This is a genomic window from Pseudomonas sp. GW821-FHT10B02 (assembly GCF_059415665.1).
In genome coordinates, this window is the sequence record NZ_JBWKNR010000002.1 from 1 (window position 1) to 53,905 (window position 53,905).

The window sequence follows — 53,905 nt, forward strand, 5'->3', positions numbered from 1 at the left end:
AGCCCGCTCCCACAGGCGCTATGTACCCTGTGGGAGCGGGCTTGCCCCGCGATGCTTTTAAAGAGAAACCGGCCTGATGGCCGGTTTTTTTGTGCCTCAGAGGCTCAGCCGCATGGACAGATCCACCGCTTTCACATCCTTGGTCATGGCACCAATCGAGATGTAGTCCACACCGGTCTCGGCAATCACCCGAAGGGTGCTTTCGTTGACCCCGCCACTGGCTTCGAGCTTGGCCTTGCCGGCGTTCAGGCGCACGGCTTCGCGCATGTCGTCCAGGCTCAGTTCGTCGAGCATGACGATGTCGGCGCCGGCATCCAGCGCTTGCTTGAGCTCGTCGAGGCTTTCCACTTCAACTTCCACCGGCTTGCCGGGGGCGATCTTGTGCGCGGCGCTGATGGCCTGGGCTATGCCACCGCTGGCGGCGATGTGGTTTTCCTTGATCAGGAAGGCATCGAACAAGCCGATGCGATGGTTGTGGCAACCACCGCAGGTTACCGCGTACTTCTGCGCCAGGCGCAGACCCGGCAGGGTCTTGCGGGTGTCGAGCAGTTTGACCTGGGTGTCGGCGACCATGTCGGCAAGGAACTGTGCGCGAGTCGCCACGCCCGAAAGCATCTGCAGGAAGTTCAACGCACTGCGCTCGCCGGTCAGCAGCGAGCGGGCCGGACCTTCAAGGTGAAACAACACCTGGTTGGCCTGCGCGCGCTCGCCATCCTTGACCTGCCAGTGCACCGCTACCCGTGGATCGAGCTGGCGAAACACAGCGTCGACCCAGGCGGTCCCGGCGATCACGCAATCATCGCGGGTAATGATGGTGGCCTGGGCCAGGCGCTCGGCCGGGATCAGTTGAGCGGTGATGTCGCCGCTGCCGATGTCTTCAAGCAGCGCACGGCGCACGTTGGCTTCGATTTCGGCGGTCAGGTCGGCGAGGCGTAAATTCGGCATGGCAGGCTCCACAAGCTAAGTGCCCGCGATTATAGGGCAGCCGGTGTTGGCGAGTGTCTTGAATTTGGCAAATAATACGTTATGTAATTTTTCTGCGGTCGGGCCCGGCCCGCTGGATTACCACACGTTTTAACGATGCATCCCGTCACGCCTCGGGGCATACTGGGGCCGTGCTCTTGTGCCTCAGGATCTTCTATGCAACTGGACCGCGCTACAGGCTGGTTCGCCGGTATCACCCATTGCCCTTCGCCGAATTTCAATGCCCGCGCCGAAGGTGAGGTTATCTCCCTGCTGGTGATTCACAACATCAGCCTGCCACCGGCGCAGTTCGCCACCGGCAAGGTCCAGGCGTTCTTCCAGAACCGCCTGGACCCCAGCGAACACCCCTACTTCGAAGGGATCAAGCATCTGCGCGTCTCCGCGCACTTTCTGATCGAGCGTGACGGCAAGGTCACCCAGTTTGTCTCCTGTCTGGACCGTGCCTGGCATGCCGGAGTGTCCTGCTTTGCCGGGCGCGAGGCGTGCAACGACTTCTCTATCGGTATCGAGCTGGAAGGCACCGACGAGCTGCCTTTCACCGATGCTCAGTATCAGGCGCTGGAAGGCCTGACCCGGCAGATCCAGGCGGCCTGGCCGGCTATCGATGCGCAGCGGATTCAAGGCCACAGCGATATCGCCCCGGGGCGCAAAACCGACCCGGGCCCGGCATTCGACTGGCCGCGCTACCGTGCGGCCCTCAAGGACAACGAGGACAGATCATGAGTTTTCTGGTGTTGTTACTGGTGCTGTGGGTCGAGAAATTCTCGGCACTGCGCCAGCGACTGCAACGCGATGGTTTCTTTCGCACCGAACTGGCGCGCCTGGAGCGCAACGGCAAGGGCCACCCGTGGTGGGTGTTGTCGATCCTGGTGTTGTTGCCGGTGATCGTGCTGGCCTTGCTGCTTCAGGTGCTCGAACCGGTTGCCTATGGCCTGTTGGCACTGCCGCTGCACCTGTTGGTGCTGATCTACAGCCTGGGGCGAGGCGATGTAAAAGCCTCCCTCGGACCGTTTCGCGATGCCTGGCGACGGGGTGACGAGCAGGCCGCAGTGCATGTCGCCGAGCGCGACCTGGGCGTTAGCGGAGACGATGCCTCATCGCTGCTCGAACGGGTTCAGGGCCACTTGCTGTGGCAAGCCTACCAAAGCTTTTTTGCGGTGATTTTCTGGTATGTCCTGCTGGGACCGGCCGCGGCGCTGGCCTACCGCTTGCTCGCCCTGACTGCCGAGCATGCCCATGCTCCAGCGCTGCGCGAGCGTGCCGGGCAATTGCGCCATGCTTTTGACTGGGCACCGGTGCGGATGCTGGGGGTGAGCTTTGCGCTGGTCGGCAATTTTGTCGCGGTCAGCCGGGTGATGCTGCATGAGCTGCTGCACTGGAACATCAGTGCGCCGAGGCTGATCGCCGCCGTCGGCCATGTTGCCGGAGAGATGCCCAAGGGGGCGCCAGCGGGCCCGGAGGGGCTGGTCGGGCTGGACTCGCTGTGGGAGCTGCTACTGCGCTCCGCAGTGCTCTGGTATGCCTGTTTTGCCTTGTGGACCGTACTGGGCTGACGGTGATGGCAGGACAGCCGTTGGTCTGTCCTGCCATCGATTAACCTTAAGTTACAAAACCCCTTTCCGATATGCGTTATACAGGTACTGGTGATAATCATCAGTGGCCTAGTGCCATTGTGCGCGCAGAACAATAAGAATCGGAGGGGACTACCCGTGAAGAGCCTGTTGTATCCGGCCATCGCGCTGATGAATCGGTTGAGCTTCGGCATGAAATTCAGCCTGATAAGTATCCTGTTTTTCCTGCCCATGCTGGTGACCAACTTTTATCTGGTCCGCGATTCCTATGCACAGTTCCATGCTACCCGGGTCGAGCTGCAGAGCCTTGAGCTGCTGGCCGACAGCCTGGCCTTGCGTGGCGACCTGGAAACCCTGGGCAACCTGGTGCAGATCAACGCCGTGCTTGGCCAGTCGGGTAAAGCGCAGGATGTCGAGACGCAGATCGCCAACCTTGAGCAGCAAGTGTTCAAGCGATTGGCGGGGCTGACTGCAGTCATTGCCGATGAAGAGCAGGCCAGGGATTTTCATGCCAAGCGCGACGAGATGCTCAGCCAGCTCAAGGCGGCCCAGGCAGAGTCGTCGCTGCTGAGCAAGGTGGCTTACCTGGACAAGTTGCTGGGCCAGGCCCAAGTGCTGAGCAAAATGATTGCCAGCCAGGCCGGACTCAACCAGGACAGCGATCTGGCGATTCGCCTACTCACCGAACTGATGACCACGGTGACCCCGGAAGTCACCCAGACCCTCGGCGAAGGCCGGACAATGGGCGCCTATTCCCTGGGCCAGGGCTTTCTCAACTCCGCGGTCAGCACCCGCTTCGAGGATTTGCTGCAGCGCCTGGACAAGCTTGCTGCCAATTACGCCCTCAGGGTTCAGGATGCCTTGGCCACTGAACCCGGGGCGCAAGCGCGTCTGGGCAGCCTGGCCGCCAGTAGCCAGGCTTCCTTGAAACAGGCCAGCGAGCTGTTCGAAGAACAGGTGGTGGTGGCCGAAAGCCTCGATGCACCGTGGCCGGCGTTCTATCAGCAGGTCAGCAGCCTGATAGCGCAGACTTACGCGCTCAACACCGCTACCGGCGAGTTTCTCGACCAGCAATTGCAACAACGCTTGGGCGAGCACCGCTTGCACATGATCCTGCTGGTGTCTGCCCTGGCGGGCGTGTTTTTGCTGATTGTCTATCTCTACAGCGGGTTCTACGCCTCGACCCGGCATACCCTGAAAACCCTCGGTGCGGTCATGGACAAGGTTGCCGCTGGCGACATGACCGTGAATTTCCGCGCTAGCAGCCGTGATGAGCTGGGTGAATTGGGCCAGGTGTTCAATGGCACCGTGCGGCGCATACATGACCTGATCGAGCAGGTGGGCCACACCGTGGTCGAAGTCGAGCGCCAGGCCGAACAGGTGCATGCCGTGTCGGCACGCAGCAATCAGGCGGTCAGCGGCCAGCGCGGGCAGATCGAACAGGTCGCCACTGCGATGAACCAGATGTCGGCTACCGCTCAGGAAGTGGCGCGCAGTGCCGCAGCAGCTGTAAACAGTGCCCACAGCGTCAACCAGGAAACCGTCAGCGGCCGCGGCCTGGTCGAATCCCAGCAAGGCAACATCGTGCGCCTGGCCGGCGAAATCGATCAGTCGGTGGTGGTGATCAACCAGTTGGCCAGCGACAGTCAGGCCATCAGCCGGGTGCTGGAGGTGATCAAAAGCATCGCTGAGCAGACCAATCTGCTCGCCTTGAATGCGGCCATCGAGGCGGCACGGGCCGGCGAGCAGGGACGCGGTTTTGCCGTGGTGGCCGACGAGGTCCGCACCCTGGCCAAGCGCACCCAGCATTCGACCGAAGAAATCGAACAGATGATTTCGCGCCTGCAGGGCGGTGTCGGGGCGGCGGTCAAGGCCATGGATGCCAGTCACCAGGTGGCTGCCGGCACGGTCGGGCAGTCGCAGCAGGTGCAGCAGGCGCTGGAGAACATTCTGGGTGCGGTCGGCAGTATCGTTGACCAGAACCAGCAGATTGCCGCTGCGGTGGAGCAGCAGACGGCGGTCGCGCATGACATCGACCAGAATATCGTCGAGATCAACCGCGCCGCTGAACACACCACCCAGGGTGCCCACCAGACTGAAGATGCCAGCCGCCAGCTGTCAGCCCAGGTGATGGAGCTCAAGCGCCTGATCGGCGCGTTCAGGGTCTGAGATCTGCGGTTGCTGAACTTTTCCACGCTGTGACAAAGTAGCGCCCTGAAGGATTCCAGGGAGCCGGATGTGTCGGCAACGCTGCGGGTGTAGTCTCACCCTCACAGCAACGGAACCTCGAGTCCCCCGCGATTCGGCTCCCTCAGCATATTCACTGACGAGGTACAGACATTGGCCATCATCCACCCTAAAGTTCGCGGTTTTATCTGCACCACTACGCATCCGACCGGTTGCGAGCTGAACGTACGTGATCAGATCGAAGCCACCCGCAAGCAGGGCGTGCGCAAGGATGGTCCGAAGAAGGTCCTGGTGATCGGTGCCTCCAGCGGCTACGGCCTGGCGGCGCGCATCACCGCAGCGTTCGGCTTCGGTGCCGATACCCTGGGTGTGTTCTTCGAAAAGCCGGGCACCGAGACCAAGCCAGGCACCGCCGGCTGGTACAACGCTGCGGCCTTCGACAAGTTCGCCAAGGCCGAAGGCCTGTACAGCAAGTCGATCAACGGTGACGCCTTCTCCGACGAAGCACGGGCCAAGGTCATCGAGCTGATCAAGAACGAAATGGGCGGCCAGGTCGATCTGGTGATCTACTCGCTGGCTTCGCCGGTGCGCAAGCTGCCACAGACTGGCGAACTGGTGCGTTCGGCGCTCAAGCCAATCGGCCAGCCGTACAAGTCGACCGCTATCGACACCAACAAAGACACCATCATCGAGGCGTCCATCGAGCCGGCTACCGAACAGGAAATTGCCGACACCGTGACCGTTATGGGGGGCCAGGACTGGGAACTGTGGATCGATGCCCTGAACGCCGCTGGCGTACTGGCGCCACAGGCCCGCACCGTGGCCTTCAGCTACATCGGCACCGAGATCACCTGGCCGATCTACTGGCACGGCGCCCTTGGCAAGGCCAAGCAGGATCTGGACGAGACCGCCCAGCGCCTGAGCAAAAAAGTCGGCGGTAGCGCCAACGTAGCCGTGCTCAAGTCGGTGGTCACCCAGGCCAGCTCGGCCATTCCGGTCATGCCGCTGTACCTGTCGATGGTCTTCAAGATCATGCAGGAGAAGGGCGTTCACGAAGGTACCCAGGACCAACTGGACCGCATGTTCCGTGACCGCATGTACCGTGCTGACGGTGCTCCGGCACAGCTGGACGAGAAAGGCCGCCTGCGCCTGGACGACTGGGAGCTGCGCGATGATGTGCAGGACGCCTGCAAGGCCATGTGGCCGCAAGTGACCACCGAGAACCTGTTCCAGCTGACCGACTACGCCGGTTACAAGAAGCAGTTCCTCAACCTGTTCGGCTTCGAGCGTGCGGATGTCGACTATGACGCCGACGTCGCCACCGACGTGAAGTTTGACTGCATCGAGCTGTAACCACACCCTCGTCGCCGCCCCTGGGTTCGCTCAGGGGTGGCGACTGTTTGAGGTTCCCCTATGAGCAGCCTCGAAACATTTCCACCTCTGCCAGCCGCCAGCAACACGGCACACGCGTTTTGTGAGCGTGCAGGCGATGGTTATCCCCTTGGCGGCTTCTGTTGGCGCCACCAACTACCGGACAGTTCGCGCCCGGTAGTGATCATCAACGCGGCCACCTCGGTGCGCTGCAGCTATTACGCGCGTTTTGCCCAGTACCTGTTCAGCCACGGCTTCGATGTCATGACCTATGACTATCGCGGCATCGGTGAGTCGCGCCCGGCGTCCATGCGCCACTTCAAGGCGTCCTGGACAGACTGGGGGGCGCTGGATTTCGAGGCCATGCTGCAACGCGCCGCTCGCGAGTTTCCCGGGCAACCCGTTGATGTCGTCGGCCACAGCTTCGGCGGTTGTGCCGCAGGGCTGGCGCCATCGTCCGCGCAGTTGCGCAGGCTGGTTACGGTCGGCGCGCAGTTTGCCTACTGGCGGGACTATGCCAGTGACAGCCGCTGGCAACTGTTCGGCAAGTGGCATGTGCTCATGCCGTTGCTGACCCGGCTGTTCGGCTATTTCCCCGGCAAGCGCCTGGGTTGGCTGGAAGACACCCCGGCAGGGGTGGTGAAGGACTGGAGCACGCGGACGGCGGCTTACGAGCTGCGCCCCAGCGGCAAGGCGCTGGTTGATTTGCCGTTTGCTCAGGTGACGGCACAGACGCTGGCGATCAGTCTGACCGACGATCCCTTTGGTACGGTCGCGGCGATCGAGCGGCTACTGGGCTACTTCAGGTCCAGCCCGCGTAGCCATTTGCGCATTGCACCTGGTGATATCGACGAAGTGCAGATCGGCCATTTCGCCTTTTTCCACAGCCGCTTTCAGGCCCGGCTCTGGCCAATTGCCCTGCAGTGGCTGCAACAGGGGCAACTGGCCGACGATGTGCCGGGGCGCGTGCTGACGCTTAGCGAGCCTTGAGCGGCTGGGCGGAGAACTTCACTCCGGCCAGGCCGTGCTCGATCAGCGCACGGATGTTGCCGTGGTCGTTGCCTTCCGGGGTGGCCAGTACCGAGCGATAGTGTTCGCCGAATGCCAGCAGCGCTTCTTCATCGCTGAGGCCTTCGAGCAGGGCCAGGCCCAGGGTCTTGCACGAACCTTCGTTCTGTCCGGCGGCGTTTTCCACGCCACCGTTGTTGAACGCCTGCGGCTGGTAGTCGTAGTTCGCGGCGATAAAGGCCAAGGTGTCGGCAAACTGATGTTCGCCGGACTTCAGGCTGCTGCGCAGGGTGTTCAGATCAGTCATTGGGCTTTCCTTTGGCGAACGCCGCTTGCTGTTCGGCGCTGGCTTCTTTCTGGTATTGGGCTTTCCACTCGGCGTAAGGCATGCCGTAGACCACTTCGCGGGCCTCATCCATGCTCAGCTCGATCTGACGCTCGTCGGCCGCGGCCTTGTACCATTTGGACAGGCAGTTGCGGCAGAAGCCGGAAAGGTTCATCAGGTCAATGTTCTGCACATCCTTGCGGCTGTCCAGGTGAGCCACCAGGCGGCGGAAGGCCGCGGCTTCGAGCTCAAGTTTCTGTTGGTCGTTCATGGTCATTCTCGTGACAAGGACAATTCAGTCTACCGCGATGCGGTTTTTCAGATGGCGGCCACCGTTGATGACCACGTTGCTGCCGGTGCTGTACTGGCTGTCGAGGAGGAACTGCACCGCCTCGATCAGCGGTTGAGCGCCAGGCTCGAATTCCAGCAAAGCTTTCTTCAGGGTTTGCTGGCGGTACGCTTCGTCGCCGCCTTCCTTGAGGATCAGCAGCCCCGGCAGGATCGCGTTGACCCTGACCACCGGCGCGTATTTTTCAGCAAAGGACAGGACCATATTCTGCAGCGCAGCCTTGGTCGCGGCATAGCCGATATGGCTCTTGCTGCCGCGCGAGGAGGTCTCGTCGCAGATGTGGATGATATCGGCCTTGGCCATCTTCAGCAGCTGCTCGCCCAGCGCCAGGTTCAGGTGGTAGGGCGCTTCAACATGCAGCTTGAACATGGTGTTGAGGTTGGCCAGATCGTCATCGAGCCACAACGAGGCGTTGTGAATGATTGCCCGCAGGCCGTCATAGTTGCTCTTCAGGTGGTCGATCAGGGCCTGGCGGTCTTCTTCCCGGCACAGGTCGGCCTGGAACTGGATGATATTCGGATGCGCAGCCTCAGGGCTTTTGCTACGGCTGGCGCTGACCACGGTATGGCCGGCCTGCGCCAGGTTCAGGGCCAACGCCAGTCCGACTCGCTGGCTGGCTCCGGTGACAAGAATTGGGCTGTTCATGGTGGGGGCGGTCAACTTTTACAGGTTCGCTTGGATAACCCCCAGCATACCCGAACTAGGCCGGGTTGCGCGCACCCTGCGGCCCACAGCCGCGCGTCGGGGCATTGAGCCAGTTGGCCAGCAAACGGGTCGACAGCGGAATGAAGAAGTACACCATCAACGGTGTCAGCCCCAGTGTACTGAGGAGGATCCGTGGCAGCAGGTCGAGGGCACTGAGCCAGTGGCCGAACACCAGGTTGAACAACAGCGAGACCGGAAAGAACGCCAGCCAGATTGCCACGGCTTGTTTCCAGCGCGGAGGGCGCTGCACCGGATTGCTGCCAAACCAGCCGTCCAGGCCGCTGGCGCGCAGCTCTTGCGGTTGCTCGAACAGACCGTTGCCGCGATCCAGCCAGGCCTTGCGCGAGGCCGAGTGCTCCCAGGCCTGCATGGTCTGCTCGCTGGTGAAGCGGAAGATGATCTGAAACTCGTCACCCTGCGGCGGTGGCGCAAGGACGCCGGAACCCAGGTAGCCGGTAAAGTCGGTGGCCAGTTGTTCGCCTTCGTGCAGCCAGCTCATCAGATCCTGATAGCGGCCTTCGGCGACACGGCGCGTCACCATCAAGGTAACGGGAGGGGTAGACATTGTGTATCTCCTGGCAACTGGGCGTGGCGGGTGGCCGGCCCATGAAATGCGTCCGGGGTGGTGGACGGCATCTGCTTGCATGCAAAAAGCGGGCACGGATTATTCCTGAAATAACCTGACTCGTCAGTGCTGAGCGCTTGCCAGCGCGAACAAATGCCAATGGTCGCTACCTACTGCCCGGAGTAGAATGGCCGTCATCCCTCAAGAATCGTGGTTTTCCGGCAATGCTTGAACCTGCCCAGCCTTCGTTGAATCCCGGTGATCTCGCTCATGAGGAGCTGTTCCCCATTCGCGAAGTCTCCCGTCTGACAGGTATCAACCCGGTCACCTTGCGCGCTTGGGAGCGTCGTTATGGGCTCATTCAGCCCACGCGCACCGAAAGTGGGCACCGCCTCTATTCCCAAGCCGATATCGACGAAGTCCGCAACATCCTCGGCTGGATCGAGCGGGGTGTGGCGGTCAGCAAGGTCGGCAAGATTCTCGCTCGCAGCCAGAGCGTAAAACCGCAGACTGAAGCTGTGCACAGCCAAGCGTCCCAGGACGACTTCAAACAATGGCAGCTGCAGTTGCGCCAGGTGGTAAGAGCGTTCGATGAGCGGCGCCTGGAGCAGGTCTACGGCCAGGTGTTCAGCAGTTATCCACTGGTGGTGGCATTTCAGGACATCCTGTTGCCGGTCTGGCAGGAATTGCGCTGTACCCAGGACGCCTTCGGCCACCTCAGCGAATGGCTGTTTCTCGATGGGTTCTTGCGCGGACGGGTGTTGCAGCGTTTGCAGCTGTCTGCTGACCAGCAGGAGGTCAGGGTGGTGCTCACGGCGATTCCCGGGCATTGCCACGAGCTGGAACTGCTGGTGACGGCTCTGTTGCTGGGCACTAGCGAAATCGGCGTGACGGTATTGGGGTTGGGCCAGCCTGTGGAAGAACTCAGCCTGGTCTGTGAGCGTATGAACCCGCATGCCCTGGTGCTGTTCTCCAATCATCCACCGGCGCAGGACCTGCCCAAGCGCCTGGCCCGTCTGGCCCTGGCACTGGAATGTCCGTTACTGCTGGCTGGAGAGGCTGCGGACCTGGCCCAGGACAGCCTGATCGGCTCGCAGGTCGCGTGTCTGGGCAGTGAAGGGCGTTTGATGCGTCGGCGCTTGCAGCAGTACCTGGCCGGTCACCTGGACAGCTGAGGGTGCAACTCCGGATGGGCCTGGCGGTGGGCCTGGAGGATGTACTCGCGTAGCCGTTCGATCTCCGCGGGCTTGCTCTCACTCAGGTTATAGGCGGCCAGGCTCTTGCCAGTACGCCGCTGCAGGACCCCGTGCAAGGCGATGGGCGCGCAATTGTCGGGGGCGAACCAGAGGTCGAAAGAGCTCGGTGGTTTGGGCTGGTCGCGAACTTCCAGCAGCACACCCTTGAACGAAATTTCCTTGACCCACAGGCCGGTACTCAGGCCCAGCTCGTCTTCCAGCGCTACCGGCGATTCGAGGGTCAGGCGCCATGGACGTACCATCGGGCCTTCTTCATAGATGTGCGGTGCGCCCAGCTGCAACTGCAGGGAATGGAACTCGTCCTCGACCAGGTGCAGGGGAAAGGTCATCTGATGGTTGTCGAATTGCGCCTGCAAGGTGACCTGCTCCTGGGCAATCAGCCGGGTCAGCAGGTCCTTGATTTCGCTGCCGCCATTGACCATCAGGCGCGACACCGACTCAGCCGCCGAGGGCTGTGACGTGTAGTGCATGGACCTGATGAAGTCCAGCTCGTCCTGGGTCAGGAGGGCATTTGCTTGCATGGTCGAACTCGAAAAGTCAGTTGTGAATGCAATTCTTCACCGTCATGGACAGCCAAACGGCGGTTTTGTTTTTACCGTTCGTCGCCTTCCAGTTCGGCAATGCGTGCCCGCGCCTGTGCCAATTCGCGTTCCAGCTCGAGTACCCGCTGTTCGGCCTCGACCTGACGGCTGACGTCTTTCTGGATACCGATGAAATACTTGCGTTTGTCGGCTTCGTTGAGCACCGGAGTGATCGACAGCTCGTTCCAGAACGCACTGCCGTCCTTGCGGTAGTTGCGCAGGATTTCCCGGCTCGGCAGGCCATCCTTGAGGGCTTGGCGGATCAGTGCGCGCGCCTCTTGATTACGGTCGTCGTTCTGCAGGAAACGGCAGTCGCGGTAGAGGATGTCGTTGGCGTCATAGCCGGTCAGGCGCTCGAATGCCGGGTTCACATAGAGCAGGATGGTGTCGTCGTCACCTTCCTGTTCGGCGACCACGATGCCGTCGTTGGAGGCATCAATCATGCGTTGCAGCAGGGTGGCGTTGATCATCGGCGAGGTCCGCAAGGTAGTTGAGTGGGCACGGAGGCTGATTCTAGATGATTGGTTCGGACCTCACACAGGGAGAATGAGGCCTTTTGCCAGTGTCCAATGTTAGTATCCTACGTTTTTACTCAGTTACGGAACCCACTATGAAAGTCGCCATCCTTTCCGGTTCGGTCTACGGTACCGCCGAAGAAGTCGCACGGCATGCCGAATCGTTGCTCAAAGCCGCAGGGTTCGAGGCCTGGCACGCTGCCCGTGCCACTTTGCAAGACCTCCAGGGCTTTGCCCCCGAAGCCTTCCTGGCAGTGACCTCGACCACCGGCATGGGCGAGCTGCCCGATAACCTGATCCCGTTGTTCAGTGAAATTCGTGACGTACTGCCCGCCGCCTGGCGTGGTCTTCCCGGTGCCGTGATCGGTCTGGGCGACTCCAGCTACGGCGACACCTTCTGTGGCGGCGGTGAGCAGATGCGTGAATTGTTCGCCGAGCTGGGCATCAACGAAGTGCAGCCGATGCTGCGTCTGGATGCCAGCGAAACCGTCACCCCGGAAGCCGACGCCGAGCCCTGGCTGGCTGAGCTGATCGGCAAACTGCGCGGCTGATCACGCTGCCTGCGGTTGCTCGCGCAGCAATTGCAGCCAGGCCTGGGCGGCGCGTGACAAGTAGGCGCCCTGGCGCCAGATGAAGGCGATGTCCCAGCGCAAGTCGGTCGGTTCGCTCAGGGTCAGGCGTACCACACCGGGCCGTTCCAGGCCCCGCGCCACCACGCTGGGCAACAGGACAACGCCCTGGCCTGCGGCGACCAGGGCGGCGAGAAAGTCGGCCTGGCCGCTACGTCCGCCTTCCCTCGGGGTAAACCCCAACTGCTGGCATGCGCTGAGCAGTCGATCATTGAGCACAAAGCTGCGCTGATAGAGCAGAAACGGCGTGTCGGCCAATTGCGCCAGGCTGACCTGAGCGGCCCCGGCCAGGGGGTGATCGATGGGCAGCAGGGCATCGAGTGCTTCGTTGCAGAATGGCTGGAACGCGAACGCCGGATCGTTTGGGGTCAGGCTGCCGCCCAGCTCCAGTTCGCCGCTCAGTACCGCTTGCTCGACGCTGCGGCTGCCACCTTCGAGCAGGTGAATGGTGATGTTCGGATAACGTCGACGGTACTCGGCGAATAGCCGGGCAAACAGCGCGTCGCTGCCCAGCAACGGCAGGCCCAGGCGCAGTTCGCCGCGCGCCAGTTGGCTCAGGTCATCGAGTTCGTTCTGCAGCTCCTGGCGCAGGCGCAGCATGGTTTCGCCGCGTTCGAGGACGATCTTGCCGGCGGCGGTCAGGTGCAACTGTGAGCCTTGACGCTCCAGCAGTGGCACGCCCAGGTCCTGTTCCAGCTGGGCCACCTGCTTGCTTACCGCCGACTGGCTGATGTGCAAGGTATGGGAGGCCTGGGTGAAGCCACCGCGGTGGATCACTTCAATGAAGCTGCGCAGCTGTTTGAGTTCCATGATCGAAATTCCATTGTGGAATGGAAGTCAGTCTAACAATTCGTTTTTAGCGTGGCGAAGGGGCTTCTAGAATACAGTTCTGAAGAGGTCCCCCGCGATGAAACCCACACCCGTCAAACGTCTCCTGCGCCTGCTCGTCGAGCTGGCGGTATTTCTCGTGCTTTATATGCTCGGCGGCCAGTTGGCCGCCTGGCTGGATTGGCCCATTCCGGCAGGGGTCATGGGTCTGGCGCTGTTGTTGCTGGCGTTTGCCCTGGGCTGGCTGAAACCGGCGGCCTTGCAGCTGGGCGCCGGCTTGCTGATGGCTGAGATGCTGCTGTTCTTCATTCCTGCGCTGATGAGCCTGCTCGACTACGGCAGCCTGCTGCGCGATGAGGGCTGGCGGATTCTGCTGGTGATCGGCGTCAGCACCTTGCTGGTCATGGTGCTGACGGCGCTGACCGTGGAGTGGGTGTGCCGCTGGAGCATGCGCCATGACACTTGAGCCCATGCCGCTGTTCTGGCTGGCCCTGACCCTGCTGGCCTATCTGGGCAGCCGCTGGTTGTACCGGCAAACCGGTCGTTACCTGTTGTCGCCATTGATCCTGGTGCCGCTGGTGCTGCTGGCGGTTGCCGTCCCGCTGAACACCGCCTATGCCGAGTATGCGCGCGACACGCACTGGTTGATGTCGGTACTGGGGCCGGTGACGGTGGCCTTCGCCGTGCCGATCTGGCAGCAGCGGGCATTGCTGGCGCGTCACTGGCCAGCATTGAGCCTGGGCATGCTGGTGGGCAGCACGGTATCCATTGCCAGCTCCTGGGGCCTGGCGCATCTGTTGTCGCTGGATAACGCGGTGAGCCTGTCGCTGTTGCCGCGCTCGATCACCACGCCCTTTGCCATGCCACTGGCCCGGGACCTGGGTGGGGTACCGGAACTGACAGCGGTTTTCGTGATGTTTACCGGGGTGCTGGGCGCCATGTTCGGCGGCGTATTGCTCAAGTTCCTGCCGTTGCGCACACCCTTGGCCCGTGGCGCGCTGTTCGGCGTCGGGGCGCATGGTGCCGGGGTCAGCCGGGCCCATGAAGTGGGCGGCGAGGAGGGCTCTGTGGCCGGTCTGGTCATGGTCCTGACCGGTCTGCTCAACCTGTGTGCGGCGCCGCTGCTGACCTTGATGGTGTGACACAGCTCGCTATTTTGCTGCCTGACTCACAGAGTCAATAAGCTGGCTGCCAATGCAACTTACCTTTGCCTGGGTGCTGACTAGACTGCACCACAGTAGAGCACACGAATGTGCCGAGGTGATTGCAATGATCGCAACTGATGCCTTGCTCAACACGACAGTCTGCTATCCAGCGAGGCCACGCTGATGTCTCTGGCCGAGATTCCATTATGTGTCTGGCGTACCCGGGGCCTGAGTTTCACCTTCCGCGGTCAGACCATTCGCTACTGGACGGCAGGGCAAGGCGAGCCGCTGCTGCTTATCCACGGATTTCCCACGGCGAGCTGGGATTGGCATTACCTGTGGACGCCATTGGCCCAGCGATACCGGGTGATAGCCTGTGACATGCTTGGTTTTGGCGACTCGGCCAAGCCTGTGCATCATCTTTACAGCCTGATCGAACAGGCCGACCTGCAGCAGGCCTTGCTTGAGCACCTGAAAGTCGATCAGCCGGTGCACCTGCTCGCTCATGATTATGGTGACAGCGTCTCCCAGGAGCTGCTGGCGCGCCATCATGAAGGGCAGGCGAACATCGCCAGCTGTGTGTTTCTCAATGGCGGGCTGTTTCCCGAGTGCCATCGAGCGTTGCTGATCCAGAAACTATTGCTCAGTCGTCTGGGCTGGCTGGTGGCGCGTTCGTTCGGACGCGACGACCTGGTGCGCCATGTCACCCAGATCTATGGCCCGTGCACGCATCCCAGCGAAAGCGCGCTGGATGACTACTGGAGCCTGGTTGCGTCGAACCGCGGTACGCGGATCCTGCACAAGTTGGCTTGCTATGTGCCCGAGCGTGCGCTCCATCGCGAACGCTGGGTCGCCGCTCTGCAAAAAGAGGGTGTGCGGCTGCGTTTCATCAACGGTGCGGTCGATCCGGTATCCGGCGCCCACATGCACGAACGCTACCGGGAGCTGGTGCCGAATCCCGATACCGTGCTGCTGCCAGGCATCGGCCATTACCCCCATACCGAAGCGCCGGTACAGGTGCTGCGTCACTATCTGGCTTTTCGCCAACAAGCTCTGGAACCTGTTGCGCAGAAGGTGGCCTGGTCCTGAGGGGCCAGGCCCGCTGCATCATCTTCCGGCCTTATCGCCTGCCATTCACCCTGTGCCCGCTTGATTGTGCGCTGGCCGGTGCTGGCCGACACTCGGGCATCCCTGCTGATTTCCCTGGAGTGTTGAGCATGAGCGATTCTGTGCGCCTGGACGATAAAGTGGTGATTGTCACCGGAGCTGGCGGCGGCCTGGGCCGAGCGCATGCCTTGCTGTTTGCCCGCCACGGTGCGCGGGTGGTGGTCAATGATCTGGGCGGCTCGACCCATGGCGAAGGCGCCAGCGCCTCTGCGGCCGACCGGGTGGTGGCGCAGATTCGTGAAGCGGGTGGCACGGCGCTGGCCAACCATGATTCGGTGGCCGACGGGGCGCGTATTGTCGAGCAGGCACTGGATACCTTTGGCCGGGTCGATGTGCTGATCAACAATGCCGGAATCCTGCGCGACAAGACCTTCCACAAAATGGAAGACAGCGACTGGGAGCAGGTCTACCAGGTGCATGTCGAAGGCGCCTATAAAGTGACCCGGGCGGCCTGGCCGCACCTGCGCGAGCAGAACTGGGGGCGGGTGATTTTCACCGCCTCGACCTCAGGCATCTATGGCAATTTCGGCCAGGCCAACTATGGCATGGCCAAACTGGGGCTCTATGGCCTGACCCGGACCCTGGCCATTGAAGGACGCAAACACAACATTCTGGTCAACGCCATCGCTCCCACCGGTGGCACCCGTATGACCGAAGGGTTGATTCCTCCGCAGGTATTCGAACAGCTCAAGCCGGAACTGGTCAGCCCGTTGGTGGTGTACCTGGGCAGTGAGCAATGCCAGGACAGCGGCGGTCTGTACGAAGTGGGTGGCGGCTGGGTCGGTAAAGTGCGTTGGGAGCGTAGCCTGGGCGTGGGTTTCGACCCGCATCAGGGGTTCAGTCCTGAGGATGTCGCGGCCAACTGGCAGACGATTGGCGACTTTACCGATGCCGTACACCCGCGTGACAGCCTGGAGGCATTGCAACAGATGATGGCCAATCTGCAGCAATTCCCGCCGCGCTGAGGACTGCCTGAGGTTGTGGTCGCCGGAGGCTCATGCCTATGCTGGGCGGCCATGATCGATGCAGGAGCACACCGGATGTACGAGTCCAGAACCGAAGCGGTCATTTCGTCCCGCCAATTCCGCTTTCGCTTGATGCGCCATGGCCTGGCGGCCTGCCTGTTGCTGATCGCTTCGATCCTCTTCGGTGTGCTGGGGCACCTGTATTTCGAACCGCACATTCCTCTGCACGACGCGATCTTCAATGCCACCTTGCTGCTGGGTGGCGTAGGACCGGTGATCTTGCCCGAGAGCATTGGCGGCAAGCTGTTCTTTGCCGCATATGGCTAATATGTTGGGTTGGTGTTTGTCGCCAGTATCGGCTTGATCCTGGCGCCCATCGCGCATCGGCTGTTGCATCGGTTTCACTTTGACGATGCGGACGAGTGACCCGGTAGGAGCGGGCTTGCCCCGCGATTGCGGTTTGTCAGGCACATCGCATCGCGGGGCAAGCCCGCTCCCACCGTGTGGCCAATCAAGATATTGCAGCCATAAAAAAGGCCGCTGCATTGCAGCGGCCAAGTAAGACGTAGATCAAGGAGCTTCAAAATCAACGTCGGTGAACCCGTTGCCGGGAGGCGGGGTGTACACGCCTGAAATGCCCGGGCCAGAGAGGCTGCCAGTGATGGCGCGGTCCAGCTGCAAACAGAATAAGCTGCTGACCCGGAAGGAAAAATAGCCAATTGTGACATTCACTGTTGCGCCTCTGGCAACAGTGCAGCCTGCTCACACTAGCGCAGCATCCTGTGAATGAGTGTGAGCCTTTGTAAGCATTTCAAGGGGCCTGTTCGTAGCCCATGCGCCAGCTGATCATCTGCGCCGCTGCCAGCAATTGCTGCGCTGCCGGGCCCTGTTCGTCGGCATGGAAAATCGACGTCGGGCCGACCACGGTCAATACCGCAACGATCTGGCCAAAGGCATTGAACACGGGAGCCGAGAGTGCATCGACGCCAGGCATCAGCAAGCCATGGACATGGTGCAGGCCACGCTGACGGATAGTGGTGAACAGCGCCTCGTATTCGCTGGCGCTGTGTCCCAGGACAGCCAGCTCCTGGTCACGCAGCTCGACCGTCTCGCGCTCCGGCAGGTAGGCACCGAACACCAGTCCGGTCGAGGAGCTGAGCAGTGGCAGTACCGAGCCGATCTGGGTAACGACGGTGACTGCGCGGACGGCCGGCTCGATGTTGACCACCGTTGCCCCCTGGTTACCCCACACGGCAACAAAGCAGCTTTCGTTGAGCGCGTCGCGCAATTGCGACAACGGCAAGGCCGCGACTTTCAGTACATCCATCCCGCCCAGGGCAGCAAGGCCCACGCGCAAGGCTTCACGGCCCAGGCCATAGTGGTTGGTGGCCGGGTTCTGTTCGGCGAATCCGCTGGCAATCAGCGCCTGCAAATAGCGATGCACCTTGCTCGCCGGCATGTCGACATGTTCGGCCAGGCGCGACAGTGAGGTCGAAGGCGACAGCTGGGCCAGGGCCTTGAGGATATCGGTACCGACTTCGGCCGAGCGGACCTTCTGTTTGCCAGTGTTATCGGCGGGGGAGCTGGCTTTGGCCATGGTGCATTCGATCCGGGTAGTCCAGGTGGGCGTCTTTATAGCTTGACGGTCTTCGCCAATCAAATTACGTTATGCGTAATGTAATTACGATAAAAATAACGCAGAAGTGTTGCTAGCGTGAACGGCGCGCAGCCAACTGCCATCAACCGGCCTGCACTGGGCCCGGAGGCTCGATGAACCTCGACAGCACCCCCGTCCTCGATTATCTGAGCGGTTTCGGCAACGAATTCGCCAGCGAAGCCTTGCCCGGCGCCCTGCCGGTTGGGCAGAACTCGCCGCAAAAGGCGCCTTACGGCCTGTACGCCGAACTGTTCTCCGGCACCGCCTTCACCATGACCCGCAGCGAGATGCGCCGCACCTGGCTGTATCGCATCCGGCCGTCGGCCCTGCATCCGCGCTTCGAGCGCCTGGAGCGGCAGCTGGCCGGTGGTCCGCTGGGCGCGGTGACGCCCAATCGCTTGCGCTGGAGCCCGCAGGCCATCCCGAGCGAGCCGACCGATTTCATTGACGGTTGGGTCGCCATGGCGGCCAACTCCGGTAGCGAGAAACCTGCCGGAATCAGCATCTACAACTACTGCGCGAACCGCTCCATGCAGCGGGTGTTCTTCAACGCCGACGGTGAACTGCTGCTGGTGCCGGAGCTGGGCCGCCTGCGCCTGGTCACCGAGCTGGGCGTGCTGGAAGTCGAACCGCTGGAAATCGCCGTGGTGCCGCGCGGTTTGAAGTTCCGTGTCGAATTGCTAGACAGCCAGGCCCGCGGCTACATCGCCGAGAACCATGGCGCACCCATGCGTATTCCGGACCTGGGACCGATCGGCAGCAACGGCCTGGCCAATCCTCGGGATTTCCTCACGCCGGTAGCGCACTATGAGGACCATCAGGGCCCGGTGCAGCTGGTGCAGAAGTTCCTCGGTGAACTGTGGGGCTGCGAGCTCAATCATTCGCCGCTGGACGTGGTCGCCTGGCATGGCAACAACGTGCCGTACAAGTACGACCTGCGCCGTTTCAACACCATCGGCACGGTCAGCTTCGACCACCCGGACCCGTCGATTTTCACCGTGCTCACTTCGCCGACCAGCGTGCCGGGCATGGCCAACCTCGACTTCGTGATCTTCCCGCCACGCTGGATGGTGGCCGAGAACACCTTCCGTCCGCCTTGGTTCCACCGCAACCTGATGAACGAGTTCATGGGCCTGATCAAGGGCGAATACGATGCCAAGGCCGAAGGCTTCCTGCCCGGTGGCGCGTCCCTGCACAGTTGCATGAGCGCCCATGGCCCGGATGCGGAAACCTGCGCCAAGGCCATCGCCGTCGAACTTGCGCCAAACAAGATCGACAACACCATGGCGTTCATGTTCGAGACCAGCCAGGTGCTGCGTCCGAGCCGCCATGCTCTTGAGTGCCCGCAGCTGCAGGCCGACTACGATAGTTGCTGGGCCTCGTTGCCGAGCACCTTCACCCCGAATCGGAGATAACCCATGAATCAGTCCGCTATTGCCCGCAGTTGGGTCGAACACGCCAACGGGCATCGCGATTTTCCACTGCAGAACCTGCCGCTGGGGATCTTCACGCATAAGAATCAAGCCAAGCGCTGTGGCGTGGCCATTGGCGATGCGATTCTCGACCTTGAAGGCGCGCTGGCTGCCGGTCTGTTCGAGGGCCAGGCGCGTACCGCCGTCGAGGCCACCCGTGGTGGTGCCCTGAATGCTTACTTTGCGCTGGGCCGTGTGGCCCGCGTGGCACTGCGCGAGCGTCTGCTGCAACTGCTCGGCGAGCACAGCGAGCATCAGGCGGCACTCAAGCCACTGCTGCTGGCCAGCGCCGAGTGCCAACTGCACCTGCCGGCCCAGATTGGCGACTACACCGATTTCTATGTAGGCATTGAGCACGCCAAGAACGTTGGCAAGCTGTTCCGCCCGGACAACCCGCTGCTGCCCAACTACAAATATGTGCCGATCGGTTATCACGGCCGTGCTTCGACCATTCGCCCGTCCGGCACCGACGTCCGTCGACCGAAAGGCCAGACCCTGCCAGCCGGGCAGAGCGAGCCAAGCTTCGGCCCCTGCGCGCGCCTGGACTACGAGCTGGAGCTGGGCATCTGGATTGGCCAGGGCAACGAGATGGGCGAGTCGATTCCGGTCGCCGAAGCGGCCGAGCACATTGCCGGTTTCTGCCTGCTCAACGACTGGTCCGCGCGTGACATCCAGGCCTGGGAATACCAGCCGCTTGGCCCGTTCCTGTCGAAAAGCTTCATCTCGACGGTTTCCCCCTGGGTGGTGACCGCCGAAGCGCTGGAGCCTTTCCGCTGCGCCCAGCCGGCGCGTCCTGAAGGTGATCCGCAGCCGCTGTCGTACCTGCTGGATAAACGCGATCAGGCTGCCGGTGCTTTTGATATCGAGCTGGAAGTGCTGTTGTTGACCGAGCGCATGCGCGAGCAAAACCTGCCGGCCCATCGTCTGACCTTGAGCAATACTTTAAGCATGTACTGGACCGTCGCGCAGATGGTCGCTCACCACAGCGTCAACGGTTGTCAGCTGCAGCCGGGTGACCTGTTTGGTTCCGGTACCTTGTCGGGCGCCCAGCCTGGCCAGTTCGGCAGCCTGCTGGAAATTACCCAGGGCGGCAAAGAACCGGTGCAACTGGCGTCCGGTGAAGTGCGCAAGTTCCTCGAGGACGGTGACGAGATCATTCTGCGTGCCCGTTGCGTGCGTGAGGGTGTGGCATCGATCGGTTTCGGTGAGTGCCGCGGCAAGATTCTTCCAGCCAGGTAAGAGGGCAGGGCCATGGATCTGTACAACTACTTCCGTTCGACCTCGTCCTATCGGGTAAGGATTGCCCTGGCACTCAAGCAGCTTGAGTACCAGTACGTGCCGGTCAATCTGCTCAAGGGCGAGCAGCGTGAGGAACATTTCCTCGCGCTCAATCCCCAGGGCCGGGTGCCGGCCTTGAGGATCGACTCGGGTGAACTGCTGGTGCAGTCACCGGCGATCATCGAGTACCTGGAGGAGGTTTATCCACAGCCGGCGCTGCTGCCTGAGGAACCTGTGCTGCGCGCCCAGGTGCGCGGTGTGGCGGCGCTGATCGGGTGCGATGTGCATCCGCTGCACAACGTCAGCGTGCTCAATCAACTGCGCGGGTTGGGCCATGACGAGGAGCAGGTCAATGCCTGGATCGCGCACTGGATCAGCCAAGGGCTGGCGGCGGTGGAGAAACTGATCGGTGATGACGGTTTTTGCTTTGGTGAAGAACCCGGGCTGGCGGATGTCTACCTGATTCCGCAGCTGTATGCCGCACAGCGCTTCAACATCAACCTCGCCGACTACCCGCGCATCCGCCGCGTCGCAGCACTGGCCGAGGAGCATCCGGCGTTTATCCAGGCTGACCCGGGCAGGCAACCCGACACACCCTGAGCCTGTTTGCAGGCTCAGTGCACCGAGGGGGGCGGTTGATGCAACTGCCCCAGACGCTCGGTCAGGCGCAGGCGCTGGATCGGATCGTCACTGAGCAGCAGCGCGTACTCCAGGTCGTAGCGTTCGGCCTGGGGGCAGTCCAGGTGCTGGTAAAGGGTGGCACGGGCCAGGTAGTCGCTGGCGGTGGCCGGGCCCAGTTGCAGTACCCGTTCGGCGTCCTTGAGCGCTGCCAGGTCATCGTCGTGGGTTGAATGCAGCTGGCGCAGGTTGCGTGACAGGCGCTGGAGCATCTGCTTGGGAGTGGCGGTAAGCAGGTGATCGGCGTTGAGCTGCAGCTGTGGGCCGAACTGGCGGCCGAGCAGTTCGCGACAGTCTGCAGGGTAGAGCCTGCGGCCGCCGCAGGGGTCGAGCAGGTGGTCGGCGCCGGGTACGCGCAAGAGAAAATGCCCGGGAAAATTCACCCCCTCCAGCGGAATCGACAGGCCACGCGCCAGCTCCAGGGTCAGTAAAGCCAGGGCCAGCGGCTGGCCGCGGCGCCGCTCCAGCACCTTGTCGAGCAGGGCCGCTTGTGGGCGTATCGGATGATATTCATCTTGCTGGAACCCCAAGGCATTGAGGCGGCGCAATAACGGCTGCGCCAGTTCGCTGAGCGGTAGCATCGGCAGGCCGGCGCTGACTTCCTGCTGCAGCGTTTTCACCTGGAGCATGATGAGCGGGGGGTGAACGCTGCTGTCGTGTTCGGCGGCGACCCATAGCGCGGCCTCCAGCAAGGCAGCCGGATCACGTTCCAGGCAGGCGAGACAGGCTTGGCGTGGGCTCATGAGAATCTCCGCTCAAGCTTAGTTTGTAGCGCTGGCCAAGCCTTTCGTCCAGTGGTCCGGGTGTTGTCATCAATCGGCAATGCGCGGCCTATACTGGGATCAGCACCTCACTGAGGAGCCCGCTGATGTTCGCGCTGATGCAAAGCACTCGCACGCAATCGCTGCACCTGTGCATCGACCCGCCAACCGGTCTGAAAGCGGTGGTCGCCATTCACAGCGAACACCTGGGACCGGCCATGGGCGGCTGTCGTTACCTGGCCTACCCAGACGATGACAGCGCCATGATCGATGCCATACGCCTGGCCCAGGGCATGAGCTACAAAGCCGCGCTGGCTGGCCTGCCGCTGGGTGGCGGCAAGGCGGTGATCATTCGCAACCCGCACGTGGAAAACCGTGCGGCCCTGTTCGAAGCCTTTGGTCGCTTTGTCGAGACCTTGCAGGGACGCTTCATCACTGCGGTAGACAGCGGCACCTCGACGCTGGACATGGATTGTATTGCCCAGAGTACCCAGCATGTCACCAGCACCACGGCAGCTGGCGATCCCTCACCGCATGCCGCCATGGGCGTGTTCGCCGGCATTCGCGCTACTTCCATGGCGCGCTTGGGCAGCGACAACCTGGAAGGCTTGCGGGTCGCGGTACAGGGGCTGGGTAACGTCGGGTATGCACTGGCCGAGCAGTTACATGCGGCAGGCGCCGAATTGCTGGTCAGCGACCATGACCCGGGGAGGGTGCAACTGGCCATCGAGCAGTTCAATGCGCGCCCGGTGGCCAACGAGATGCTGATCAGCACACCCTGCGACATCTTCGCGCCGTGTGGTGTCGGGCCGGTGCTCAATGGCCAGAGTGTGATGCAGCTGCGCTGTGCGGCAGTGGCAGGGGCGGCCAACAATCAGCTGACCACCCTGCAGGTGGCCGATCAACTGGAAAACCGCGGGATCCTCTATGCGCCTGACTACGTCATCAATGCCGGTGGCTTGATCTACGTGGCGCTCAAGCACAGTGGCGAGGACCTGAGTACCATCACCGCGCACCTGGCGCGCATTCCCTCGCGCCTGACCGAAGTGTTTGCCCACGCCCAGGCAGAAAAGCGCTCACCGGCGCGGGTAGCGCAGATGCTTGCCGAACGCTTGATCTATGGCTGAGCAGAGTTACTCGGCGGCAGTATCGGCAAGCAGCTCGGACAGTGCGTCTGGCTGACTCTTGAACGCCTTGGCAAACACGTCGCGGTTCTTGGCCATATAGATGCCGGCGTCCTCGACCTGCTGTTCGCTGAGCGACGGTACGGCTTTTTTTAGGACCTCGGCGAGCAGCTCGGCCAGTTCGAGCATCTTGTCGTGACGGTCAGCTTCGGCTTTATCCATGAACAAGCGCTCCAGATCGCGGCTGCTGCGGTATACCACTTCGACGGCCATTCATCACCTCACATGCCTTTTGAATATCGATGTGCTCGACACTGTTTATTTGTACAGTGTTAATGATAGGGTAATCCACAGGACTAAGATAGTGGCAATTCAGCATTCTGCTTTGCGCCGCTGGCCATGCCAGTTTGAGCGAGTCTGGCGCGGCACTTTTACCGTTCTTAAAGGTCTGGTTGAGCGTGTAGAATTGCGGGCAGGCAGTCGAGCCATTCAGTCAACCAAGGATATGCAATGAACGAGCAAACATCGCGCCTGAACCGGGAACGGCGCTTTCTGGTACTGCTGGGGCTGATCTGCCTGGCCCTGATCGGCGGTGCCTTGTATATGCAGGTGGTGCTCGGCGAAGCGCCTTGCCCACTGTGTATCCTGCAACGCTATGCGCTGTTGCTGATTGCCGTGTTTGCCTTTATTGGCGCCGCCATGCCCGGGGTGCGCAGCCTGACTGTCCTCGAAGGCCTGGTGGTGCTCAGTGCCATCGGTGGCATCGCTGCTGCCAGCAACCATGTGTATATTCTGGCCAACCCTGCGGTCAGCTGTGGCATCGATACCCTGCAGCCGATCGTCGATGGTTTGCCGTTGGCGTCGGTATTGCCGCTGGTGTTCCAGGTCGATGGATTCTGTTCCACGCCTTACCCACCGGTATTGGGGCTTTCCCTGGCGCAGTGGGCGCTGCTGGCCTTCATCCTCACGGCTGTTCTGGTGCCCCTGGGGATCTACCGCAACCGTCGCAAGCCTTAGACAAAAGTCACGTGTTGATGCAAGTCTGATGTGCAATGGAACTTTCATTCGGTGTCGCACCCGCCTTGATCTAGATCAAGTCTGAGGCCTTGTAATACAAGGGCTTCAGGGGTATTGAACGGGGTGCGACAAACTGTCGCGAAACTGATTTTTCAGGCTTGATTGTTGTCAATTCTGTAAAAGACTGTTGCTCAATTAGTCATAGTCATTGAATGACGACCTATCTACAATCGCCCCCAATTTCCGTTCGGCACCGCTTGCGAGTCGCAGGATTAAAGGAGCTTCAGGGCTCTTTTTGCTGACTCTGACGAGCATCGCCTGCGGCGATGCCGGGCTGACCCCCCTCCGTGATTTCCCGCACCAAATGGAATTGGTCTGAAAACAGGCCTGTTGCCTACGAAGTCAAAACAATAAGCACCGTAATACCCGGTTTATGCCGAGCCGCCGCAGCTGGCCTCAAGGCATGACCGTATTCGATCCCATAAATGCTAACGCTTGGCAGGACGAAGTGTTGGCGACCAAAACACAAATTGCATTGAAGCAAGCTGCTCTAGAGGTCGTGAGATGAGTAAAAAGCGTTACCCCAGACTGTTTGGCATTCTGCCCTTTTTAGGCATGCTTTTACTCAGTGGGTGCAACTGGACCCTGCTCGACCCGAAGGGCCAGGTCGGCATTGAGCAAAAGAACCTTATCCTCATCGCTACCGGCTTGATGTTGCTGGTGGTGATTCCTGTCATTTTCATGACCATCGCGTTCGCCTGGAAGTATCGCGCTTCCAACAAGGCAGCCACTTACACCCCTGACTGGTCGCACTCGACCAAGATCGAAGTGGCGGTCTGGACCATCCCGGTTCTGATCATCATCGCCCTGGGCTATGTGACCTACAAGACCACCCACGAGCTGGACCCGTATCGTCCGCTGGTTTCCGATGTGAAGCCGGTGCAGATCGACGTGGTCGCCCTGGACTGGAAATGGCTGTTCATCTACCCGGAACAAGGCATTGCCACGGTCAACAAGATCGTCTTCCCGGCCAACACCCCGGTCAACTTCCGCGTGACCTCCGACTCGGTGATGAACTCGTTCTTCATTCCGGGCCTGGGCGGCCAGATCTACGCAATGGCTGGCATGACCACCAAGCTGCACCTGATCGCCAACGAGAACGGCGAGTTCGACGGTATCTCGGCGAACTACAGCGGTGCTGGCTTCACCGGTATGAAGTTCAAGGCAACTGCCACCTCCCAGGCCGATTTCGAGGCATGGGTGAACGAAGTCAAGCAATCGCCTAAACAGCTGGATGCGGCTGAATATGCGGCATTGGCCAAAACTAGCGAAAACAATCCAGTCGCGCTGTACAGCGTGGCCTCGCCTGAGCAGTTCCAGTCCATCGTCGACAAGTACGAAGGCATGAACCGCGGTCGGCCGGTCCACGAAAAAGAGCAGAGCAAAGAAGCGGCCGGTACCGAAGGGATGGACGTGAGTATGCATTCAGCTGCTGGGGCAGAGGAGTAAGAGATGTTCGGTAAACTAAGTCTGGATGCGATTCCGTATCACGAGCCGATAGTCATGGTGACACTTGCCATGATCGCGCTCGGCGGTATCGCGTTGATCGGTGCAATCACCTATTTCAAAAAATGGACCTACCTGTGGTCCGAGTGGCTGACTTCGGTCGACCACAAGAAAATCGGGGTGATGTACATCATCGTCGCGATGATCATGCTGCTGCGCGGCTTTGCCGACGCCATCATGATGCGCACGCAGCTGGCCATGGCCACCGGCGGCTCCGAGGGCTACCTGCCTCCCGAACACTATGACCAGATCTTCACCGCTCACGGTGTGATCATGATCATCTTCATGGCAATGCCATTCTTCACCGGCCTGATGAACCTGGCCCTGCCTCTGCAGATCGGTGCGCGTGACGTTGCTTTCCCGTTCCTCAACTCCCTGAGCTTCTGGCTGCTGGTGTCCGGCGTCGTGCTGGTCAACGTGTCCCTGGGTGTTGGTGAGTTCGCCAAGACCGGTTGGGTAGCTTACCCACCGCTTGCGGGTATCCAGTACAGTCCTGGCGTGGGTGTCGACTACTACATCTGGGCGCTACAGCTATCGGGTCTAGGTACGACGCTAACGGGTGTCAACTTCCTCGCCACCGTGCTGAAAATGCGCGCGCCTGGCATGAAGCTGATGGACATGCCGATCTTCACCTGGACCTGCACCTGGGCCAACGTCCTGATCGTTGCTTCGTTCCCGATCCTGACCGCCGCTCTGGCTCTGCTGACTGTTGACCGTTATCTGGACTTCCACATTTTCACCAACGAGCTTGGTGGGAACCCGATGATGTACGTCAACCTGTTCTGGGCCTGGGGTCACCCTGAGGTTTACATCCTGATCCTGCCGGCCTTCGGTGTGTTCTCGGAAGTCACCTCGACCTTCGCCGGCAAACGCCTGTTCGGCCACAAGTCGATGATCTACGCTTCGGGCGCGATCGCGGTACTGGGCTTTGCGGTATGGCTGCACCACTTCTTCACCATGGGTTCTGGCGCCAGCGTCAACACCTTCTTCGGTCTGGCGACCATGCTGATCTCGATTCCGACCGGGGTTAAGCTGTTCAACTGGCTGTTCACGATCTACCAGGGCCGTCTGCGTTTCACCGCGCCGGTAATGTGGACCCTGGGCTTCATGATTACCTTCTCGATCGGTGGTATGACCGGCGTACTGCTGGCTGTTCCAGGTGCTGACTTCGTTCTGCACAACAGCCTGTTCGTAATCGCTCACTTCCACAACGTGATCATCGGTGGTGCGGTATTCGGCTACATTGCCGGCTTCGCCTTCTGGTTCCCGAAAGCCTTCGGTTTCACCCTGAACGAGAAGTGGGGCAAAGCTGCCTTCTGGTTCTGGATCTCCGGTTTCTACGTGGCCTTCATGCCACTGTACGCACTGGGCTTCATGGGTATGACCCGTCGTCTGAACCACTCCGACAACCCACTGTGGGAACCCTACCTGTACGTAGCCGTGTTCGGCGCCGTGCTGATCCTGTTCGGTATCGCCTGCCAGCTGATCCAGCTGTACGTGTCGATTCGCGATCGCAAGGACAACATGGACGTGACCGGCGACCCATGGGGCGGCCGTACCCTGGAATGGTCGACTTCGTCGCCACCGCCGTTCTACAACTTCGCCACCATGCCTGAGAACGTCGATCTGGACGCCTGGCACGAAACCAAGCAAGCCGGCAAGGCTTACAAGGTTCCGGCCAAGTACGAAGCGATCCACATGCCGAACAACACCTCCACCGGTGTGTTCATGGGTGCGTTGCTCACCGTATTCGGTTTCGCCTTCATCTGGCACATCTGGTGGCTGGTTGCTGCCAGCCTGGTCGGCACCATCGCGGTCTTCGTTGCTCACGCTGCGCGTGACGACCAGGGCTACATGGTTCCTGCCGAAGAAGTGGCGCGTATCGAAGGTGAGCGCATGAAGGCCCTGGGCCTGGCTACCGGTTCGCCGGCTGGCGCGCGTGTCAAATCGTTTGAGCAGGTTTAATCAATGTCCAGTCATGTAATCAATGCAGACACTCATGCTCATGGTCACGACCATGGGCATGACGATCACCACCACGACTCGGGCCAGATGACCGTCTTCGGTTTCTGGCTGTACCTGATGACCGACTGCATCCTGTTTGCGTCGCTCTTCGCCACCTACGCGGTGCTGTCCGGCAGTTTTGCCGGCGGCCCGTCGGGTCACGACATTTTCCAGCTGGACTTTGTCGCGGTCGAAACCGCACTGCTGCTGTTCTCGAGTATCACCTTCGGCTTCGCCATGTTGCAGATGTTCAAAGGCAACAAGGGCGGCGTGCTGGGCTGGCTGGCCATCACCTTCCTGTTCGGTGCCGGCTTCATCGCGATGGAAGTCTATGAGTTCCATCACCTGATCGCCGAGGGCTTCGGCCCGCAGCGCAGTGGCTTCCTGTCGGCGTTCTTCGCGCTGGTCGGTACCCACGGTCTGCACGTAACCGCAGGTCTGATCTGGATGGCGGTAATGATGTACCAGATCAACAAGCACGGTATCACCGGTACCGCCAAGACCCGCATGAGCTGCCTGAGCCTGTTCTGGCACTTCCTGGACGTGGTCTGGATCTGCGTGTTCACCGTCGTGTATCTGCTGGGGGTTCTGTAAATGGCAAACGCACATAACAGCCACGCCGAGGGCAACCACGGTAGCGTCAAGTCCTACGTGATCGGCTTCATCCTGTCGGTGATCCTGACCGCGATTCCGTTCGGCCTGGTGATGTTCCCGAGCATGCCGAAGGACATCACCATCATGGTGGTGGTGGCCCTGGCGGTCATTCAGGTGGTTGTACACCTGGTGTACTTCCTGCACATGGACCGTTCCAAAGAGCAGAGCTCCAACGTGTCGACCTTCCTGTTCACCGTGATGGTCATTGCACTGTTGGTCGGCCTGTCGCTGTGGATCATGTTCAGCATCCACACCAGCATGATGGCGAAGTGAGGTAAGACGACATGTCCGTTAAGCACTTTATCCAAATCACCAAACCGGGGATCATTTTCGGTAACGTGCTTTCTGTGGCAGGCGGTTTCTTCCTTGCCGCGCAAGGGCATGTCGACTTCATGCTGTTCCTGGCCACGGTGATTGGCACTTCGCTGGTGGTGGCGTCCGGTTGCGTGTTCAACAACTGCATCGACCGTGACATCGACATCAAGATGGAGCGCACCAAGAACCGTGCAATGGTTCAGGGCCAGATCTCGCTGAAAGTCGCGCTGGCCTACGCCACCCTGCTCGGGGTGGCCGGTCTTGGCCTGCTGTATGTGCAGGCCAATGCCCTGGCGGCGTTGTTCGGCCTGATCGGCTTCATCATCTACGTGGGTTTCTACAGCCTGTACCTGAAGCGCAAATCGGTGCACGGCACCCTGGTTGGCAGCCTGTCCGGTGCCATGCCTCCGGTGATCGGCTACTGCGCCGTGAGCAACAGCTTCGACCTGGCTGCCCTGACCCTGCTGGTGATGTTCAGCCTCTGGCAGATGCCGCATTCCTATGCCATCGCGATCTTCCGCTTCAACGACTACCTGGCTGCTTCGATTCCGGTCCTGCCGGTCAAGCGCGGCATCCTGGTGGCCAAGAAGCACATCCTCTGGTACATCGTGGCGTTCCTGGTCGCGACCTTGATGCTGACCCTGGGCGGTTACGCCGGTATGAGCTACATGGCGGTTGCCGCCGCCATGGGCATGTACTGGCTGTACATGGCCTGGACCGGCTACAAGGCTGTCGATGATCGCCTGTGGGCCCGCAAGCTGTTCGTGTTCTCGATCTTCACCATCACTGCCCTGAGCGTGATGATGTCGCTCGACACCAAGGTGCCGACCGAGCTGCTGCTGACCTACGCACATTGATACCGATGTGCTGAAAAAAGCCCTGGGCGCAAACGTCCGGGGCTTTTTTTTGCCTGGAAAACCGCTCTCCAACAGGCAGGATTGCCGACTGATTGACGCGCTTCGCTGTTGTTAGTGTGCGGCCACTTCAACCCGAGGAGAGCCCCACCATGAGCGTTTTGACTGTGTACTTCTGCGGCACCGGTTCGCACCGTTTCGACGACCGCAACCCCAATTTCTGGAATGGCGAACTGGTCGCGACCCTGGCCGCCAACGACCAGGGCCGCGAGTTCGCCCACTGGGTCGCCATCGATGGCCCTGGCAGCGGCAACATGCAAAACGACGATCTGTTTATCGAGAACAAGGCGTACGGCCTGAGCGGAACCCTGTTTGGCGCAGGCTGGGAACAGAATGTTGCCCATGCCCTGCAGGTGATCAAGGGCCGCTGCAGCTGGCAACGGGAAAAGCTGACCGAGGAGCAATACAATCTCCTCAAGTCGGCGGGCGCGCCAATCGAGGATGTGAAGAAGGAAGGCTCCTGGTTCTGGCGTCACTATGACTACGGCGACCGTGGCGTTACGCAGCAGGAGTTGCAGGAAGGCATCATCAAGTTGCACCGCAAGGGTGGGCCGATCCCCAGCCAGGTCAATATCGTTGGCTGGAGCCGCGGCGGCATCAGCTGCCATATGCTCGCCAACGCCATGGCCGATGATCCCGAGCTCAGCCAGGTGCCGGTGAATATCTTCGCCATCGACCCCGTTCCGGGGATCAACAACCTGCAACCGCACCGGTTGCACCTGCGCGCCAACGTCAGGGAGTATGTGGGCTTCTACTCGCGTGACGAACGCTCCAAGGGCTTTGCCTGCGTGATACCGGCAACCCATCCTGATACCCGTACACACATCTACCCGCTGCCAGGGCGGCATGCCTCGCTGGTGGGCAACGCCTCCAGGGATGGTGCCGGCAATGGCAAGCACCTGCCCGAGCCAGGCTTGCTGGTGCGTCACTTTGCCGAAACCTGCCTGACGCGCTGGCAAGTGAACCTGCAAAAGCGGCTGGCGCTGAGCGATAAGCAGGTTGCCGATTGCCTGGATGCGCTGGATCGCGACGATGCGCGATACAAGGACATGCGTGGGTACTCCTACACGCTGATTTGTGAGTCCGAAGGTGACGATCGCCGCGTTCATCAGGGCGATCTCACCAAGCCGTTCAGCTATGTGCGCGGTAGCGATCTGCTGCCGTCAACAGGGCTGGATATAGCCACCTGGCGCGCGCTGGAGTTCGAGCCGATCCGCTGATGAGCTAATGCATCGTGGCCTGGAGCGGGTGCCCGGCCACGAGCAAAAGCGCTTTACAGCCACCCTCGCGACGTTCTATCTTGCCGCCTCGGCCACCGCAGTGGCCAACGTCGCTCGGACGGTTCCGGGCGCTTACGTCTTCGAGGAAGCCATGGCTGACCAAGGTTCGCCGCGCCGCTTTGCGCGCATTGATCGTCTCCCCCCTTACGTCTTCAACATCACCGCCGAACTCAAGATGGCCGCTCGCCGTCGTGGCGAGGACATCATCGACCTGAGCATGGGCAACCCCGACGGGGCCACGCCGCCGCACATCGTTGAAAAACTGGTACAGGTCGCCCAGCGCGATGACACTCATGGCTACTCGACATCCCGCGGCATTCCACGCCTGCGTCGGGCCATCTCGCGCTGGTACAAGGATCGTTACGAGGTCGAAATCGACCCGGAAAGCGAAGCCATCGTCACCATCGGCTCGAAAGAGGGCCTGGCCCACCTGATGCTGGCCACCCTGGATCATGGCGACACGGTGCTGGTGCCCAATCCCAGCTATCCGATCCATATCTACGGCGCAGTGATTGCCGGTGCCCAGGTGCGTTCGGTGCCGTTGGTGCCGGGCGTAGACTTCTTCAACGAGCTGGAACGGGCCATCCGCGAGTCGATCCCCAAGCCGAAGATGATGATTCTCGGCTTTCCTTCAAACCCGACCGCGCAGTGCGTCGAGCTGGACTTCTTCGAACGGGTGGTGGCGCTGGCCAAGCAATACGACGTGCTGGTGATCCACGACCTGGCCTACGCCGACATCGTCTACGACGGCTGGAAGGCGCCGTCGATCATGCAGGTACCGGGCGCCAAGGACATCGCGGTGGAGTTCTTCACCCTGTCCAAGAGCTACAACATGGCCGGCTGGCGTATCGGCTTCATGGTCGGTAACCCGGAGCTGGTCAGTGCCCTGGCGCGGATCAAGAGTTATCACGACTACGGCACCTTCACGCCGCTGCAGGTGGCGGCAATTGCTGCCCTGGAAGGTGACCAGCAGTGCGTACGCGACATTGCCGAGCAGTATCGCCAGCGCCGCAACGTGCTGGTCAAAGGTCTGCACGAGCTGGGCTGGATGGTCGAGAACCCCAAGGCGTCGATGTACGTCTGGGCGAAGATCCCTGAGGAGTACGCACACCTGGGCTCGCTGGAGTTCTCCAAGAAGCTGCTGGCCGAGGCCAAGGTGTGTGTGTCGCCGGGTATCGGCTTTGGTGACTATGGCGACGATCATGTACGTTTTGCCCTGATCGAGAACCAGGACCGGATTCGCCAGGCCGTGCGGGGCATTCGTCAGATGTTCCGGGCTGATGGGGTGGGCAAGGCTCAGAAGTAAGCAAGTCCATCGCGGGGCAAGCCCGCTCCCACAGGGCCATTTCTGTGGGAGCGGGCTTGCCCCGCGATCATTCCCACCAGGGCGCATCCAACCGCCTGTCAGACGCAATATATTTCTACATCTCCCCCCTTCCCAAAGCCTTGGCGAAGCATAGAATGGCGACGGGTTTTCTCCCAATAACGATAAACTTGCCCCCCCGTTTCCTCATCATGTCCGAACATAATCCTTGTTTGAACTGCGGCGCCTGCTGCGGGTTTTTCCGTGTGTCTTTTTTCTGGGGTGAGTGTCAATCGTCCGGAGGTTTGGTGCCCGACGACCTGGTGGTACAGATCAACCCCACCCGGGTGGCGATGATCGGCACCGACAGCAAACCCTGCCGTTGCATCAGCCTTGAGGGTGAGATTGGTAAAGGCGTCAGCTGCGGCATTTATGAGCAGCGCTCCACCCCTTGCCGCGAATTCGAGGCGGCCTGGGTCGATGGTCAGCCCAACCCGAGTTGCGATGCCGCCCGTGCGGCCTATGGCCTGCCACCGCTGGAAGCCAACGAACCGATCTGGCCAGACGACGAGGGGGCTGCAGTCGCCTGATGACGGTGACGCCAGGCGCCTGTACCCACGACCAGCGCCTGGCAACCTTGAGGTAGACTGTGCGGCTCTTCGGACAGGACAGGAGTTCTACCGTGCCGCACCCCTACACATTCCCCCAGGACCTTTGCCTGCAAAGCCCGCGTTTGCATTTGCGGCCCATGAGCGCCGAGGATGCCGCTGCATGGCTGGCGATCATGGCCGACCCACAGGTCATGCGTTTCTGGAATCACGCGCCCTGGAGTGATATCGACCAGGCGCAGGCAGCGCTTGCGGCTGATCGCCAGGCCTACGCACGGGGGCAGTTGCTCAAGCTCGGCATCTATCGCCGCGACAGCGATGAGCTGATCGGCATGTGCCAGTGTTCCAACTTCGACAGCGACTCGCGCCGGGGCGAAATCGGCTACTGCCTGGCCACGGCTGCCCAAGGGCAGGGTTTCATGGGCGAGGCGCTGGAGCTCTTCGTCAAGTATCTGTCCCGGGACCTGAACATGCGCCGCCTTGAGGCAGAGATCGATCCGCGTAACAGCGCTTCGGCACGTACCCTTGAGCGGTTGGGGTTTGTCCTTGAAGGGGTGCTGCGCGAGCGTTGGTGTGTGGCCGGGGAGCTGTCTGATTCGGGGCTCTACGGTCTGCTGTTCGAGCGTGCTGCGTGATCATGCTCAACCGTTATGTTTCGCTGACCCTGCTGCTGTTTCTGGCAAGCCTGTGTTTCAACGCCATGTACATGACCGGCGACGGGCGCCTGCACGCGCTGCAAGCGTTGTTGTATGGCCCTTGGGGCCTGGTGTTCGGTATGTATGGCTGGTTCGCCAATCCTTTGCTGGGCCTGGCGATGCTGTTGCACCGTCGTTGGCGCTGGGTATCGCTGGTGCTGGGATTGGCCGCGCTGGGCCTGGCATTGAGCAGTTTCGGAATCGACCGAATGCCCGACAATCGCAGCTACAACTTCGTCAACCTTACCCACTTTGCGCCAGGGTTTTACCTCTGGTTGCTGGCGATCTTCGGCTTTTGCCTGGGGCAAGCCTGGTGGTGTCGTCAGGCTCGTCAGGGCGTGCCGATACCCGGCTGGCACTGGTTGGACGGCGCACTGATTGTGGTCCTGGGTGTGGTGATCCATTTTGCCCTTGAAGCACCCAGCCTCAGGTTTGAAATGAATCGCGCCCTGGAGCCGCAGCCGAGTATCCAGCCGATTGATCCGGACACCATCTAGCGCGTCGTCGAAGTCCCCCATTGCACCACAAACATGCCGAGCACAATCAGGCCAACCCCGGCCAGGCGCAGCCCGTTCACCGGCCGCTGCGCCAGCCCCATCAGCCCCCACTGATCAATCAACAAGGATGACAGCACCTGACCGGCGATCACGCAGACGATGAAGCCGGCAGCGCCCAGGCGCGGGGTGAGCATCAGCGCCGCGGTGATGTAGGCGACGCCGGCCACGCCGCCGAGCCAGGCCCACCAGGGCGCCTGGGCGAGGGCGCCGAGCTGCGGCAGCGGCGCGCGCAACACCAGCAGGGCCGGAATCACCATCAGTACGCTCACCCCCAGGGACACCAGCGTTGCCCACAACGGATGGCCAAGCAAGCGCCCCAAAGCGGCATTACTGCCGGCCTGAAACGGCACCGCCGCACCCGCCAGCAAGGCGATGATCAGCGGCAGCAGGGCGGCGGGGGCGAAAGACAGACTCATGGCAAGACTCCTGGAAAATGGCTTGGTAAAGTCTTGGCTATGCATTGTGTTAATGGAAATTCGAATGCTGCACAGGAGTTATTCGCCTGATGGATGATCTGCGCCGTATTGATCTGAACCTGTTGCTGACCCTGCATGCTTTGCTGGTCGAGCAGCATGTATCACGCGCCGCCATGCGCCTGCACCGCAGCCAGCCGGCGGTCAGTCATGCCCTGGCGCAGTTGCGTGAACTGTTTGCCGATCCGTTGCTGGTGCGCCGGGGTGGGCGCCTGCAGGCCACGGCCCGCGCTCAAGCCCTGATCGAGCCGTTGCAGCAGGCCCTGGAGCAGCTCGACGGGCTGCTTGCTCATCCCGGCTTCGACCCGCGCAAGGCGCGCCGCAGTTTTCGCCTGGCCATGTCGGATTACGGTGCGCGGGTGGTATTGCCGGGGCTGATGCGGGTGCTGCGTGACGAAGCACCGGAGATTGACCTGGTGGTCATCCAGGGCAGCCGGGAGGCGATGCTGGGGCATTTGTTCGATGGTGAGGCCGATCTGGCGCTTGGGGTGTTTCCGCAGCTGGCCGCCGAATTGCGGGTTGAAACGCTGTTTGAAGAGCGTTTTACCTGTATTGCCGATCGCAGCGGCTTGCCGTCTCGCGGTGGGCTCGGTCTGCCTGAGTGGCTGGCGCGCCCACATGTACTGGTGGCGGTACGACCAGGCATCGACAACGAAATCGACCTGGCCCTCAGCGCCATCGGCGCCCGTCGCCGCGTCGCCCTGACATTGCCACACTGGGCGGCGGCACAGGAGGTGATTGCCGGTACCGATCTGATCCTCACTGTTGCCCGGCGTAGCCTCGAGATCGGCAGGCTCGACCCGCGTCTGCGTCGTTTTGAGCCACCGTTAGCGATCAAGGCCTTCGGTTTTCAGCAGGCCTGGCACTCGCGCCGGGAGGGCGAGGCGGGGCACCGCTGGTTGCGCGAGCGCATTGCAGAGGTGTGTAGCGAGTCTGTAGGAGCGGGCCTTGCCCCGCGATCGGGTGCGAAGCAGCCGTAAAACCTGTACTTGCGGTATACCTGCCACACCGCGTCGGCAGGGTTTGCTGCCGCTTTGCGGCAGATCGCGGGACAAGGCCCGCTCCTACAGGTTCTGCCTATGGCGTCCTATTGTGGAAGGCGCCTGTGCCCTGCATTCTGAGCGGCCCTTACAAGGAGTTCGCCGAATGAAACATCCTCTTTTAACCATCGCTATGATGACCGCCATTGCCCCCTTCGCCGTCGCCCAGAGCGATTCGCCCGCCTACAGCCAATGTATGCAAACCGCCCAGTCCACACTGGACATGAACAACTGCAACGGCGCCGAGATCGAGCGTCAGGACGCCCGCCTGAACAGTGCGTACAAGAAGGCCATAGCGGCCCTGGAACCGGCTCAGCAAACTCAGTTGCGCGACGCCCAGCGGCTATGGATCAAATACCGCGACGCCAACTGCAAGCTGTACTTCAGCCTCACCGGCGGCACCATCGATCAGCTCAATGGTGCGGGCTGTGTGCTGGACATGACCAAGGCTCGTGCCGATGAATTGCTCAAGCTGGCCGAGCCTGCATAAACCGGGTTATCGATGCCGGGCGGCACGGGCCCGCAGGTATTCGCGTACTTCGACCCGGTTGCCGGAAAACTCGATGCGCTCGGCCTTGCTGTCGCGATGGAAGGCATACATCGGGTCGTAGTATTCGCTGAGCAGGCCGCTGATCCAGGCGCGGTGCAGGTCGACGGCGCCACTGCGTTGCTGCTCTTCCAGGGCTTGTTGCAACAAGGCTGACAGTCGCTGGTAACGCTCACCGCCCAGGCGCTTGAGGATGTTGCCCATGCTCTGTTGCAGGCGCTCTGCGAACAGCCTGAAGCCTTGTTCGCCACCGTGCAGGGCAACGAATTCGGCGCACAGGTTGGTCACGTAGTCGCCCAGGATGCGTTCGACACGGTTGTCGAAACTGTCTTCCAGCCACACCAGCGGGTAATGCTGCATGCCCTGGTACAGCTCCAGCGGCAGTGAGCAACTGCCGACGATTCGGCCTTCGTCTTCCAGGACGAACTGCTCGATACCGCGAGCGCGCTTTTTCAGCACGTCGATGGCCAAGCGGTTTTCGAAGTCGATCTGCACAGGCTGGGCGGTGGCACGTTTGCCGAAACTGGAGCCACGATGGTTGGCGTGGCCTTCCAGGTCGACCGCGTTTTCCAGCATCTGCAGCACTTCGGTTTTACCGGTGCCGGTAAGCCCGCCGATCAGTACGAAGTCGCATTCGGCAACCGCTTGCTGGGTGGTTTCAAACAGGAAATTACGCATGGCTTTGTAGCCACCGATTACCTTGGGGTAGTGAATACCGGCTTCTTCCTTGAGCCACTGCTGGACGATCTGCGAGCGCAGGCCGCCGCGAAAGCAGTAGAGATACCCCTCGGGGTTGGCCCGGGCGAATTCAGCCCAGGCGGCAATGCGCTGATCCTTGCTCTGGCCGCTGACCAACTGATGGCCGAGGGCAATGGCAGCCTGCTGGCCCTGCTGCTTGTAGCAGGTGCCCACCTTCTGCCGCTCGAGGTCGTTCATCAGGGGCAGGTTGATCGCGTTGGGAAAGGCGCCCTTGGCAAACTCGATCGGGGCGCGCATGTCCATCATCGGTACATCGTTCAAGAACAGCTGGCGGTAGTCGGTGCTGTTGTCACGCATTACAGCACCTCAACCGCATGGCTCTGTCGCTCAACCAGCTCGCCGATCGGCGCCAGGCTCAGGCCCAGCTCGGCGGCGACAGCGAGAAACTCCGCTTCACCTTCGGGTGCCACGGCGACCAGCAGGCCACCACTGGTTTGCGGGTCGCACAACAGGTGCTTCTGTTCATCGCTCAGCGGGGCGATTTTCTCGCCGTAGCTGTCGAAGTTGCGCAGGGTGCCGCCTGGCACACAGCCTTCGGCCAGATAGTGCTCGACGCTCGGCAGGCGCGGTACCGCGCTGTAATTCAGGCGTGCACTCAAGCCGCTGCCGTCAGCCAGCTCCACCAGGTGGCCGAGCAGGCCGAAACCGGTAACGTCGGTCATCGCCTTGACGCCCGCCAGCTTGCCGAAGCGGCTGCCGGGGGTGTTGAGGGTGCACATCCAGTCGCGGGCCAGGCCCTTGTCCTGGTCGCGCAGTTTGGCTTTTTTCTCGGCGGTGGTGAGGATGCCGATGCCCAAGGGTTTGGTCAGGTACAGGCGGCAACCTTGAGTAGCGGTATCGTTGCGCTTCATGTGGCGCTTTTGCACCACGCCGGTCACCGCCAGGCCGAAGATTGGCTCGGGGGCATCGATGGAGTGACCGCCGGCCAGCGGAATACCAGCCTCGGCGCACACCGCGCGACCGCCGCGGATCACTTCGCGGGCCACTTCCGGAGCCAGCACGTTGATCGGCCAGCCGAGAATGGCGATGGCCATCAGTGGGTCACCGCCCATGGCGTAGATGTCGCTGATGGCGTTGGTGGCGGCGATGCGCCCGAAGTCGTACGGGTCATCGACAATCGGCATGAAGAAGTCGGTGGTCGAGACCACACCGCGCTCGTCATCGAGGGCGTAGACTGCCGCGTCATCGCGCGAGGCATTGCCGACCCAGAGCTTCGGGTCCAGGGCCTGGGTGCCACTCTCGGCGAGAATCACCTCGAGCATCTTCGGAGAGATCTTGCAGCCACAACCGGCGCCGTGGCTGTACTGGGTCAGACGAATCGGCTCGCTCATACGCACCTCGAAAAATCGTGAGGCCCGATTGTAGCAAAGCTGGTCTTTGCGCCGATGCCTCTTATAATTCTGGAGCCAGCCTGATGTTGGCTCTTTCCCCGCTATTGAACCGGAGAATCCCTCATGCTCAAACGTCCCCTGGCGCTGTTCGCCGGCCTCGTGCTGTCTTGCTCATCTCTCCTGGCCCAGGCGGCCGATACCCTGAAGGTCAGCGCCATTCCTGACGAGGCGCCAACCGAGCTGCTGCGCAAGTTCAAGCCACTGGGCGAATACCTGGAACAGAAGCTGGGCATGAAGGTCGAGTTCGTGCCGGTCGCCGACTACCCGGCAGTGGTCGAGGCGCTGGCCACCGACCGCCTGGACATGGCCTGGCTGGGCGGTTTCACCTTTGTTCAAGTGCACCTGAAGAGTCCGACTGCAACACCACTGGTGCAGCGTGAGCAGGATGCCAAATTCACCAGCAAATTCATCACCGCCAACCCCGAGATCAAGAGCCTGGCCGACCTCAAGGGCAAGACCTTCGCCTTCGGTTCGATTTCCTCCACCTCCGGCAGCCTGATGCCGCGCTACTTCATGCTCAAGGATGACAACATCAAGCCGGAGAGCTACTTCAGCCGGGTTGCCTATTCCGGTGCCCACGACGCCACCGCCGCCTGGGTCCAGGCCGGCAAGGTCGATGCCGGTGTGCTCAACGCCAGCGTCTGGGACAAACTGGTGGCTTCGGGCAAGGTCGACACCAGCAAGGTCAAGGTGTTCGCCACCACCCCGAGCTACTACGACTACAACTGGACCGTACGCGGCAGCCTCGATCCTGCGTTGAAAGAGAAGATCAAGCAGGCGTTCCTGAGTCTCGATCCGGCCAACCCTGCCGACAAGGCAATCCTCGACCTGCAGGCCGCCAGCCGCTTCATCGAAACCAGCCCGGACAACTACAAGGGCATCGAGGAGGCTGCGCGCGCTGCTGAGTTGCTCAAGTGACGATCCAGCTCAACGCTACGAGTCTGCGTCATGGTCAGGTTCAGGCATTGCAGGCGATCGATCTGCGCGTAGAGGTTGGCGAACGGGTGGCGATCATCGGCCCTTCCGGTGCCGGCAAGTCCAGCTTGCTGCAACTGATCGCCAGCGCCCTGGCGCCTACCAGCGGCAGTGTCGAGCTGCTCGGTGAGGCGCCGTGGCGGTTGTCGGCGCGAGCGCGCCAGCGTCTGCGCGCACGGATCGGGCTGATCCATCAGGCACCGCCGCTGCCACCCCGGCAGCGGGTGGTGACTGCGGTGCTGGCCGGGCGCCTGGGACAGTGGAGCACCTTGCGCGGTCTGCTCAATCTGTTGCATCCCTCGGATGTACCCGGCGTGCGCGCCGTGTTGTCCAGGCTGGGCATGGCCGACAAGCTCTTCGCCCAGTGCGGGCAGCTGTCAGGCGGGCAGTTGCAGCGGGTCGGTATCGCCCGGGCCTTGTACCAGCAGCCGGAAATCCTGCTCGCCGACGAGCCGGTCTCGGCCATGGACCCGGTGCTGGCCGAGCACAGCCTGAAAACCCTCAACCAGCATGCCAGCGAACGCGGTATTACCCTAGTCGCCAGCCTGCATGCACTGGACCTGGCGCTGGCGCATTTTCCGCGGGTGATCGGTATCCGCGAAGGGCAGGTGGCATTCGATCGCCCGGCCTCTGAGGTTTCCGCCGACATGCTCGATGCGCTGTATGCCAACGAGCACCTGGGCTCGCCACAGGTGCCGCTGCCGACGCTGAACCTGCAGATCCCACGATGCTGACGGCTGACAAACGCGACCCGGCAGCCCTGCCGAGGCTGTTGCTGACCCTGCTGGCAATTGCTTTGCTGTGGCCCGGCATCCATGTGAGCGAGCTCAATCCCGGTGTGCTGCTGGAGGCTGAAAACCGTCGCCAGATGGGCAATTTCGTCAGTGGCTTCTGGCCGCCTGCGCATGATCCCGAGTTCCTTGCCCTGTTATGGGAAGCGATTTTACAAACCCTGGCGATGGCCACGGCGGGCATGACCCTGGCCTTGTTGCTGGCGATACCGGCCAGTCTGCTCGCCAGCCGGGCGCTGTCCCTGGGCGCCGCCTCGCGTGCGGGGCGCCTGGGGTTCTGGTCGCGTGCCGTGCGTCTGCCGGTTCGCGGGTTGCTGATCTTTCTGCGCAGCGTGCCGGAAATCGTCTGGGCGTTGTTGTTCGTTCGTGCCGTAGGCCTGGGCCCGACCGCCGGGGTGCTGGCCATCGCCATCACCTACAGCGGCATGCTCGGCAAGGTGTACGCCGAGATCTTCGAATCGATCAACCAGCGTCCCGCGCATGCGCTGTTGCAGGCAGGCAGCAGTCGCCTGAGCGCTTTCTTCTACGGCATCCTGCCGGATGCGGCGGCGGAGCTGGTGTCCTATACGGTCTATCGCTGGGAATGTGCGATCCGCGCGTCGGTGGTGATGGGCTTTGTCGGTGCCGGCGGGCTGGGGCAGCAGATCGATCTGTCGCTGCGCATGTTCGCCGGTGCCGAGGTGGCGAGCATGCTGCTGGCCTTCCTGCTGCTGGTGTGGCTGGCCGATCAACTGAGCCGGCTGTTGCGCGGGAGGTTGGCATGAGACGGCTGATCAATGCCGCGCTGATCCTCGCTTTGTTAGCGGCGGTGGCAGGTTCGTTTGCCTACCTGAGCCTCGACTTGCAGGCGCTGTTCGGTAACGGCGGGCTAGGGCAGATGGGCGCCTATGCGGCGCGTTTTCTCAGCCCTGACCTGAGCCCCGAGCATTTGCGCGCGGTGGCCAAGGGCGCCCTGGAAACCCTGGCCATGTCCGGCCTTGGCACGCTGCTCGCGGTGATGCTCGGCCTGTTGATAGCCTTGCCGGCGGCCGGGCGTTTCGGTTGGCCGCTGCAAGGTGCTGCACGTTTGTTGCTCAACGCCTTGCGGGCAATACCTGAACTGGTATGGGCAGCGCTGACCGTGCTGGCGGCGGGCCTGGGGCCGAATGCCGGCACCCTGGCGCTGGCGCTGCATACGACTGGCGTGCTTGGCCGACTGTTTGCCGAAGCACTGGAAAATACCCCGCCAGAGCCGGCCGCGGCCATCCGCCTGCAGGGCGGTAGTCAGGTGGCTGCGTTCTGTTTCGGCACCTTGCCCAACCTCTGGCCGCAGTTGCTGGCTTACAGCCTGTACCGCTGGGAAAACAATATCCGCATGGCCAGCGTGCTCGGCTTTGTCGGCGCCGGTGGTCTGGGGCAGATGCTCTACACCACCTTGAGCCTGTTTCAGGAAGCCCAGGCCAGCACGGTGATCATCGCCATGCTGGTACTGGTGCTGCTGGTGGATGCCTTGAGCGACCTGCTCAGGCAGCGCTTTGTCAGAGCCTGATCAGAACGCGCCGCGCAAGGTCAGCATGTAGTTGCGGGGTTCACCGTAGTAGTTGCCGAACTCCGAGGTGCCGACTGTGGCGTAGTAGCGGCGGTCGAACAGGTTGTAGCCATTGAGGGCGAGGCTCCAGTGCTCGTCGACCTTGTACTCGAGCATGGCGTCGTAAACGGCATAACCACCCTGGGTGAAGTCAAAGGGCTTCTCGTTGGTCACGTTGCCACCGCTATCGAAATCGTAGGCGGTGCCTTTGACGAAATTGCTGCTCTGGATGTTCACCCCGCCACCGACCCGCCAGGCCGACCAGTCGTTGGGCAGGGTGTACACCGACCAGAGCTTGAACAGGTGCTTGGGGGTGATGCTGGTGTAGTCGCTCTGTTCGCCCTGATTGTCCATCAGGTTGAGGGTGTAGCCAGCGATCACTTCAAGGCCCGGCATCACTTCGCCGGTGGCTTCGATATCGATGCCTTTGCTGATGACCTTGCCCTGGCCGATAAAGCAGCATGAGCCGCTGTAGCTGAAAGGTGCCTGTGGGTAAGACGGATCGGTGACTGCTTCGTTCTCGCGCTCGGTGTAGAACAGCGCAGTGGTCAGGTTCAGCGCGCCGCCGAACAGTTCGCCTTTGAGGCCGGTTTCGTAGGTTTTGCCGGTCATGGCTTCGACCGCCGAACTGTTGCCCTCAGGGCCTTTGAGTTTTTGCGCCTGGGGTTTGAACACTTCGGCGTAGCTGGCGTAGGCCGACCATTGATCATTCAGGGCGTAGATCAGGCCACCGTAAGGCACCAGTTTGGTCGGTTCGCGATGGCTGATTTCCGATTCATATTTCCACACATCATCCGTCTTGGTCTGGTAGGCCTGCTCGTATTTGTAACGCTGGGCGCGGGCACCGATGATCAGTTTCAGCGGATCGCTGATCTGCAGGCGCAACGTCGAGTACAGGCCATATTGCTCGCGGGTGTTGGGGCTGTAGTCGCGCCAGAAATCATGGTCGGACTCATTCGAGCTCAGTGGCGTCGATTGCGGGTCCCACAGATCGATCAGGCCGCCTTTACCGACCATGCCTCTGGCGGCGCGCCAGCGGCTGGTGACCTTCTGGTAGTCGGCGCCGACCAGCAGTTCATGCTGACGGCCCATGGCTTCGAAGGTGCCCGAGAGGTTGACGTCGAACACCGACTGCTTGCTCCAAGACGACACATAGCTACCCCACCAGTAGGGACCGGTGTTGGTGGTTTCATCAACCGAGCCATAAGGGATGATGCCTTCGGTGTCCGAGGTGTCGTAGGAGTAGGTGTAGGAAGTGTTGAGTTTCCAGTCGTCGTTGAAGCGGTGGTCGAGCTTGGCGAACAGTTCTTCGGCGTAGCCGTCCATATAGGACTGGTTGGTGGTATACCAGCTGTGACGCGGTAGCTTGACGTCGCCACCGCTGCTGTAGCGCGGCAAACCATCGCCGGTGCCGTTCTCGTGAGTTTTCTCGTAACTGCCACCCAGGGTGATCATGGTGGCCTCGGTCAGGTCCGCTTCGAGAATGCCGTAGATCAGTGGCTTCTCGGTGCTGCGGTTATCCATGAAGTACTGACGGTCGCTGTAGGCGGCGACCATCCGCCCACGTAATTTGCCGTCGAACGCGAGCGGGCCGGTGACATCCACTTCGCTGCGGTAGTTATCCCACGAGCCGGCGGAGGTGTTGAGCTTGAGCTGGTATTGATCCAGTGGGCGCTTGCGCACCAGGTTGATGATGCCACCCGGATCGCCCGTGCCGCCAAGCAGGCCGGACGAGCCGCGCAGCACTTCGACGTGGTCGAACTCGGCCAGGTCGTAGATCTTGTCGCCATAGAAGGTGCCGATACCGGAACCGATGTCCATGGGCGCGGCGCCATCGATCTGGATGTTGTCGATGCCGAACCCGCGAGAGGCGAACTTGGGCAGGCGGAAGTTACCGTTTTTTACGGTGATGCCGGGGGTGCGCTTCATGGCGTCGGACAGGTTGGTCATGCGCAGGTCTTCGATAGCCTGCTGGCTGATCACCGACACCGATTGCGGAGTGTCTTTGATACTGGTCGGGGTCTTGGAGCCGACACTGGTCAAGCCGGTGGTGTACGACCCGGAGTTTTCGGTGGCTTCACCCATGCCCTGGCCTTGGATGGTGGTCGCACTCAGTTCCATTACCGTGCCAGTACTGGCGCTGGCGTGTGGTACCAGCAGGTAGCTGCCGTCAGCTTGTTGTTCGGCGCGGTAGCCGCTGTCGGCGAGGATGTGTGCGAGGCCAGCGGTCACCTCGTACTGGCCATTGAGTCCGGCACTGGATTTACCGGCAGTCAGCCGGGCGTCGGTGGACAGGGCGATGCCGGCCTGGCGACCGAACTGGCCAAGCACCTGGTCAAGGGGGCCAGGGGCAATGTTGAAGTTCACTGTGGTGCGCTGTTGCACCTCGCTGGCCTGGGCGCTGGGAACGACCAGATGACTCAGGCTGAGCCCACCGATCAGGGCCAGACTAAGCCGGGAGGCACGGGTGGTGGCGATGGCACGGGCCAGCGGGTGGGGACGCAGAAGCATGACGGATATCCGTGATCGGAGGAGTGGGCCCGCAGGCAGTCGGCGGGATTTCCTCTATAGCCAAACGAGAATGAGAAACCTGCCGCTTTACGCGAACTTTTTTTCCACAGGCTTTTTCACACTCGAGCGGTCACCGTGATCCAGTACTGTGTGCGCCGTTGCAGACGCACCGGCAGGCTCTTTTCCAGAAGGGCGAAGATTTGCTCAATGTTGTTCAGCGGGAAGGACCCGGTCAGGTACAGATCGGCAACGGCCGGGTCGCAGCGCAAGACCCCGACGTGATAGCGCGACAGCTCGGCGATGAAGCTGCCCAGGCGCATGCGCTGGGCAACGATGAAGCCGTCGATCCACGCGGTTGTGCTCTGGTCCATGGGTTGCGGCGCCGCTATGCCGTATTGATCGATACGGGCCTGCTGACCGCTGGGGATAACCTGCTCGATACCCCCGGTAAACGGTTTGGCTGCTACTTGACCGCTGCTCACCGACAGCAGGGTACCGTGGCCGTTGGGTTCGCTGCGCACGTTGAAGCGGGTGCCCAGCGGACGTAGACGTGCCTCCGCGGTGTGCACCAACAACGGCCTGCCGGAGGCATCCTGGCCGCTGAGGATGTCGATTTCGCCTTGATGCAGCACCAGCAGGCGTTCACCGGCGCTGTAGCGCACATCCAGCGCAGTGCGGGTGTTAAGCCAGACCTGAGTGCCATCGCCCAGGGTGTGGTGACGGCGCTCGCCGGTCACCGTGTGATAGTCCGCCAGCGCCCCTTGCAGCCACAGGCTGTCGCGGGCCTGCCAGGCGCTGGCGCCGAACAGACCGATGCCGACAAAGGCCTTGAGCAACTGGCGGCGGTTGGCATCGAGGGTCCGGGTGTGCTGCAAGGCATTGCGGGCTACCGGATTGTTCAGTTGCGCGGCGCGTTGCTGCAACTGTCGGGGAATGCCTGCCAGCCGCTGCCAGGCCCGCTCGTGCTCCGGATCGGCCTGGCGCCACTGTTGCAGTTGCTGATGCTCCTGAGGGCTGATGTCGCCGGATTGCGCCAGGGTGAACCAGGCAATCGCCTGGTCGCGGATGCCAGGGGCAATAGGGCGCTCGTGAGGTGCCTGGGCGGACATGGCGCTCACTCGTACTGGCTGGCGTAACACAAGGCGAAGGCCTTGCTCATGGACTTTTGCACCTGATCGATGCTCAGTCCCATGTGCGCGGCGATCTGCTTATAGGTCAGGCCATCGAGCTGCGACAGCAGGAAAATCTCCCGCGCCCTCGGCGCCAGGCCATGCAGCAGGGCATCGATCTCCACCAGGGTTTCGATCAACAGGTAATGATCTTCGGCCGACAGCGCCACCGCTTCCGGTTGCGCTGCCAGTGCTTCGGTATACGCCCGTTCCACCGCCTGGCGCCGCCAGCGATTGACCAGCAGGCCATTGGCAATGGTCGCCAGATACGCCAGGGGCTGACGCAATTCGTTGAGTGGCTGGCGCGAGCGCATCACCCGCACAAAGGTGTCCTGGGCCAGGTCGTCGGCATCGGCACTTTCGCTCAAACGCTTGCGCAACCAGTTGCGCAGCCAGCCGTTGTATTCGAGATAGAGGTGTTCGACATCCCGTTGCAAAGACTTGGGCGTATCCATGAAAGTGCAAGCGCCAGTATGTTATTGATAATTGTTCTCAATGCTACTGGAGGCTGGAGGGCGGATGCAATCGTTGAATGCAGAGGGCGTCATCGATCCGCTACAGCACTTGCTTCATTTGCACCAAGGCTACCCGCGTATTGCCCGGCCCCTGGCGCTCCTCGATGGCGAAAGGGGTAAAACCCAGCTGTGGATAAAGCAACAACCCGGCGGTATTGCTGTTGAAGCAGGAGACCCAGACTTCACGGGCATCGAACTGCTGACGGGCCAGCTCGATCATGCTCTGCACCAGATACCGCGCCACACCATGGCCGCGTGCAGCCGGGGCTACCACCACATTGCCGAGGGCGCAGACACCGCCGTGCTCGGCCTTGTAGAAGTTGGCAAAGGCCAGCAACGTGCCGTCGCCCTCGACCACCGTCGAGCCCTCGCGTTGCGCGATGGCATCGCTCAGTTGCGCTGGCGTCAGCGGATACTGGGCTTTGGGGAACATGTAGAACAGCTCCTCCGGGCCTTGGGGGAAACAGCAGATAGTGGCGATGTCCGTGGCCTGGACGGGGCGATGGGTCAGCTGCATAAAAGTGGCTCGCTCAAGGAGGAGGGTGACGGAATCCTACACTGCCTGGCGGCCTGCGCAGGTACAATCGCAGCCTGTAAAATCGCCACGCGGATACTGTCATGAGTCTTTCTGTTCCCACCGTGCCTGAACGCCGCCTCGGGGCGCCGCTGTTCGCCCTGGCACTGCTGTTGATTGGCGCGCTGTTTCTCAACGCTAATGTCGGCAGCAATCAAGTGCTGCTGTTGATCGTTGGTGCCGCCCTGGGTTTGACCCTGTATCACGCCGCCTTCGGTTTCACTTCGGCCTGGCGCGTGTTCATCAACGAACGCCGCGGTGCAGGCCTGCGGGCGCAGATGGTGATGCTGACCCTCGCCGTGCTGCTGTTCTTCCCGGCGCTGGATGCCGGGACCTTGTTCGGTCAGCCGGTCAAAGGGCTGGTGGCGCCGGCCGGGGTCTCGGTGGTGTTCGGTGCGTTCATTTTCGGCATCGGCATGCAGATGGGCGGTGGCTGCGCTTCCGGCACGTTGTTCACGGTTGGTGGCGGCAATGCGCGGATGCTGGTAACCCTGCTGTTTTTCATCATCGGTTCGGTGACCGCCACCCATCACGTTGACTGGTGGTTCTCGCTGCCTTCGTTCCCGGCGACTTCGATTGTTCAGACGTTTGGACTGATGCCCGCTTTGCTCGTAAGCCTGGTGGTGTTTGCGTTGATTGCCTGGCTTACGGTAGTGCTGGAAAGACGCCGCCACGGTCTGCTCGAAACCGCGCCGCACAGTGAGCATCAAGGGCTGCGCCGTTTTCTGCGGGGGCCGTGGCCGCTGCTGTGGGGCGCGGTGGCCTTGGCGCTGCTCAACTACCTGACCCTGGCGCTGGCCGGGCGTCCGTGGGGGATTACTTCGGCGTTCGCCTTGTGGGGCGCGAAAACCCTTGGTGGCCTGGGAGTGGATGTCGGCAGCTGGGCGTTCTGGCAGGTGCCGGCCAATGCCAAGGCGCTGGCTTCGCCGCTGTGGGAGGATGTGACCACGGTAATGGATATCGGCATCGTTCTCGGTGCGCTCCTGGCTGCCGGTCTGGCCGGTCGTTTTGCACCTAACCTGAACATCCCCACGCGCTCGCTGGTAGCGGCGGTGATTGGCGGCCTGCTGCTGGGCTACGGTTCGCGCCTGGCTTATGGCTGTAACATCGGTGCGTACTTCAGCGGCATCGCCTCAGGCAGTGTGCATGGCTGGCTTTGGCTGATCGCGGCGTATGCCGGCAACGTGATCGGTGTGCGCATTCGTCCGTTCTTCTTTGAGGGTGAGCGTCGCCCGGCTACCTTGAGTGGTTGCTGATAAGGGCTACAGGTTCACATCATCGATAATCGCTTTGGCCATCTCGCCTAGAAAATGCGCGGCCCACACCAGGGTCGCGTCTTCCTCTGTTTCCCCCAGTAAAGTCAGCTTGTTTACGCAGGCCATGAGCATGGACGCCTGGTTAAGTGCGTGCTCGGAGGAAATTCCAGGGTTGACGCGAAACAGCTGGTAGTTGGCGAAGGTTACCGCGCCGGTAGTTGCATTGTTCATGAGTGAACCTCGAACTGAGGGTCGCGCCCATCGCCGGCAATGCCGGCTCCCACAGTGTTCAGGGTGCACCCGGACCCTGTGGGAGCTGGCGAAGCCTGCGATCGAGCGCGAAGCGCTCGCAATCAGTTATGCATCTGAACGCAGGCCAGCGCCTGCTCAACACGGCTGCGTGCCGTCTCCATCTCGTGCACCGCAGCGCGTGCCAGCGCTTGGCCCTGCAGGTCAGGGTGCAGCAACACAGCTAGCGCACAGCTCAAATGCTCGGAGGCATAGACCAGGGCGTCTTCAAGGCAATAAGGGGATTCGGTGGGAAGAAGCGGGGGATCGGGGACGATTTTCAGCATGGTCAACTCCTAAGTCTCTATGGAGCTACCACCTACCGCTGTCAAACGAATGGGTGGCAGCTGTACGCGGGTTGACAGACCAGGGACTTAGGAACCCGGCGCACACGAGTGTGCCCCACGTACAGCTGCCATAACGGCAGTTGTCGCGCCTAAGTAAGGACGGTCTGTCAAAACCGGTCGTTGAATTAGCAACGACCGGCCAAGACTAGGCAGCTACCGAGGCAGGCGCAACAGCTGAAGTGCCCGGGGATTATGCTTGGGAAATGGACTACACGAAATAGCGAAACAGATGCGCCCTTCAACCTTTTCCGCAGTGTCATTGTTGACAGCTATAAGCACCTGAGTTGTTCGGCCAGTCATTCGCCGGGGGACGGAAGGTATGGACTTCAGCTTGTCAGCTTGTATCCAAAGGGATACATTGGGTTAGGACGTGCTCTATCGTGTGCTGCAGACACCTGGATTTTCCTCTTGGTTGGTATCCATTCGCGATCTACGCGCAAAAGTGGCGATTGCACGAAGAATTGAACGTGCAAGTGTAGGAAACCTGGGGGACGTCAAGTCTGTCGGGGGGCAAGTATCTGAAATGCGCATTGATGTTGGAGCGGGTTACCGGGTGTATTTCACCGTTCGCGACGGCGTTGTAATCGTCTTGCTGGCGGGTGGAGACAAATCCTCGCAATCCAAAGATATTCAACTGGCCAGGAAGCTGGTCAAGGACGTTTGAACATGAGCCTCACACTCAGCACATTCGACATGGCAACACTGCTGGATAGCGATGAGGCGATCAGTGAATACCTCTCCCAGGTGCTTGCTGATGGCGACCACGAAGAACTGATAAGGGCGCTTGGCTACGTTGCCAAGGCCCGTGGTATGGCCCAGGTGGCAACCGCCAGCGGGCTAGGTCGTGAAAGCCTATACAAGGCATTGTCTCCAGGAGCAAAGCCTCGCTTCGACACTGTGCTCAAAGTTATCCGTGCCTTGGGGATCGATCTTTTAGCTTTGCCACATGCGCCTTCGAATCATTAAGCCGTCGCAGTTGCCAAGTTGGCCTGCAACCAGGTACTGAAACTCCGCGTCAACGGGCTCTTCTCACTGTCCCGATGAATCAGGCAACTCCAATCAGGCCCCCTTACCGTTTGCGCACACAACGGCTGTAACAACCCCTGCGTACACGCCTGCATGGCAAGCAACTGACTGACCAGCGCAATGCCATGGCCAGCACACGCCGCATCGAGCAGCAACCCAGGGTCGGAGAAGTTCAAGCCGTTGCTGCGCTGGCCCACATCCTCACCGCCCTCAACCACCCAGTGACTCCAGTCCATTTCCCGTTCGCCATGCAAGGTGGTGCGCTGCGCTGCGGGCAACTTGAGCAAATCAGGATGGCAGGCCGGATACAGACGGTCGCGAAACAGGGTCTGGTGACTGCACTCGGCCTGGGCGCTGAGGTCGTCGCGCAGGCTCAGGTCGATGGTTTGCGTGGCCATGTCCGGCGGATCGAAGCTGGTAAACAACCACAGATCAACCTCCGGATGCTGACGATGAAAGTCCCCAAGGCGCGGCAACAACCAGTGCCGGGCGAACGCCGGGGTGGTGTTGACCACCAGCTGATTGGGCTTGCGGTACTGCTCCAGGCGCCGGATGCCAACCGACAACTGCTGCAGCATCGCCTGGGTGGTGCTCTGCAGGTCGTAACCGGCGTCGGTCAGGCTGACGCTGCGGCCGTTGCGAAAGAACAGCGGCTGCTCGAGGAAAGTCTCCAGGCTGCGGATCTGCTGGCTGATCGCAGACTGGGTCAGGTGCAGCTCTTCGGCGGCTTTATGAAAACTGCCCAGGCGCGCGGCAGCTTCAAAGCCGCGCAGGGCATTCAAGGGAGGCCAGTGCTTTAGCATTGATAAGCTCTACTGATCAGTTGTCGGCTAAATCTATCGTTTGTTCGCGCAATTATGAAGCCATAGCATTGTGTTCATCACCGCAGCAGCGGTTTTCAGTAATAAATATCCCTTAACTGAAAGGTGAGAAGCATGCAGCGCAATGGCGATCTGAGCAGTGGTTGGTTCATGCCCGCAGAGTGGGTGAACCATGCAGCGACCTGGATGGTCTGGCCGCACAACCAGGCGTTGTGGGAGTCCGGCTGGGGCGTGACCCTGGAGCAGGTTCAGGTGGACTTTGCCCGTGTTGCCAATGCCATTGCTCGCTTCGAACCGGTCAAGATGGTGGTGGATCCTTGCGCCCGAGCCAGTGCCAGCGACCTGTGCGGAGCGAACATCGAGCTGATCGAACTGGCGGTCAACGACAGCTGGTGCCGCGACTCCGGCCCGAGCTTCATCTGCCACCCGCAACAAGGGCTGGCCGGTGTCAGCTGGCGCTTCAACGCCTGGGGCGGCAAGTCGGCGCATGATCTGGACGAAAGCCTGGCGCGGCGCGTGCTCAACCAGCTCGGTCTGGACTGCTTTGGTACTGCCTTGAGCAACGAAGGTGGGGCTATTCATGTCGACGGCGAAGGCACCCTGATCACCACCGAGTCGGTGTTGCTCAATCCCAACCGCAATCCGGGAATGACCAAGGCCGAGATCGAGGAAATCTTCACCCGTTTTCTCGGCGTGAAGAAAACCATCTGGCTGCCAGGCGATCCGGACTACGTCACCGGCGACATGACCGACGGCCACGTCGATGGCGTCTGCGTCTTTGCCCGTCCCGGCGTCTTGCTGGTTGATGCGACTCATGATCAGAGCTCGGTGTATGCCCAGGTTGCGCGGGAAAACCGTCGGGCGCTGGAGCTGGCCACCGATGCGCAAGGCCGGTGTTTTGAAATGCTCGAACTGTATGAAGCCAGCGAGGCGGTGGATGTCGATGCCGAGGTGTTCTGCGCCTCCTACACCAACTTCTACATCGCCAATGGCGCGATCATCATGCCGGCCTACGGCATTGAGGCCGACCAGGCAGCTGCAGACGTATTGGCCAAGGCATTCCCGGGCCGCGAAGTGGTTCCGGTGCAGATCAACAACCTGGCCCACGGCGGCGGCGGTGTGCATTGCATCACCCAACAGCAGCCCGCTTGGCCAGTGAAGGGGTAATGCCATGACACTACTGACCGTCGCCAGCACGCAGATGCCGTGCACCTGGAACCTGCAGCACAACCTTGATCGGGCCGAGCAACTGGTACGCGAAGCGGCCGCTCAAGGGGCTCAGGTGATTCTGCTGCAGGAGTTGTTTGCCACGCCGTACTTTTGCATCGAGCAGCATCACAAACATTTGGCACTGGCCGAGGAATACCAACACAGCCAGGTACTCAAACGCTTCGCCGCACTGGCGCGGGAGTTGGGGGTGGTATTGCCGTTGAGCTGGTTCGAGAAGGCCGGCAACGCCTACTTCAACTCGCTGAGTGTGGCCGATGCCGATGGCCGCCTGTTGGGGGTGTATCGCAAGACTCACATCCCCAACGCCATCGGCTATCAGGAGAAGGAGTACTTCAGCCCTGGCGATACCGGCTTCCGCGTTTGGGACACGGCCTTCGGGCGCCTCGGTGTGGGTATTTGCTGGGACCAGTGGTTCCCCGAGACTGCACGCTGCCTGGCGCTGATGGGCGCCGAGGTGCTGCTGTTCCCGACCGCTATCGGCTCCGAGCCGGGCGCGGCCGAGCTGGATTCGCGTGATCACTGGCAGATGGCGATGCGCGGTCACGCGGCGGCAAACATCCTGCCCGTCGTGGCCGCCAACCGTGTGGGGCTTGAGGCAGCAACTACCGATCCCGAATTGCAGATGACCTTCTACGGCTCGTCCTTCATCAGCAACCACAAAGGCAAATTGCTGGTCGAGGCCGACCGCAGCACGCCTGGCGTTCTGGTGCAGCAGCTGGACCTGGCGGCGATGCGCGAGGAGCGCCTGACCTGGGGGATCTACCGCGATCGTCGTCCGGAAATGTACGCCGCGCTGCTCGGGCTCGATGGCCGTCAAGTCAATGCATGCTGGAAGACTCAAGGGGTGTGACATGAACATCAGCCACAAGCATTTGCTGCTCACCCTCGGCCTGGCGCTGGGGGCCAGCCTGACCAAAGCGCAGGCCGAGGACAAGACCCTGCGGCTGTACAACTGGGCGGATTACTTTGCCGAAGACACGCTGTCGAGGTTCACCGCCGAAACCGGAATCAAGGTGATCTACGACGTCATGGATGGCAGTGAAGTGCTGGAGGCCAAGCTGATGACCGGCGGCAGCGGTTACGACCTGATCTTCCCCGGCGACACCGTGGCCGAACGCCTGATGCGTGCCGGCAGCCTGCAGGCGCTGGACCCTGCGAAGCTTGAGGCGCTGGCCGATGTCGAGCCGGGTTTGCAGAAGCTGCGCAGCCATTACCCGCACGCCAGCAAAGCCACGGTGCCCTACACCTGGGGCACCATCGGCCTGACCTACAACGACGAACAGATCCGCCAGCGCATGGCGGATGCACCGGTGGAGAGCCTGGACCTGCTGTTCAAGCCAGAGCTTGCCGCCAGGTTCGCCGACTGCGGGATCTCGATGATCGATTCGCCGGACGAAGTGCTGGCCGTGGTCCTCAACTACCTGGGCCGCGACCCGCGCAGCGCCAAGCGCGAAGACCTGGCCGCCGCCGGTGAACTGTTGCTGAAGATTCGGCCGTATATCCGCAAGTTCCAGTCGCAACCGGTGACCGACCTGGTCAACGGCAACTTGTGCCTGTCGCTCGGTTACAGCGGCGACATGACCCAGGCCCAGCGCACGGCGGACTCAGCCAGCAAGAAAGTCAGCTTCCAGTACCGTATCCCCAAGGAGGGCACCACGGTGTGGATGGACAACATGGCCATTCCGGTGGATGCCAAACACCCGGAGTACGCCTATACCTTCATCAACTTCGTCATGCGTCCGGAGAACATGGCGGCCATCAGCAATTTCACCGGATACCCGACCTCGAACGCCAAGGCGCGTCCGGATGTCGATCCACAGATGCGCAACAACCCGGATATCTACCCGCCAGAAGCCACCTTCGAGCGCCTGGTTACCGGCAAGGATATTCCGCAGTCCGACATGCGTGCGCGGATGCGCGTGTGGACCAAGTTCAAGACCGCCCCGGGCAGTTGATTGCACGGCGCACGTAAACGAATTGAAAGAGAGTCAAACAGATGCCAACGCGTCGTGAGTTCATTAAACAGGTTTCAGCGACCGCAGGCTTGGGGCTGGTCGCCTCCATGGGTTTTGGTCTGAGTGTCCCGCAGTCGCTGGCGGCCGGCGGCAAACAATGGTTCATGCCTGACGAGGGCGACAAGCAGCAGTGCGCCTTCGTCTCTTTTGGCGCGCAGGAGGCCATCTGGGAAGACTTCACCGCCGACGTGCAGGAAGCCATCGGCCTGATCGCCAGCACCATCGCCCGCTACCAGCCGGTCACTGTGTTGTGCCGTGCCAGCGAACGCGATCTGGCGCAAGAACTGTGCGGCAGCAAGAACACCACTTTTGTCACCACCGAACTGGATGACATCTGGATGCGCGACATCGGTGCCAACTTCGTCATTACCGAGCAGGGCGACTTGGGCGCGGTCGATTTCAACTTCAATGGCTGGGGCAACAAGCAGCAGCATAAATACGATGCCCGTGTCGCGCGATTGTTGGCTGACGATGCTGAAGCGACTTACCTGCGCAGCGAACTGGTAGGCGAGGGCGGCGGCATTGAAGTGGATGGCCACGGCACCGCGATCATGACCGAAAGTTGCTGGATCAATG

At 61.4% G+C, this 53,905-nt stretch carries 61 protein-coding genes and 1 pseudogene (1 of these 62 cut by a window edge); 41 read left to right on the forward strand and 21 right to left on the reverse strand.

All coding sequences use genetic code 11. The annotated features are described in order from the left end of the window. Positions 1–96: 96 nt before the first annotated feature. The gene (nadC, locus tag AC07OF_RS02905; RefSeq protein WP_157194171.1) at positions 97–945 is read right to left on the reverse strand and encodes a carboxylating nicotinate-nucleotide diphosphorylase; all 849 of its coding nucleotides are present in this window, start codon (positions 943–945) and stop codon (positions 97–99) included. Positions 946–1,140: 195 nt separating this feature from the next. Between nadC and ampD the strand changes: the two genes are divergently transcribed. The 6 genes and pseudogenes from ampD to AC07OF_RS02935 all read left to right on the forward strand — a co-directional run bounded on the left by ampD (position 1,141) and on the right by AC07OF_RS02935 (position 7,103). Then, complete coding sequence (gene ampD / locus AC07OF_RS02910; RefSeq protein ID WP_476446001.1) at positions 1,141–1,707, forward strand: 1,6-anhydro-N-acetylmuramyl-L-alanine amidase AmpD; 567 nt, start codon at positions 1,141–1,143, stop codon at positions 1,705–1,707. Then, complete coding sequence (gene ampE / locus AC07OF_RS02915) at positions 1,704–2,537, forward strand: regulatory signaling modulator protein AmpE (protein WP_157194167.1); 834 nt, start codon at positions 1,704–1,706, stop codon at positions 2,535–2,537. The genes ampD and ampE overlap by 4 nt, the downstream gene beginning before the upstream one ends. A gap of 1,125 nt (positions 2,538–3,662) precedes the next feature. Further along, positions 3,663–3,869 (forward strand): annotated as a pseudogene (locus AC07OF_RS02920) (HAMP domain-containing protein); the annotation flags it as partial. A gap of 150 nt (positions 3,870–4,019) precedes the next feature. After that, complete coding sequence (locus AC07OF_RS02925; RefSeq protein WP_495072649.1) at positions 4,020–4,724, forward strand: methyl-accepting chemotaxis protein; 705 nt, start codon at positions 4,020–4,022, stop codon at positions 4,722–4,724. A 171-nt stretch (positions 4,725–4,895) separates the two neighbouring features. Beyond that, positions 4,896–6,095: an enoyl-ACP reductase FabV gene (gene fabV / locus AC07OF_RS02930; protein WP_038614648.1), complete on the forward strand. Its 1,200-nt coding sequence runs from the start codon at positions 4,896–4,898 to the stop codon at positions 6,093–6,095. Between the two features lie 60 nt (positions 6,096–6,155). Continuing rightward, positions 6,156–7,103, forward strand: coding sequence for an alpha/beta hydrolase family protein (locus AC07OF_RS02935; protein WP_495072564.1), 948 nt, complete (start codon positions 6,156–6,158; stop codon positions 7,101–7,103). Here the strand turns inward: AC07OF_RS02935 and AC07OF_RS02940 are convergent. From AC07OF_RS02940 to AC07OF_RS02955, 4 genes are read right to left on the reverse strand one after another with little or no spacing between them, the layout of a single operon-like run. After that, entirely contained in the window at positions 7,090–7,428 is a 339-nt protein-coding gene (locus AC07OF_RS02940) for a HopJ type III effector protein (RefSeq protein ID WP_198325381.1), read from the reverse strand. The genes AC07OF_RS02935 and AC07OF_RS02940 overlap by 14 nt on opposite strands. After that, complete coding sequence (locus AC07OF_RS02945; RefSeq protein ID WP_133216756.1) at positions 7,421–7,717, reverse strand: DUF1244 domain-containing protein; 297 nt, start codon at positions 7,715–7,717, stop codon at positions 7,421–7,423. The genes AC07OF_RS02940 and AC07OF_RS02945 overlap by 8 nt, the downstream gene beginning before the upstream one ends. Positions 7,718–7,741: 24 nt before the next feature. After that, a complete protein-coding gene (folM, locus tag AC07OF_RS02950) occupies positions 7,742–8,440 on the reverse strand; it encodes a dihydromonapterin reductase (RefSeq protein ID WP_157194159.1) in 699 nt (232 codons plus the stop codon). Between the two features lie 55 nt (positions 8,441–8,495). Continuing rightward, the gene (locus AC07OF_RS02955; protein WP_157194157.1) at positions 8,496–9,065 is read right to left on the reverse strand and encodes a putative antibiotic biosynthesis monooxygenase; all 570 of its coding nucleotides are present in this window, start codon (positions 9,063–9,065) and stop codon (positions 8,496–8,498) included. Between the two features lie 224 nt (positions 9,066–9,289). Between AC07OF_RS02955 and AC07OF_RS02960 the strand changes: the two genes are divergently transcribed. Then, on the forward strand, positions 9,290–10,240 hold the full coding sequence (locus AC07OF_RS02960) for a MerR family transcriptional regulator (RefSeq protein ID WP_191833627.1): 951 nt from the start codon (positions 9,290–9,292) through the stop codon (positions 10,238–10,240). On the opposite strand, the gene AC07OF_RS02965 is transcribed toward AC07OF_RS02960, so the two are convergent. After that, a complete protein-coding gene (locus AC07OF_RS02965; RefSeq protein ID WP_157194153.1) occupies positions 10,225–10,842 on the reverse strand; it encodes a hypothetical protein in 618 nt (205 codons plus the stop codon). The two genes, AC07OF_RS02960 and AC07OF_RS02965, sit on opposite strands and share 16 nt — an antisense overlap. A 71-nt stretch (positions 10,843–10,913) precedes the next feature. Next, positions 10,914–11,372 carry a PAS domain S-box protein gene (locus AC07OF_RS02970; RefSeq protein WP_191833625.1) on the reverse strand — a complete coding sequence of 153 codons (459 nt, stop codon included), beginning with the start codon at positions 11,370–11,372 and terminating at the stop codon, positions 10,914–10,916. A 140-nt stretch (positions 11,373–11,512) separates the two neighbouring features. Here AC07OF_RS02970 and AC07OF_RS02975 point away from each other — a divergent pair, with 140 nt between their 5' ends. Then, positions 11,513–11,968, forward strand: a complete 456-nt coding sequence (locus tag AC07OF_RS02975; RefSeq protein ID WP_157194149.1) for a flavodoxin — start codon at positions 11,513–11,515, stop codon at positions 11,966–11,968. On the opposite strand, the gene AC07OF_RS02980 is transcribed toward AC07OF_RS02975, so the two are convergent. After that, positions 11,969–12,856 carry a LysR family transcriptional regulator gene (locus AC07OF_RS02980; RefSeq protein WP_157194147.1) on the reverse strand — a complete coding sequence of 296 codons (888 nt, stop codon included), beginning with the start codon at positions 12,854–12,856 and terminating at the stop codon, positions 11,969–11,971. A 97-nt stretch (positions 12,857–12,953) separates the two neighbouring features. Here AC07OF_RS02980 and AC07OF_RS02985 point away from each other — a divergent pair, with 97 nt between their 5' ends. The 5 genes from AC07OF_RS02985 (at position 12,954) to AC07OF_RS03005 (ending at position 16,478) form a co-directional block, all read left to right on the forward strand. Further along, positions 12,954–13,340, forward strand: coding sequence for a CidA/LrgA family protein (locus AC07OF_RS02985; protein ID WP_157194145.1), 387 nt, complete (start codon positions 12,954–12,956; stop codon positions 13,338–13,340). After that, positions 13,330–14,016, forward strand: a complete 687-nt coding sequence (locus AC07OF_RS02990; RefSeq protein ID WP_495072565.1) for an LrgB family protein — start codon at positions 13,330–13,332, stop codon at positions 14,014–14,016. Before AC07OF_RS02985 ends, AC07OF_RS02990 begins: the two co-directional genes overlap by 11 nt. 186 nt (positions 14,017–14,202) lie before the next feature. Continuing rightward, a complete protein-coding gene (locus AC07OF_RS02995; RefSeq protein ID WP_495072566.1) occupies positions 14,203–15,108 on the forward strand; it encodes an alpha/beta fold hydrolase in 906 nt (301 codons plus the stop codon). Between the two features lie 128 nt (positions 15,109–15,236). After that, positions 15,237–16,151, forward strand: a complete 915-nt coding sequence (locus tag AC07OF_RS03000) for an SDR family oxidoreductase (protein WP_157194139.1) — start codon at positions 15,237–15,239, stop codon at positions 16,149–16,151. Between the two features lie 75 nt (positions 16,152–16,226). Then, positions 16,227–16,478, forward strand: a complete 252-nt coding sequence (locus AC07OF_RS03005; protein ID WP_495072567.1) for a hypothetical protein — start codon at positions 16,227–16,229, stop codon at positions 16,476–16,478. A gap of 484 nt (positions 16,479–16,962) precedes the next feature. Here AC07OF_RS03005 and AC07OF_RS03010 read toward each other — a convergent pair whose 3' ends face one another. Further along, complete coding sequence (locus AC07OF_RS03010) at positions 16,963–17,748, reverse strand: IclR family transcriptional regulator (protein ID WP_157194138.1); 786 nt, start codon at positions 17,746–17,748, stop codon at positions 16,963–16,965. A gap of 173 nt (positions 17,749–17,921) precedes the next feature. Here AC07OF_RS03010 and hmgA point away from each other — a divergent pair, with 173 nt between their 5' ends. From hmgA to maiA, 3 genes are read left to right on the forward strand one after another with little or no spacing between them, the layout of a single operon-like run. Next, entirely contained in the window at positions 17,922–19,223 is a 1,302-nt protein-coding gene (gene hmgA, locus AC07OF_RS03015) for a homogentisate 1,2-dioxygenase (protein ID WP_038614629.1), read from the forward strand. A gap of 3 nt (positions 19,224–19,226) precedes the next feature. Continuing rightward, positions 19,227–20,519, forward strand: a complete 1,293-nt coding sequence (fahA, locus tag AC07OF_RS03020) for a fumarylacetoacetase (protein WP_495072568.1) — start codon at positions 19,227–19,229, stop codon at positions 20,517–20,519. A 12-nt stretch (positions 20,520–20,531) separates the two neighbouring features. Beyond that, on the forward strand, positions 20,532–21,158 hold the full coding sequence (gene maiA, locus AC07OF_RS03025) for a maleylacetoacetate isomerase (protein ID WP_476445995.1): 627 nt from the start codon (positions 20,532–20,534) through the stop codon (positions 21,156–21,158). Positions 21,159–21,172: 14 nt separating this feature from the next. Here the strand turns inward: maiA and AC07OF_RS03030 are convergent, their stop codons facing one another. After that, on the reverse strand, positions 21,173–21,979 hold the full coding sequence (locus AC07OF_RS03030) for a SirB1 family protein (RefSeq protein ID WP_157194132.1): 807 nt from the start codon (positions 21,977–21,979) through the stop codon (positions 21,173–21,175). Between the two features lie 125 nt (positions 21,980–22,104). On the opposite strand from AC07OF_RS03030, the gene AC07OF_RS03035 reads away from it, so the two are divergent. Then, positions 22,105–23,124, forward strand: a complete 1,020-nt coding sequence (locus AC07OF_RS03035; RefSeq protein ID WP_038614624.1) for a Leu/Phe/Val dehydrogenase — start codon at positions 22,105–22,107, stop codon at positions 23,122–23,124. 6 nt (positions 23,125–23,130) lie between these two features. Here the strand turns inward: AC07OF_RS03035 and AC07OF_RS03040 are convergent, their stop codons facing one another. Continuing rightward, complete coding sequence (locus AC07OF_RS03040) at positions 23,131–23,394, reverse strand: YebG family protein (RefSeq protein WP_157194130.1); 264 nt, start codon at positions 23,392–23,394, stop codon at positions 23,131–23,133. Positions 23,395–23,631: 237 nt separating this feature from the next. Here AC07OF_RS03040 and AC07OF_RS03045 point away from each other — a divergent pair, with 237 nt between their 5' ends. From AC07OF_RS03045 to AC07OF_RS03095, 11 genes are all read left to right on the forward strand, one after another. Further along, a complete protein-coding gene (locus AC07OF_RS03045; protein WP_157194128.1) occupies positions 23,632–24,138 on the forward strand; it encodes a disulfide bond formation protein B in 507 nt (168 codons plus the stop codon). 564 nt (positions 24,139–24,702) lie between these two features. Beyond that, positions 24,703–25,647: a ubiquinol oxidase subunit II gene (gene cyoA, locus AC07OF_RS03050; protein WP_038614564.1), complete on the forward strand. Its 945-nt coding sequence runs from the start codon at positions 24,703–24,705 to the stop codon at positions 25,645–25,647. 3 nt (positions 25,648–25,650) lie between these two features. Next, positions 25,651–27,669 carry a cytochrome o ubiquinol oxidase subunit I gene (cyoB, locus tag AC07OF_RS03055; protein ID WP_157194126.1) on the forward strand — a complete coding sequence of 673 codons (2,019 nt, stop codon included), beginning with the start codon at positions 25,651–25,653 and terminating at the stop codon, positions 27,667–27,669. Positions 27,670–27,672: 3 nt separating this feature from the next. Then, positions 27,673–28,302: a cytochrome o ubiquinol oxidase subunit III gene (locus AC07OF_RS03060; protein ID WP_157194124.1), complete on the forward strand. Its 630-nt coding sequence runs from the start codon at positions 27,673–27,675 to the stop codon at positions 28,300–28,302. Then, a complete protein-coding gene (gene cyoD, locus AC07OF_RS03065; RefSeq protein ID WP_157194123.1) occupies positions 28,303–28,635 on the forward strand; it encodes a cytochrome o ubiquinol oxidase subunit IV in 333 nt (110 codons plus the stop codon). 11 nt (positions 28,636–28,646) lie between these two features. Further along, positions 28,647–29,534 (forward strand): heme o synthase, encoded by an 888-nt coding sequence (gene cyoE, locus AC07OF_RS03070; protein WP_107023660.1) that lies wholly within the window; start codon positions 28,647–28,649, stop codon positions 29,532–29,534. Between the two features lie 149 nt (positions 29,535–29,683). Further along, positions 29,684–30,811 (forward strand): hypothetical protein, encoded by a 1,128-nt coding sequence (locus AC07OF_RS03075; RefSeq protein ID WP_495072569.1) that lies wholly within the window; start codon positions 29,684–29,686, stop codon positions 30,809–30,811. 151 nt (positions 30,812–30,962) lie between these two features. Then, positions 30,963–32,177, forward strand: coding sequence for an alanine transaminase (alaC, locus tag AC07OF_RS03080; protein WP_157194806.1), 1,215 nt, complete (start codon positions 30,963–30,965; stop codon positions 32,175–32,177). Between the two features lie 209 nt (positions 32,178–32,386). After that, the gene (locus tag AC07OF_RS03085; RefSeq protein WP_038614553.1) at positions 32,387–32,764 is read left to right on the forward strand and encodes a YkgJ family cysteine cluster protein; all 378 of its coding nucleotides are present in this window, start codon (positions 32,387–32,389) and stop codon (positions 32,762–32,764) included. A gap of 92 nt (positions 32,765–32,856) precedes the next feature. Beyond that, positions 32,857–33,417, forward strand: a complete 561-nt coding sequence (locus tag AC07OF_RS03090) for a GNAT family N-acetyltransferase (protein ID WP_038614551.1) — start codon at positions 32,857–32,859, stop codon at positions 33,415–33,417. Positions 33,418–33,419: 2 nt separating this feature from the next. After that, the gene (locus AC07OF_RS03095; protein WP_157194118.1) at positions 33,420–33,974 is read left to right on the forward strand and encodes a hypothetical protein; all 555 of its coding nucleotides are present in this window, start codon (positions 33,420–33,422) and stop codon (positions 33,972–33,974) included. On the opposite strand, the gene AC07OF_RS03100 is transcribed toward AC07OF_RS03095, so the two are convergent. Further along, the gene (locus tag AC07OF_RS03100) at positions 33,971–34,450 is read right to left on the reverse strand and encodes a DMT family transporter (protein ID WP_157194116.1); all 480 of its coding nucleotides are present in this window, start codon (positions 34,448–34,450) and stop codon (positions 33,971–33,973) included. The two genes, AC07OF_RS03095 and AC07OF_RS03100, sit on opposite strands and share 4 nt — an antisense overlap. Before the next feature lie 89 nt (positions 34,451–34,539). Here AC07OF_RS03100 and AC07OF_RS03105 point away from each other — a divergent pair, with 89 nt between their 5' ends. Both AC07OF_RS03105 and AC07OF_RS03110 read left to right on the forward strand, forming a co-directional pair. Further along, on the forward strand, positions 34,540–35,487 hold the full coding sequence (locus AC07OF_RS03105; RefSeq protein WP_157194114.1) for a LysR family transcriptional regulator: 948 nt from the start codon (positions 34,540–34,542) through the stop codon (positions 35,485–35,487). Positions 35,488–35,653: 166 nt separating this feature from the next. Next, positions 35,654–36,037, forward strand: coding sequence for a lysozyme inhibitor LprI family protein (locus AC07OF_RS03110; RefSeq protein ID WP_157194112.1), 384 nt, complete (start codon positions 35,654–35,656; stop codon positions 36,035–36,037). A gap of 6 nt (positions 36,038–36,043) precedes the next feature. Here AC07OF_RS03110 and mnmH read toward each other — a convergent pair whose 3' ends face one another. Together mnmH and selD are read right to left on the reverse strand one after the other, a co-directional pair. Beyond that, positions 36,044–37,150, reverse strand: a complete 1,107-nt coding sequence (gene mnmH / locus AC07OF_RS03115; protein WP_157194110.1) for a tRNA 2-selenouridine(34) synthase MnmH — start codon at positions 37,148–37,150, stop codon at positions 36,044–36,046. Continuing rightward, positions 37,150–38,184: a selenide, water dikinase SelD gene (gene selD / locus AC07OF_RS03120; RefSeq protein WP_038614547.1), complete on the reverse strand. Its 1,035-nt coding sequence runs from the start codon at positions 38,182–38,184 to the stop codon at positions 37,150–37,152. The genes mnmH and selD overlap by 1 nt, the downstream gene beginning before the upstream one ends. A 123-nt stretch (positions 38,185–38,307) precedes the next feature. Between selD and AC07OF_RS03125 the strand changes: the two genes are divergently transcribed. Genes AC07OF_RS03125 through phnE form a run of 4 tightly spaced genes read left to right on the forward strand, consistent with a single transcriptional unit; the run spans position 38,308 to position 41,538 of the window. Beyond that, the gene (locus tag AC07OF_RS03125; RefSeq protein WP_038614546.1) at positions 38,308–39,162 is read left to right on the forward strand and encodes a putative selenate ABC transporter substrate-binding protein; all 855 of its coding nucleotides are present in this window, start codon (positions 38,308–38,310) and stop codon (positions 39,160–39,162) included. Then, a complete protein-coding gene (locus AC07OF_RS03130; protein ID WP_495072570.1) occupies positions 39,159–39,953 on the forward strand; it encodes a phosphonate ABC transporter ATP-binding protein in 795 nt (264 codons plus the stop codon). The genes AC07OF_RS03125 and AC07OF_RS03130 overlap by 4 nt, the downstream gene beginning before the upstream one ends. Next, positions 39,947–40,774 carry a PhnE/PtxC family ABC transporter permease gene (locus AC07OF_RS03135; RefSeq protein WP_157194107.1) on the forward strand — a complete coding sequence of 276 codons (828 nt, stop codon included), beginning with the start codon at positions 39,947–39,949 and terminating at the stop codon, positions 40,772–40,774. Before AC07OF_RS03130 ends, AC07OF_RS03135 begins: the two co-directional genes overlap by 7 nt. Continuing rightward, positions 40,771–41,538, forward strand: a complete 768-nt coding sequence (phnE, locus tag AC07OF_RS03140) for a phosphonate ABC transporter, permease protein PhnE (RefSeq protein WP_157194105.1) — start codon at positions 40,771–40,773, stop codon at positions 41,536–41,538. Before AC07OF_RS03135 ends, phnE begins: the two co-directional genes overlap by 4 nt. Here the strand turns inward: phnE and AC07OF_RS03145 are convergent, their stop codons facing one another. The 4 genes from AC07OF_RS03145 to AC07OF_RS03160 form a co-directional block, all read right to left on the reverse strand. Continuing rightward, on the reverse strand, positions 41,539–44,088 hold the full coding sequence (locus AC07OF_RS03145; RefSeq protein ID WP_495072571.1) for a TonB-dependent siderophore receptor: 2,550 nt from the start codon (positions 44,086–44,088) through the stop codon (positions 41,539–41,541). A gap of 116 nt (positions 44,089–44,204) precedes the next feature. Next, the gene (locus AC07OF_RS03150; protein WP_198325380.1) at positions 44,205–45,197 is read right to left on the reverse strand and encodes a DUF4880 domain-containing protein; all 993 of its coding nucleotides are present in this window, start codon (positions 45,195–45,197) and stop codon (positions 44,205–44,207) included. Positions 45,198–45,202: 5 nt separating this feature from the next. Continuing rightward, a complete protein-coding gene (locus tag AC07OF_RS03155; protein ID WP_157194101.1) occupies positions 45,203–45,712 on the reverse strand; it encodes a sigma-70 family RNA polymerase sigma factor in 510 nt (169 codons plus the stop codon). Positions 45,713–45,812: 100 nt separating this feature from the next. Next, positions 45,813–46,289 carry a GNAT family N-acetyltransferase gene (locus AC07OF_RS03160; protein ID WP_476445989.1) on the reverse strand — a complete coding sequence of 159 codons (477 nt, stop codon included), beginning with the start codon at positions 46,287–46,289 and terminating at the stop codon, positions 45,813–45,815. Between the two features lie 101 nt (positions 46,290–46,390). Between AC07OF_RS03160 and AC07OF_RS03165 the strand changes: the two genes are divergently transcribed. Beyond that, a complete protein-coding gene (locus AC07OF_RS03165) occupies positions 46,391–47,602 on the forward strand; it encodes a YeeE/YedE family protein (RefSeq protein WP_157194097.1) in 1,212 nt (403 codons plus the stop codon). Positions 47,603–47,608: 6 nt separating this feature from the next. Here the strand turns inward: AC07OF_RS03165 and AC07OF_RS03170 are convergent, their stop codons facing one another. Beyond that, positions 47,609–47,833: a DUF3077 domain-containing protein gene (locus AC07OF_RS03170; RefSeq protein WP_157194095.1), complete on the reverse strand. Its 225-nt coding sequence runs from the start codon at positions 47,831–47,833 to the stop codon at positions 47,609–47,611. 122 nt (positions 47,834–47,955) lie between these two features. After that, complete coding sequence (locus AC07OF_RS03175) at positions 47,956–48,177, reverse strand: hypothetical protein (RefSeq protein ID WP_157194093.1); 222 nt, start codon at positions 48,175–48,177, stop codon at positions 47,956–47,958. A gap of 430 nt (positions 48,178–48,607) precedes the next feature. Between AC07OF_RS03175 and AC07OF_RS03180 the strand changes: the two genes are divergently transcribed. Both AC07OF_RS03180 and AC07OF_RS03185 read left to right on the forward strand, forming a co-directional pair. Then, positions 48,608–48,901, forward strand: coding sequence for a type II toxin-antitoxin system RelE/ParE family toxin (locus tag AC07OF_RS03180; protein WP_342623219.1), 294 nt, complete (start codon positions 48,608–48,610; stop codon positions 48,899–48,901). 2 nt (positions 48,902–48,903) lie between these two features. Beyond that, complete coding sequence (locus AC07OF_RS03185) at positions 48,904–49,203, forward strand: addiction module antidote protein (protein ID WP_157194089.1); 300 nt, start codon at positions 48,904–48,906, stop codon at positions 49,201–49,203. Here AC07OF_RS03185 and AC07OF_RS03190 read toward each other — a convergent pair. Continuing rightward, positions 49,200–50,066, reverse strand: coding sequence for a LysR substrate-binding domain-containing protein (locus AC07OF_RS03190; RefSeq protein ID WP_342623218.1), 867 nt, complete (start codon positions 50,064–50,066; stop codon positions 49,200–49,202). The genes AC07OF_RS03185 and AC07OF_RS03190 overlap by 4 nt on opposite strands. A 132-nt stretch (positions 50,067–50,198) precedes the next feature. Between AC07OF_RS03190 and AC07OF_RS03195 the strand changes: the two genes are divergently transcribed. The 4 genes in view from AC07OF_RS03195 to AC07OF_RS03210 are tightly spaced (at most 41 nt apart) and all read left to right on the forward strand, a layout consistent with a single transcriptional unit that may run on beyond the window. Beyond that, positions 50,199–51,251 carry an agmatine deiminase family protein gene (locus AC07OF_RS03195; RefSeq protein ID WP_495072572.1) on the forward strand — a complete coding sequence of 351 codons (1,053 nt, stop codon included), beginning with the start codon at positions 50,199–50,201 and terminating at the stop codon, positions 51,249–51,251. 4 nt (positions 51,252–51,255) lie between these two features. Then, positions 51,256–52,164 (forward strand): N-carbamoylputrescine amidase, encoded by a 909-nt coding sequence (aguB, locus tag AC07OF_RS03200; RefSeq protein ID WP_191832334.1) that lies wholly within the window; start codon positions 51,256–51,258, stop codon positions 52,162–52,164. Between the two features lies 1 nt (position 52,165). Beyond that, complete coding sequence (locus AC07OF_RS03205; protein WP_495072573.1) at positions 52,166–53,269, forward strand: extracellular solute-binding protein; 1,104 nt, start codon at positions 52,166–52,168, stop codon at positions 53,267–53,269. A gap of 41 nt (positions 53,270–53,310) precedes the next feature. Continuing rightward, positions 53,311–53,905 carry the 5' portion of an agmatine deiminase family protein gene (locus AC07OF_RS03210; RefSeq protein ID WP_157194080.1) on the forward strand. It continues 530 nt past the right edge of the window, so only the first 595 of its 1,125 coding nucleotides appear in the window; the start codon lies at positions 53,311–53,313; its stop codon lies beyond the right edge, outside the window.

Bases quoted from the DNA above. Each gene is read 5' to 3' on its own strand.
- AC07OF_RS03060 (WP_157194124.1), top strand. From the start codon at position 27,673: ATGTCCAGTCATGTAATCAATGCAGACACTCATGCTCATGGTCACGAC.
- AC07OF_RS03190 (WP_342623218.1), bottom strand. From the start codon at position 50,066: ATGCTAAAGCACTGGCCTCCCTTGAATGCCCTGCGCGGCTTTGAAGCT.
- maiA (WP_476445995.1), top strand. From the start codon at position 20,532: ATGGATCTGTACAACTACTTCCGTTCGACCTCGTCCTATCGGGTAAGG.
- AC07OF_RS02925 (WP_495072649.1), top strand. From the start codon at position 4,020: ATGTCGGCTACCGCTCAGGAAGTGGCGCGCAGTGCCGCAGCAGCTGTA.
- AC07OF_RS03045 (WP_157194128.1), top strand. From the start codon at position 23,632: ATGAACGAGCAAACATCGCGCCTGAACCGGGAACGGCGCTTTCTGGTA.
- AC07OF_RS03195 (WP_495072572.1), top strand. From the start codon at position 50,199: ATGCAGCGCAATGGCGATCTGAGCAGTGGTTGGTTCATGCCCGCAGAG.
- hmgA (WP_038614629.1), top strand. From the start codon at position 17,922: ATGAACCTCGACAGCACCCCCGTCCTCGATTATCTGAGCGGTTTCGGC.
- AC07OF_RS03135 (WP_157194107.1), top strand. From the start codon at position 39,947: ATGCTGACGGCTGACAAACGCGACCCGGCAGCCCTGCCGAGGCTGTTG.
- AC07OF_RS03165 (WP_157194097.1), top strand. From the start codon at position 46,391: ATGAGTCTTTCTGTTCCCACCGTGCCTGAACGCCGCCTCGGGGCGCCG.
- AC07OF_RS02965 (WP_157194153.1), bottom strand. From the start codon at position 10,842: ATGCAAGCAAATGCCCTCCTGACCCAGGACGAGCTGGACTTCATCAGG.
- AC07OF_RS03185 (WP_157194089.1), top strand. From the start codon at position 48,904: ATGAGCCTCACACTCAGCACATTCGACATGGCAACACTGCTGGATAGC.
- AC07OF_RS03175 (WP_157194093.1), bottom strand. From the start codon at position 48,177: ATGCTGAAAATCGTCCCCGATCCCCCGCTTCTTCCCACCGAATCCCCT.
- AC07OF_RS03075 (WP_495072569.1), top strand. From the start codon at position 29,684: ATGAGCGTTTTGACTGTGTACTTCTGCGGCACCGGTTCGCACCGTTTC.
- aguB (WP_191832334.1), top strand. From the start codon at position 51,256: ATGACACTACTGACCGTCGCCAGCACGCAGATGCCGTGCACCTGGAAC.
- AC07OF_RS02985 (WP_157194145.1), top strand. From the start codon at position 12,954: ATGAAACCCACACCCGTCAAACGTCTCCTGCGCCTGCTCGTCGAGCTG.
- cyoD (WP_157194123.1), top strand. From the start codon at position 28,303: ATGGCAAACGCACATAACAGCCACGCCGAGGGCAACCACGGTAGCGTC.
- AC07OF_RS03145 (WP_495072571.1), bottom strand. From the start codon at position 44,088: ATGCTTCTGCGTCCCCACCCGCTGGCCCGTGCCATCGCCACCACCCGT.
- AC07OF_RS02990 (WP_495072565.1), top strand. From the start codon at position 13,330: ATGACACTTGAGCCCATGCCGCTGTTCTGGCTGGCCCTGACCCTGCTG.
- AC07OF_RS03095 (WP_157194118.1), top strand. From the start codon at position 33,420: ATGCTCAACCGTTATGTTTCGCTGACCCTGCTGCTGTTTCTGGCAAGC.
- AC07OF_RS02955 (WP_157194157.1), bottom strand. From the start codon at position 9,065: ATGTCTACCCCTCCCGTTACCTTGATGGTGACGCGCCGTGTCGCCGAA.
- AC07OF_RS03085 (WP_038614553.1), top strand. From the start codon at position 32,387: ATGTCCGAACATAATCCTTGTTTGAACTGCGGCGCCTGCTGCGGGTTT.
- alaC (WP_157194806.1), top strand. From the start codon at position 30,963: ATGGCTGACCAAGGTTCGCCGCGCCGCTTTGCGCGCATTGATCGTCTC.
- AC07OF_RS02975 (WP_157194149.1), top strand. From the start codon at position 11,513: ATGAAAGTCGCCATCCTTTCCGGTTCGGTCTACGGTACCGCCGAAGAA.
- AC07OF_RS03010 (WP_157194138.1), bottom strand. From the start codon at position 17,748: ATGGCCAAAGCCAGCTCCCCCGCCGATAACACTGGCAAACAGAAGGTC.
- AC07OF_RS03040 (WP_157194130.1), bottom strand. From the start codon at position 23,394: ATGGCCGTCGAAGTGGTATACCGCAGCAGCCGCGATCTGGAGCGCTTG.
- AC07OF_RS03000 (WP_157194139.1), top strand. From the start codon at position 15,237: ATGAGCGATTCTGTGCGCCTGGACGATAAAGTGGTGATTGTCACCGGA.
- AC07OF_RS03105 (WP_157194114.1), top strand. From the start codon at position 34,540: ATGGATGATCTGCGCCGTATTGATCTGAACCTGTTGCTGACCCTGCAT.
- folM (WP_157194159.1), bottom strand. From the start codon at position 8,440: ATGAACAGCCCAATTCTTGTCACCGGAGCCAGCCAGCGAGTCGGACTG.
- AC07OF_RS03170 (WP_157194095.1), bottom strand. From the start codon at position 47,833: ATGAACAATGCAACTACCGGCGCGGTAACCTTCGCCAACTACCAGCTG.
- AC07OF_RS02935 (WP_495072564.1), top strand. From the start codon at position 6,156: ATGAGCAGCCTCGAAACATTTCCACCTCTGCCAGCCGCCAGCAACACG.
- AC07OF_RS02940 (WP_198325381.1), bottom strand. From the start codon at position 7,428: ATGACTGATCTGAACACCCTGCGCAGCAGCCTGAAGTCCGGCGAACAT.
- selD (WP_038614547.1), bottom strand. From the start codon at position 38,184: ATGAGCGAGCCGATTCGTCTGACCCAGTACAGCCACGGCGCCGGTTGT.
- AC07OF_RS03125 (WP_038614546.1), top strand. From the start codon at position 38,308: ATGCTCAAACGTCCCCTGGCGCTGTTCGCCGGCCTCGTGCTGTCTTGC.
- ampE (WP_157194167.1), top strand. From the start codon at position 1,704: ATGAGTTTTCTGGTGTTGTTACTGGTGCTGTGGGTCGAGAAATTCTCG.
- AC07OF_RS02980 (WP_157194147.1), bottom strand. From the start codon at position 12,856: ATGGAACTCAAACAGCTGCGCAGCTTCATTGAAGTGATCCACCGCGGT.
- AC07OF_RS03005 (WP_495072567.1), top strand. From the start codon at position 16,227: ATGTACGAGTCCAGAACCGAAGCGGTCATTTCGTCCCGCCAATTCCGC.
- AC07OF_RS02995 (WP_495072566.1), top strand. From the start codon at position 14,203: ATGTCTCTGGCCGAGATTCCATTATGTGTCTGGCGTACCCGGGGCCTG.
- AC07OF_RS03110 (WP_157194112.1), top strand. From the start codon at position 35,654: ATGAAACATCCTCTTTTAACCATCGCTATGATGACCGCCATTGCCCCC.
- ampD (WP_476446001.1), top strand. From the start codon at position 1,141: ATGCAACTGGACCGCGCTACAGGCTGGTTCGCCGGTATCACCCATTGC.
- fahA (WP_495072568.1), top strand. From the start codon at position 19,227: ATGAATCAGTCCGCTATTGCCCGCAGTTGGGTCGAACACGCCAACGGG.
- AC07OF_RS03160 (WP_476445989.1), bottom strand. From the start codon at position 46,289: ATGCAGCTGACCCATCGCCCCGTCCAGGCCACGGACATCGCCACTATC.
- nadC (WP_157194171.1), bottom strand. From the start codon at position 945: ATGCCGAATTTACGCCTCGCCGACCTGACCGCCGAAATCGAAGCCAAC.
- phnE (WP_157194105.1), top strand. From the start codon at position 40,771: ATGAGACGGCTGATCAATGCCGCGCTGATCCTCGCTTTGTTAGCGGCG.
- AC07OF_RS02970 (WP_191833625.1), bottom strand. From the start codon at position 11,372: ATGATCAACGCCACCCTGCTGCAACGCATGATTGATGCCTCCAACGAC.
- AC07OF_RS03150 (WP_198325380.1), bottom strand. From the start codon at position 45,197: ATGTCCGCCCAGGCACCTCACGAGCGCCCTATTGCCCCTGGCATCCGC.
- mnmH (WP_157194110.1), bottom strand. From the start codon at position 37,150: ATGCGTGACAACAGCACCGACTACCGCCAGCTGTTCTTGAACGATGTA.
- AC07OF_RS03205 (WP_495072573.1), top strand. From the start codon at position 52,166: ATGAACATCAGCCACAAGCATTTGCTGCTCACCCTCGGCCTGGCGCTG.
- AC07OF_RS02945 (WP_133216756.1), bottom strand. From the start codon at position 7,717: ATGAACGACCAACAGAAACTTGAGCTCGAAGCCGCGGCCTTCCGCCGC.
- cyoB (WP_157194126.1), top strand. From the start codon at position 25,651: ATGTTCGGTAAACTAAGTCTGGATGCGATTCCGTATCACGAGCCGATA.
- AC07OF_RS03035 (WP_038614624.1), top strand. From the start codon at position 22,105: ATGTTCGCGCTGATGCAAAGCACTCGCACGCAATCGCTGCACCTGTGC.
- AC07OF_RS03155 (WP_157194101.1), bottom strand. From the start codon at position 45,712: ATGGATACGCCCAAGTCTTTGCAACGGGATGTCGAACACCTCTATCTC.
- cyoE (WP_107023660.1), top strand. From the start codon at position 28,647: ATGTCCGTTAAGCACTTTATCCAAATCACCAAACCGGGGATCATTTTC.
- AC07OF_RS03030 (WP_157194132.1), bottom strand. From the start codon at position 21,979: ATGAGCCCACGCCAAGCCTGTCTCGCCTGCCTGGAACGTGATCCGGCT.
- AC07OF_RS03100 (WP_157194116.1), bottom strand. From the start codon at position 34,450: ATGAGTCTGTCTTTCGCCCCCGCCGCCCTGCTGCCGCTGATCATCGCC.
- cyoA (WP_038614564.1), top strand. From the start codon at position 24,703: ATGAGTAAAAAGCGTTACCCCAGACTGTTTGGCATTCTGCCCTTTTTA.
- AC07OF_RS02960 (WP_191833627.1), top strand. From the start codon at position 9,290: ATGCTTGAACCTGCCCAGCCTTCGTTGAATCCCGGTGATCTCGCTCAT.